36 protein-coding genes and 2 pseudogenes (1 of these 38 running past the window's edge) are annotated in these 57,671 nt (G+C 60.9%); 19 read left to right on the top strand and 19 right to left on the bottom strand.

Annotation, left to right across the window (positions count from 1 at the left end; genetic code table 11):
- From B7L09_RS02645 to B7L09_RS02625, 5 genes and pseudogenes are all read left to right on the top strand, one after another.
- Nucleotides 1–958 carry the 3' end of an MdtB/MuxB family multidrug efflux RND transporter permease subunit gene (locus tag B7L09_RS02645; protein ID WP_094467604.1) on the top strand. It extends 2,147 nt beyond the left edge of the window, so the window shows 958 of its 3,105 coding nt (coding positions 2,148–3,105); its start codon lies off the left edge, out of view; it ends in the stop codon at nt 956–958.
- Nucleotides 955–4,062, top strand: coding sequence for an efflux RND transporter permease subunit (locus B7L09_RS02640; protein ID WP_094467603.1), 3,108 nt, complete (start codon nt 955–957; stop codon nt 4,060–4,062). The genes B7L09_RS02645 and B7L09_RS02640 overlap by 4 nt, the downstream gene beginning before the upstream one ends.
- The gene (locus B7L09_RS02635; protein ID WP_094467602.1) at nt 4,059–5,540 is read left to right on the top strand and encodes an efflux transporter outer membrane subunit; all 1,482 of its coding nucleotides are present in this window, start codon (nt 4,059–4,061) and stop codon (nt 5,538–5,540) included. Before B7L09_RS02640 ends, B7L09_RS02635 begins: the two co-directional genes overlap by 4 nt.
- 203 nt (nt 5,541–5,743) lie before the next feature.
- A pseudogene (locus B7L09_RS02630) lies at nt 5,744–7,816 on the top strand (putative bifunctional diguanylate cyclase/phosphodiesterase); the annotation flags it as partial.
- A 167-nt stretch (nt 7,817–7,983) separates the two neighbouring features.
- The gene (locus B7L09_RS02625) at nt 7,984–8,730 is read left to right on the top strand and encodes an SDR family oxidoreductase (RefSeq protein ID WP_094467601.1); all 747 of its coding nucleotides are present in this window, start codon (nt 7,984–7,986) and stop codon (nt 8,728–8,730) included.
- Nucleotides 8,731–8,879: 149 nt separating this feature from the next.
- On the opposite strand, the gene mapR is transcribed toward B7L09_RS02625, so the two are convergent.
- From mapR to B7L09_RS02610, 3 genes are all read right to left on the bottom strand, one after another.
- Complete coding sequence (gene mapR / locus B7L09_RS02620; RefSeq protein ID WP_094467600.1) at nt 8,880–10,289, bottom strand: GntR family transcriptional regulator MpaR; 1,410 nt, start codon at nt 10,287–10,289, stop codon at nt 8,880–8,882.
- A 129-nt stretch (nt 10,290–10,418) separates the two neighbouring features.
- Nucleotides 10,419–11,846, bottom strand: a complete 1,428-nt coding sequence (gene ccoG / locus B7L09_RS02615; RefSeq protein ID WP_094467599.1) for a cytochrome c oxidase accessory protein CcoG — start codon at nt 11,844–11,846, stop codon at nt 10,419–10,421.
- A gap of 196 nt (nt 11,847–12,042) precedes the next feature.
- A complete protein-coding gene (locus tag B7L09_RS02610; RefSeq protein WP_094467598.1) occupies nt 12,043–12,276 on the bottom strand; it encodes a DUF3203 family protein in 234 nt (77 codons plus the stop codon).
- A gap of 125 nt (nt 12,277–12,401) precedes the next feature.
- Between B7L09_RS02610 and B7L09_RS02605 the strand changes: the two genes are divergently transcribed.
- From B7L09_RS02605 to glgB, 4 genes are all read left to right on the top strand, one after another.
- The gene (locus B7L09_RS02605) at nt 12,402–12,914 is read left to right on the top strand and encodes an MgtC/SapB family protein (RefSeq protein ID WP_094467597.1); all 513 of its coding nucleotides are present in this window, start codon (nt 12,402–12,404) and stop codon (nt 12,912–12,914) included.
- Nucleotides 12,915–13,298: 384 nt separating this feature from the next.
- Nucleotides 13,299–15,296 (top strand): alpha-1,4-glucan--maltose-1-phosphate maltosyltransferase, encoded by a 1,998-nt coding sequence (locus tag B7L09_RS02600; RefSeq protein ID WP_094467596.1) that lies wholly within the window; start codon nt 13,299–13,301, stop codon nt 15,294–15,296.
- 181 nt (nt 15,297–15,477) lie between these two features.
- Nucleotides 15,478–18,813: a maltose alpha-D-glucosyltransferase gene (treS, locus tag B7L09_RS02595; RefSeq protein WP_094467595.1), complete on the top strand. Its 3,336-nt coding sequence runs from the start codon at nt 15,478–15,480 to the stop codon at nt 18,811–18,813.
- Between the two features lie 2 nt (nt 18,814–18,815).
- Complete coding sequence (gene glgB, locus B7L09_RS02590) at nt 18,816–21,047, top strand: 1,4-alpha-glucan branching protein GlgB (protein WP_094467594.1); 2,232 nt, start codon at nt 18,816–18,818, stop codon at nt 21,045–21,047.
- 161 nt (nt 21,048–21,208) lie between these two features.
- Here the strand turns inward: glgB and B7L09_RS02585 are convergent, their stop codons facing one another.
- Nucleotides 21,209–22,282, bottom strand: a complete 1,074-nt coding sequence (locus B7L09_RS02585) for an autotransporter domain-containing protein (protein WP_094467593.1) — start codon at nt 22,280–22,282, stop codon at nt 21,209–21,211.
- A gap of 529 nt (nt 22,283–22,811) precedes the next feature.
- Here B7L09_RS02585 and B7L09_RS02580 point away from each other — a divergent pair.
- A complete protein-coding gene (locus B7L09_RS02580) occupies nt 22,812–23,582 on the top strand; it encodes a DUF2092 domain-containing protein (protein WP_010459933.1) in 771 nt (256 codons plus the stop codon).
- 13 nt (nt 23,583–23,595) lie between these two features.
- The gene (locus B7L09_RS02575; RefSeq protein WP_255141645.1) at nt 23,596–24,192 is read left to right on the top strand and encodes a hypothetical protein; all 597 of its coding nucleotides are present in this window, start codon (nt 23,596–23,598) and stop codon (nt 24,190–24,192) included.
- Here B7L09_RS02575 and B7L09_RS02570 read toward each other — a convergent pair.
- The 14 genes and pseudogenes from B7L09_RS02570 to B7L09_RS02505 form a co-directional block, all read right to left on the bottom strand.
- Entirely contained in the window at nt 24,159–24,923 is a 765-nt protein-coding gene (locus B7L09_RS02570) for an endonuclease/exonuclease/phosphatase family protein (RefSeq protein ID WP_374039756.1), read from the bottom strand. The genes B7L09_RS02575 and B7L09_RS02570 overlap by 34 nt on opposite strands.
- Nucleotides 24,924–25,151: 228 nt before the next feature.
- A complete protein-coding gene (locus B7L09_RS02565) occupies nt 25,152–25,910 on the bottom strand; it encodes a PIG-L deacetylase family protein (RefSeq protein ID WP_094467591.1) in 759 nt (252 codons plus the stop codon).
- 123 nt (nt 25,911–26,033) lie between these two features.
- Nucleotides 26,034–26,693, bottom strand: a complete 660-nt coding sequence (locus B7L09_RS02560; protein WP_094467590.1) for a glycosyltransferase family 2 protein — start codon at nt 26,691–26,693, stop codon at nt 26,034–26,036.
- Nucleotides 26,690–27,289 carry an SAM-dependent methyltransferase gene (locus tag B7L09_RS02555; protein ID WP_094467589.1) on the bottom strand — a complete coding sequence of 200 codons (600 nt, stop codon included), beginning with the start codon at nt 27,287–27,289 and terminating at the stop codon, nt 26,690–26,692. Before B7L09_RS02555 ends, B7L09_RS02560 begins: the two co-directional genes overlap by 4 nt.
- A complete protein-coding gene (locus B7L09_RS02550; protein WP_094467588.1) occupies nt 27,286–28,044 on the bottom strand; it encodes a PIG-L deacetylase family protein in 759 nt (252 codons plus the stop codon). The genes B7L09_RS02555 and B7L09_RS02550 overlap by 4 nt, the downstream gene beginning before the upstream one ends.
- Nucleotides 28,041–29,030, bottom strand: coding sequence for an acyl-CoA dehydrogenase family protein (locus tag B7L09_RS02545; RefSeq protein WP_094467587.1), 990 nt, complete (start codon nt 29,028–29,030; stop codon nt 28,041–28,043). Before B7L09_RS02545 ends, B7L09_RS02550 begins: the two co-directional genes overlap by 4 nt.
- A 1-nt stretch (nt 29,031) precedes the next feature.
- Nucleotides 29,032–31,191, bottom strand: a complete 2,160-nt coding sequence (glgX, locus tag B7L09_RS02540; protein WP_094467586.1) for a glycogen debranching protein GlgX — start codon at nt 31,189–31,191, stop codon at nt 29,032–29,034.
- A 193-nt stretch (nt 31,192–31,384) separates the two neighbouring features.
- Complete coding sequence (locus B7L09_RS02535; RefSeq protein ID WP_094467585.1) at nt 31,385–31,702, bottom strand: DUF2934 domain-containing protein; 318 nt, start codon at nt 31,700–31,702, stop codon at nt 31,385–31,387.
- 21 nt (nt 31,703–31,723) lie between these two features.
- On the bottom strand, nt 31,724–34,501 hold the full coding sequence (locus B7L09_RS02530; RefSeq protein WP_094467584.1) for a malto-oligosyltrehalose synthase: 2,778 nt from the start codon (nt 34,499–34,501) through the stop codon (nt 31,724–31,726).
- Nucleotides 34,498–36,576, bottom strand: coding sequence for a 4-alpha-glucanotransferase (malQ, locus tag B7L09_RS02525; RefSeq protein WP_094467583.1), 2,079 nt, complete (start codon nt 36,574–36,576; stop codon nt 34,498–34,500). Before malQ ends, B7L09_RS02530 begins: the two co-directional genes overlap by 4 nt.
- A complete protein-coding gene (gene treZ, locus B7L09_RS02520; protein WP_094467582.1) occupies nt 36,573–38,369 on the bottom strand; it encodes a malto-oligosyltrehalose trehalohydrolase in 1,797 nt (598 codons plus the stop codon). Before treZ ends, malQ begins: the two co-directional genes overlap by 4 nt.
- A 16-nt stretch (nt 38,370–38,385) precedes the next feature.
- Nucleotides 38,386–39,972: a glycogen synthase GlgA gene (gene glgA, locus B7L09_RS02515; RefSeq protein ID WP_094467581.1), complete on the bottom strand. Its 1,587-nt coding sequence runs from the start codon at nt 39,970–39,972 to the stop codon at nt 38,386–38,388.
- A 598-nt stretch (nt 39,973–40,570) separates the two neighbouring features.
- Nucleotides 40,571–41,583, bottom strand: a pseudogene (locus tag B7L09_RS02510) (aldo/keto reductase).
- Nucleotides 41,584–41,652: 69 nt separating this feature from the next.
- On the bottom strand, nt 41,653–42,552 hold the full coding sequence (locus B7L09_RS02505) for a LysR family transcriptional regulator (RefSeq protein WP_094467580.1): 900 nt from the start codon (nt 42,550–42,552) through the stop codon (nt 41,653–41,655).
- Nucleotides 42,553–42,762: 210 nt separating this feature from the next.
- Between B7L09_RS02505 and B7L09_RS02500 the strand changes: the two genes are divergently transcribed.
- The 4 genes from B7L09_RS02500 to B7L09_RS02485 all read left to right on the top strand — a co-directional run bounded on the left by B7L09_RS02500 (nt 42,763) and on the right by B7L09_RS02485 (nt 50,121).
- Entirely contained in the window at nt 42,763–44,109 is a 1,347-nt protein-coding gene (locus B7L09_RS02500) for a hypothetical protein (protein ID WP_049870728.1), read from the top strand.
- 40 nt (nt 44,110–44,149) lie between these two features.
- Nucleotides 44,150–47,401 carry a hypothetical protein gene (locus tag B7L09_RS02495; RefSeq protein ID WP_094467579.1) on the top strand — a complete coding sequence of 1,084 codons (3,252 nt, stop codon included), beginning with the start codon at nt 44,150–44,152 and terminating at the stop codon, nt 47,399–47,401.
- Between the two features lie 561 nt (nt 47,402–47,962).
- Complete coding sequence (locus tag B7L09_RS02490; protein ID WP_094467578.1) at nt 47,963–49,327, top strand: RCC1 domain-containing protein; 1,365 nt, start codon at nt 47,963–47,965, stop codon at nt 49,325–49,327.
- A gap of 431 nt (nt 49,328–49,758) precedes the next feature.
- Nucleotides 49,759–50,121 (top strand): DUF6124 family protein, encoded by a 363-nt coding sequence (locus B7L09_RS02485; protein WP_094467577.1) that lies wholly within the window; start codon nt 49,759–49,761, stop codon nt 50,119–50,121.
- 341 nt (nt 50,122–50,462) lie between these two features.
- Here B7L09_RS02485 and B7L09_RS02480 read toward each other — a convergent pair whose 3' ends face one another.
- On the bottom strand, nt 50,463–51,773 hold the full coding sequence (locus B7L09_RS02480) for an MFS transporter (protein WP_094467576.1): 1,311 nt from the start codon (nt 51,771–51,773) through the stop codon (nt 50,463–50,465).
- Nucleotides 51,774–51,940: 167 nt separating this feature from the next.
- Here B7L09_RS02480 and B7L09_RS02475 point away from each other — a divergent pair, with 167 nt between their 5' ends.
- The 4 genes from B7L09_RS02475 to B7L09_RS02460 all read left to right on the top strand — a co-directional run bounded on the left by B7L09_RS02475 (nt 51,941) and on the right by B7L09_RS02460 (nt 57,633).
- A complete protein-coding gene (locus B7L09_RS02475) occupies nt 51,941–53,053 on the top strand; it encodes a sugar diacid recognition domain-containing protein (RefSeq protein ID WP_094467575.1) in 1,113 nt (370 codons plus the stop codon).
- Between the two features lie 232 nt (nt 53,054–53,285).
- On the top strand, nt 53,286–54,428 hold the full coding sequence (locus B7L09_RS02470) for a glycerate kinase (protein WP_094467574.1): 1,143 nt from the start codon (nt 53,286–53,288) through the stop codon (nt 54,426–54,428).
- Between the two features lie 348 nt (nt 54,429–54,776).
- Complete coding sequence (locus tag B7L09_RS02465) at nt 54,777–56,402, top strand: methyl-accepting chemotaxis protein (RefSeq protein ID WP_094467573.1); 1,626 nt, start codon at nt 54,777–54,779, stop codon at nt 56,400–56,402.
- A 43-nt stretch (nt 56,403–56,445) separates the two neighbouring features.
- Entirely contained in the window at nt 56,446–57,633 is a 1,188-nt protein-coding gene (locus B7L09_RS02460; protein ID WP_094467572.1) for a pyridoxal phosphate-dependent aminotransferase, read from the top strand.
- The last annotated feature ends 38 nt before the right edge of the window (nt 57,634–57,671 follow it).

Here is a 57,671-nt window from a genome sequence, read left to right as displayed (position 1 = left end):
CGATGCGGCTTCGCGCCTCGGGGTGAGTGTATCGACCATCACCGACGCGCTGTACGACGCCTTCGGCCAGCGACAGATTTCCACNATCTATACCCAGGCCAGCCAGTACCGCGTGGTCCTGCAATCGCAGTCCGGCGAGAAGATCGGCCCGGACGCGTTGAATCAGATCCATGTGAAGACCACCGACGGCGGCCAGGTGCGCTTGTCGAGCCTGGCCCACGTTGAGCAGCGCCAGGCGCAGTTGGCCATCGCGCATATCGGCCAGTTCCCGGCGGTGATGATGTCCTTCAACCTGGCCCCCGGCGTCGCGCTGGGCAAAGGTGTGGAACTGATCNAACAAGCCCAGAAAGACATCGGCATGCCGGTGGGCGTGCAGACCCAGTTCCAGGGTGCGGCCCAAGCATTCGAGGCCTCGCTGTCGAGCACCTTGCTGCTGATCCTGGCGGCGGTGGTCACCATGTATATCGTGCTTGGCGTGCTCTACGAGAGCTACATCCACCCGATCACCATTCTCTCGACCTTGCCCTCGGCGGCGGTGGGGGCCTTGCTGGCGTTGCTGCTCAGCGGCAATGACCTGGGCATGATCGCGATCATCGGCATCATTCTGCTGATTGGTATCGTGAAAAAGAACGCGATCATGATGATCGACTTCGCCCTCGACGCCGAACGTAACCAGGGCCTGGACCCGCAGACGGCGATCTATCAAGCGGCGCTGCTGCGTTTCCGGCCGATCCTGATGACCACGCTGGCAGCGTTGTTTGGTGCAGTGCCCTTGATGCTGGCCACCGGTTCGGGCGCTGAACTGCGCCAGCCGCTGGGCCTGGTAATGGTGGGCGGCTTGTTGGTGAGCCAGGTCTTGACCTTGTTTACCACGCCGGTGATCTATCTGTATTTCGACCGCCTTGGTCGGCGCTGGGGTCGCAAGTCTGAAGCCGCGGAAGCGGTCGAGCAGCCATGAACCTCTCCGGACCTTTCATCAAGCGGCCGGTAGCCACCATGCTGCTGAGCCTGGCGATCCTGTTGCTCGGCGGCGTCAGCTTCAACTTGCTGCCGGTGTCGCCGCTGCCGCAGATCGACTTCCCGGTGATCGTGGTGTCGGCCAGCTTGCCCGGCGCCAGCCCCGAGGTGATGGCCTCCACCGTGGCCACGCCGCTGGAGCGCTCATTCGGCGCGATTGCCGGCATTACCACCATGAGCAGTTCGTCGAGCCAGGGTTCCACCCGGGTGATCCTCGCGTTTGATTCCGACCGTGATATCAACGGCGCCGCACGGGAAGTGCAGGCGGCGATCAACGCGTCGCGCAACCTGTTGCCCAGCGGCATGCGCAGCATGCCGACCTACAAGAAGATCAACCCGTCCCAGGCACCGATCATGGTGCTCTCGCTGACCTCCGACGTGCTGAAAAAGGGCGAGTTGTACGACCTGGCTTCGACCATCCTCTCGCAAAGCCTGTCCCAGGTGCCGGGTGTGGGTGAAGTGCAGATTGGCGGCAGTTCCTTGCCGGCGGTGCGCATCGAACTTGAACCCAAGGCCCTCGACCAGTACGGCGTGGCCCTGGACGATGTGCGCAACACCATCGCCAATGCCAACCAGCGTCGGCCCAAGGGCTCGGTCGAAGACGGCCAGCGGCTGTGGCAGGTTCAGGCTAACGATCAACTGGAGAAAGCCAAGGATTACGAGTCGCTGATCATCCACTACGCGGACGGCGCGGCGCTGCGCCTGAAGGATGTGGCCAAGGTCAGCGATGGCGTCGAGGACCGCTACAACAGCGGCTTCTTCAACAATGATTCGGCGGTGCTGCTGGTGATCAACCGCCAATCCGGCGCCAACATCATCGAGACGGTCCGGCAAATCAAGGCACAGTTGCCGGCCTTGCAGGCGGTGCTGCCGTCCAGCGTCAAACTCAACGTGGCGATGGACCGCTCGCCGGTGATCAAGGCGACATTGCACGAAGCGGAAATGACCCTGCTGATCGCCGTGGCGTTGGTGATNCTGGTGGTGTACCTGTTCCTGGGTAACTTCCGCGCCTCGTTGATTCCGACCCTGGCGGTGCCGGTATCGCTGGTGGGCACCTTTGCGGTGATGTACCTGTTCGGCTTCTCGTTGAACAACTTCTCGCTGATGGCGCTGATTCTGGCCACCGGCCTGGTGGTGGACGATGCCATCGTGGTGCTGGAGAACATTTCCCGGCATATCGATGACGGTGTGCCGCCGATGAAGGCGGCCTACCTGGGCGCCGAGGAAGTCGGCTTTACCTTGCTGTCGATGAACGTCTCGCTGGTGGCGGTGTTCCTGTCCATCCTGTTTATGGGCGGCATTGTCACCAACCTGTTCCGTGAGTTTTCCATCACCTTGTCGGCGTCCATCGTGGTCTCGCTGGTGGTTTCGCTGACGCTGACGCCGATGCTCTGTGCCCGTTGGCTCAAGCCACACACGCCGGGGCAGGAAAACCGTTTGCAGCGCTGGAGCCAGCGGGCCAACGAGTGGATGGTCGGCNNATATGCCACCAGCCTNGACTGGGTGCTGCGTCACCGTCGGTTGACCTTGCTCAGCCTGTTCGTGACAGTCGGCGTTAACATCGCGTTGTATGTTGTTGTTCCTAAAACATTTATGCCGCAGCAGGATACCGGTCAACTGATCGGTTTCGTGCGTGGTGACGACGGGCTGTCGTTCAGCGTGATGCAGCCGAAAATGGAAACGTTCCGCCGTGCCGTGCTCAAGGACGACGCGGTTGAAAGCGTCGCCGGGTTCATTGGCGGCACCAACGGCACCAACAACGCCTTCATGCTGGTGCGCTTGAAGCCGATCAAGGAACGCAACATTTCCGCGCAGAAAGTCATCGAACGCCTGCGCAAGGAAATGCCCAAGGTCGCTGGCGCGCAATTGATGCTGATGGCGGATCAGGACCTGCAGTTCGGTGGCGGTCGTGAACAGACCACTGCGCAGTACTCCTACATCTTGCAAAGCGGTGATCTGGGCGCATTGCGCGAGTGGTATCCGAAAGTCGTCGCCGCTTTGAAAGCATTGCCGGAGCTGACGGCGATCGATGCCCGTGAAGGTCGGGGCGCCCAGCAAGTGACGCTGATCGTCGACCGCGATCAGGCGAAACGCCTGGGTATCGACATGAACATGGTCACGGCAGTGCTGAACAACGCCTACAGCCAGCGGCAGATCTCGACCATCTACGACAGCCTCAACCAGTACCAGGTGGTGATGGAGGTCAACCCGAAATACGCCCAGGACCCGATNACGCTCAACCAGGTACAAGTGATCACCGCCGACGGCGCGCGGGTCCCGTTGTCGACCATTGCCCATTACGAAAACAGCCTGGCAGACGACCGCGTCAGCCATGAAGGCCAGTTCGCCTCGGAAAACATTGCCTTCGACATGGCCGAAGGCGTCACGGTGGAGCAGGGCAGTGCCGCCATCGAACGTGCGATTGCCAAGGTGGGCCTGCCGGAAGATGTCATCGCGAAAATGGCCGGCACCGCCGATGCCTTCGCCGCCACCCAGAAGAGCCAGCCGTGGATGATTCTCGGCGCGCTGGTGGCGGTGTATCTGGTGCTGGGTGTGNTGTATGAAAGCTACATTCACCCGCTGACCATCCTCTCGACCTTGCCTTCGGCCGGTGTAGGGGCATTGCTGTCGATCTACCTGCTGGGGGGGGAATTCAGCCTGATTTCGCTGCTGGGGCTGTTCCTGCTGATCGGGGTGGTGAAGAAAAACGCGATCCTGATGATCGACCTGGCCTTGCAACTGGAGCGTCATGAGGGCATGAGCCCGCTGGAGTCGATTCGCAGCGCCTGCCTGNNACGTCTGCGGCCGATTCTGATGACCACCCTGGCGGCGATTCTCGGCGCGTTGCCGTTGCTGTTGGGTCGTGCCGAAGGGGCGGAAATGCGCCAGCCGCTGGGCCTGACCATCATTGGCGGCCTGGTGTTCAGCCAGATCCTGACCCTTTACACCACTCCGGTGGTTTACCTCTATCTTGACCGNCTGCGCCATCGCTTCAACAAATGGCGTGGCGTGCGTACCGATGCTGCTCTGGAAACTCCGCTATGACTGACCGTTCGCTTATCAATCTGACCACGCCGCTGGCAGCCGCCCGGGGCACGCGTTTGCTGAGCCTGGCGCTGTGCGTGGCGATGCTCAGCGCTTGCGCTGTCGGGCCGGACTACCAGCGCCCGCCAGCGGCCGCGCCGGTGCAATACAAGGAAGCGGCCGGCTGGCGTCAGGCCAGCCCGAGTGATTCCCTGGCCCGAGGTGCCTGGTGGGAGTTGTATGGCGATCAGCAGCTCAACGGCCTGATCGAAAAACTCAACAGCTCCAACCAGACCGTCGCCCAGTCCGAAGCCCAGTACCGCCAGGCCCAGGCCTTGGTGCGCAGCGCCCGGGGTGCATTTTTTCCGACGGTGGACCTGACCGTCGGGAAAAACCGCTCCAGCCAGGGCACCGGCAGCAGCAGTTCGAGCCTGACCAGTTCCTCCAGCGGGATTCGCGACACCTACACCGCGCAGGCCGGGGTCAGTTGGGAAGCGGATGTCTGGGGCAAGTTGCGCCGCGGCCTGGAAGCCAATGAAGCCACGGCCGAGGCCAGCTCGGCGGACCTGGCGGCGATGCGCCTGAGCCAGCAGTCCGAGCTGGTGCAAGACTACTTGCAACTGCGCGTCATGGACGAACAGACCCGCCTGTTGCAAGCCACGCTGGACACCTACCAGCGCTCGCTGCAAATGACCGAAAACCAGTACCGTGCCGGTGTGTCCGGCAAGGATGCGATCGCTCAGGCGCAAACCCAGCTCAAGACCACCCAGGCCAGCTTGATCGACCTGATCTGGCAGCGCGCCCAGTTGGANAACGCCATCGCCGTGCTGATCGGGCTACCACCCGCCGAGTTCAGCCTGGCCGAAACCAAGACCATCCCGGCGTTGCCCGAAGTACCGCTGGGCCTGCCGTCGCAGCTGCTAGAGCGTCGCCCGGACATCGCTTCCGCCGAACGTTCGGTGATGGCGGCCAACGCCAACATCGGCGTGGCGAAGGCCGCCTACTACCCGGACCTGACCCTGAGCCTGAACGGCGGTTACAGCAGCAGCACCTATGCCGACTGGATCAGCGTGCCCAACCGCTTCTGGTCGGTGGGACCGCAACTGGCCATGACCCTGTTTGATGGCGGCCAGCGTTCGGCCGAGGTCGATCGCAGTGAAGCGGCCTACGACGAAACCGTCGCCAAGTACCGCCAGACCGTGCTCGATGGTTTCCGCGAGGTGGAAAACTACCTGGTGCAACTCAAGGTGCTGGAAGACGAAGCCGGCGTGCGCCAGGAAGCACTGGATGCTGCGCGTGAATCCCTGCGCCTGACGCAAAACCAGTACAAGGCCGGGGTGATTGCTTACCTGGATGTAGTGGTGGTGCAGGCCACTGCGTTGAGTAATGAACGCAGTGTGTTGAGCCTGTTGCAGAGTCGGTTGATTGCCAGTGTGCAGCTGATTGCGGCGCTGGGCGGTGGGTGGGACGGGGCGCTTCAAGTCAGCGAAAACAAATAGCACGGCCCCTGTAGCAGCTGCCTCGCAGGCTCGACAGCTGCTACTGCCAAACATGTCGTCATCGGGAGTCAAACAAGCGTTTCATCGGGTTGATGGCCATATGCTTACGTTTGTCAGTGCGTTCTTTTACGCAATCAGTACAATCACCCGATTTGCCCTCCCGAGAACGGAAGCAGTACGGTAGGGCGATCGCGAGAAGTCACATGCTCATCGGTAGCTATTCCCCCACGCTGGTTATCATTTCGCTCTGTGTAGCGATTCTCGCCTCCTATACCGCGCTCGACCTGACCGAACGCATTGCCACCGCCAAAGGCCGGGCCGTGCTCCTATGGACAGCGGGCGGCGCCTTTGCCATGGGCGTGGGCGTGTGGTCGATGCACTTTATCGGCATGCTCGCGTTCACCTTGCCCATCGACCTGGGTTACGACCTCACCCTTACGTCCCTGTCGCTGCTGACCGCGATCCTGTCCTGCGGTTTTGCCCTTTGGCTGGTCAGTCAGCCACGTCTGCCGACCTGGCAACTGGCGTTCGGCGCGTTGATCATGGGCGCCGGGATCAGTGCCATGCATTACACCGGCATGGCGGCCATGCGCATGCAGCCGGGCATCGATTACGACCCGACGTTGTTCGGCGCATCGCTGCTCATCGCCGTCGGCGCTTCCGGCGCCGCGTTATGGATCGCCTTCCGCCTGCGTCAGCACACGCCGTATGTGGGCCTGCTTCGCGCCGGTGCGGCGGTGATCATGGGGCTCGCCATCGTCGGTATGCACTACACCGCCATGGCCGCAGCACGCTTCCCGGACGGCAGTTTCTGTGGCGCCGCCATCAGCGGCTTGAACGGCAAAGGCCTCGACAACCTGGTGCTGATCACCACGCTCGCGGTGTTGAGCATTGCCTTGCTGACCTCGGTTCTCGATGCGCGTCTTGAAGCCCGCACCGCCGACCTGGCGCGCTCGCTCATGGAAGCCAACCGCGAACTGACCCAACTGGCCCTGCACGACACCCTGACCGGTTTGCCCAATCGCATGTTGCTGGCCGATCGCATCGAGCAGGCCATGTCCAAGGTTCAGGAGCAGGGCGGTTGTTTCGCGCTGATGTTTATCGACCTGGATGGCTTCAAACCCGTCAACGATGCCTTCGGCCACCACATGGGCGACCAGTTGCTGCGGGAGGTCGGNCTGCGCCTGCGCGAGGACATGCGCAGTCAGGACACCTTGGCGCGGATCGGCGGTGATGAATTCGTCCTGCTGGTGCGCCTCAGCGAGCCAAACGACGCGTTGAACGTGGCGGCGCGGCAGGTCGGGTTGATCGGCAGTTCGTTCCGGGTCGCCGAACACGACTTGCAGATTTCCGCGAGCCTCGGCATCGCGCTGTACCCGGGCAACGGCAACACCCCTCAAGAACTGTTGATGAACGCCGACGCCGCGATGTACCACGCCAAGGGCATGGGCAAGAATGGCTACAGCTTCTTTGACGCGTCGATGAACAGCAACGCGCGCAAACAGCTGCAATTGCTGCAGGATTTGCGCAATGCCCTCGATCAGCAGCAGTTCAGCCTCTATTACCAACCGAAGTTCGACGCCGGCAATGGTCGCCCGGTAGGCGCCGAAGCGCTGCTGCGCTGGGAACATCCGACCCAGGGCATGCTGTTGCCAGACAAGTTTATCGACCTGGCGGAAAAGACCGGCTTGATTATTCCCATCGGTGAGTGGGTGCTGAACGAAGCCTGTCGCCAGATGCGCCTGTGGTACGTCCAGGGTTACGAAGACTGGCGCATTGCGGTGAACCTGTCGGCGTTACAGTTCTGCCATGCCGGGTTGGTAAAAAGTGTCGCCGCGGCCCTGGACCGTCACCAGTTGCCGGCCAACAGCCTGACCCTGGAAATCACCGAAACCACCGCCATGAGCGATGCCGATGCAAGCATGACGGTGTTGCAGCAGCTGTCGGACATGGGCGTTGACCTGTCCATTGATGACTTCGGCACCGGTTATTCGAGCCTGATGTACCTCAAGCGCCTGCCCGCCAACGAGCTGAAGATCGACCGCGGTTTTGTGCGCGACCTGGAACACGACAGTGATGATGCCGCTATCGTTTCGGCCATCGTTGCCCTCGGCCAGGCGCTGGGCTTGCGCATCGTCGCCGAAGGCGTGGAAACCGGCGTCCAGCAAGACTTCCTGACCAAACTCGGTTGCGATTCATTGCAGGGCTACCTGCTCGGGCACCCGCTGCCGGCGGATCGCTTCATGGCCGACATTGTTCGTGGGGAACGATTGGCGACGGGCATTGTGCCTGTNGGGCTCCTGTGGCGAGGGGGCTCGACAGCTGCTACAGAGACTCCAATACATACGACGTTGGTAGGGTCACTTGACGTGAGTCCATGCAAAACCGCGCAATGGCGGTTATTCTTGGCCCCGATTGCTTACGCGTGAAGGGGAAAGTCAGCATGGACAAAGTCATTGTCATCACCGGCGGCGGCCGTGGCATCGGCGCTGCAACCGCGCTGTTGGCCGCAGGGCTTGGCTACCGGGTCTGTATCAACTATCAGTCCGACGAATCGGCTGCGCAAAGCGTGCTGGCGCAAGTCCGTGCATTGGGTGCTCAAGCCATTGCAGTGCGCGCCGACGTCAGCATCGAAGACGAAGTGATCAGTCTGTTCCACCGGGTGGACACCGAGCTGGGTCGAGTCACCGCGCTGGTGAATAACGCCGGCACCGTGGGCCACAAGTCCCGCGTCGACGAAATGTCCGAGTTCCGCATTCTCAAAACCCTCAAGACCAACGTCCTGGCACCGATTCTCTGTGCCAAGCACGCGGTGCTGCGCATGTCGCCCAGGCATGGCGGGCAGGGCGGCAGCATCGTCAATGTGTCCTCAGTGGCTTCGCGTTTGGGCTCGCCCAATGAGTACGTGGATTACGCCGCGTCAAAAGGTGCGCTGGACAGCTTCACCATCGGCCTGTCCAAGGAAGTGGCGGGCGAGGGCATTCGCGTCAACGCGGTGCGTCCGGGGTATATCTTTACCGACTTCCACGCCTTGAGCGGTGACCCGGATCGGGTCAGCAAGCTCGAGTCCGGCATCCCCATGGCCCGGGGTGGACGGCCGGATGAAGTGGCGGAGGCGATTATCTGGTTGCTGTCGGATAAGGCTTCTTATGCGACCGGGACGTTTGTTGACCTCGGGGGCGGGCGTTAATCCTTGGATTTGTGTCGTCTGGTCTGACGTCATCGCGAGCAAGCTCGCTCCCACAGTGGTTGGATGTGAACACATTTTTTGTGGACACCACCGCTCCCTGTGGGAGCGAGCTTGCTCGCGATAGCAATCGAACAAACGACGCTGAATGATCAGAACGACCGGACTATCCGCCCCAACGTCTCCATCGCCTTCTCCGAATCCTCGGTCCACGGGCTGCCGTAATTCAACCGGATACAATTCCTGAACCGCTGCGTCGGCGAAAAGATAGGCCCCGGCGCGATGCTGATGCCTTGCGCCAATGCCATCTGAAACAACTTCAGAGAATCCATTTGCGGCGGCAATTCCAGCCACAGGAAGTAGCCGCCGGCGGGTTGGCTGACGCGTGTCTGCGCCGGGAAGTAGCGGGCGATTGCTGCCAGCATGGCGCTTTGCTGTTCTTCCAGGGCGTAGCGCAATTTGCGCAAGTGCCGGTCATAGCCACCGTGTTGCAGGTAGTCGGCAATGGCCGCCTGGGCTGGCATCGACGGGCATAACGAGGTCATNAGNTTCAAGCGCTCGANCTTCTGCGCAAAGCGCCCGGCGGCGACCCAGCCTACGCGGTAGCCTGGGGCCAAACTTTTGGCGAAGGAACCGCAATGCATCACCAGCCCCTCGGTGTCGAAGGCTTTCGCCGGTTTTGGCGCCTGTTGACCGTAATAGAGCTCGGCGTAGACATCGTCCTCGATCAGCGGCACCTGGTGGCTGCGCAACAGCTCGACCAGCTCCTGCTTCTTCGCCTCGGGCATGGTCGCGCCCATCGGGTTCTGAAAACTGGTCATGCACCAGCAGGCTTTGATCGGGTGGCGCTCCAGGGTTTGCGCGAGCACCCCCAGGTCGATACCGTCGCGCGGGTGCACCGGGATTTCCACCGCCTTGAGCTTCAGGCGCTCCAGCACTTGCAGGCAGGCATAAAACGCCGGTGCTTCAATGGCCACCAGGTCGCCCGGTTCCGTCACCGCCTGCAGGCACAAGTTCAGCGCCTCCAGGGCGCCGTTAGTGATCAGCAGCTCCTCCATGGGCAGCATCAGGCCGCCGACCATATAGCGCAGGGCAATCTGTCGCCGCAATTGGGGGTTGCCCGGCGACATGTCAGTGACCACCAGGCGCGGGTCCATCTCACGGCTGGCGCTGGCCAGGGAACGGGCCAGGCGTGGCAGCGGGAACAGCATCGGGCTGGGGAAGGCCGAGCCGAAAGGTACGGTNNTCGGGTCCTTGATCGAGTCGAGGACCGAGAACACCAGTTCGCTGACGTCGACTTCGGTGGATTCATTGACCTGGCTGCTGATCACCGGCTCCGAGAACGGGCTCGGTGCGTGCGCGTTGACGAAGTAGCCGGAACGCGGCCGGGCGCGGATCAGGCCACGGCGCTCCAGCAGGTAGTAGGCCTGGAACACCGTGGACGGGCTGACGCCGTAGGTCTGGCTGGCATAGCGCACCGACGGCACCCGCTGGCCGGGCCCGAGGACGCCGGAGCGGATCAGTTCTGCGATGTCGTCGGCGAATTTTTCGTAGCGTTTCATCGAGTGCCTGGATTGGTGTCATTCAGAGAAATCGAGGTGACTTCTTCGCGGGCAAGCCTCGCTCCCACAGTCAACACCGTACCGTAGGAGCGAGGCTTGCCCGCGAATAGCGCACCGCAGTCTAAGGGATCAACGGTTCATCGGCGCAACAAACCGGCTTTTGGCCACGCTGTAGATGTCAGGCTCGTCGCTGTCGGCAATCTTGAAACTGATCGTCTGCGAGCTGCTGCTCGGCCGTTCGGTGGTCATGGCCACCGACACCGGTACATCGACAATTTCACCCGGGGCCAGGCTCAGCTCGGTCTTGCCTTGCAGCACGAAGCCTTCGCCGTCCACCAGCTCCAGACGATAGTCCTGGCGCTGCTGGGTCTTGTTGATGACCTTGAGGCTGTAGATGTTCTCGATCAAGCCCTGGCTGTTTTCGCGGAACATGCCTCGGTCTTTGGTGACGTCCAGCGACACCATCGGCCGTTCGATCAGGGCGAGGGCGAGGGCGCCGATCATCACCAGCAGCACCGCCGTGTAACCGATCAGCCGTGGCCGCAGCAGGTGAGTCTTGCCACCTTGCAGTTGGTGTTCGGAGGTATAACTCACCAGGCCACGGGCGTAGCCCATCTTATCCATGATCGAATCGCAGGCGTCGATGCACGCCGCGCAGCCGATGCACTCCATTTGCAGGCCGTCACGGATATCGATACCGGTGGGACACACTTGCACACACAGCTGGCAGTCGATGCAATCGCCCAGGCCGACGTCGGCTGGCCAGGCCTCGCGCTTGCGTGGCCCGCGCTGTTCGCCGCGTGCCGTGTCGTAGGAAATGGTCAGGGTGTCCTTGTCGAACATCACGCTTTGGAACCGCGCATACGGGCACATGTGCATGCACACCGCTTCGCGCAGCCAGCCGGCATTGAGGTAAGTGGCGGCGGTGAAAAACAGCACCCAGAACAGACTCACGCCGCCCATTTGCCAGGTCAGCAGCTCTGTGGCCAAGGGCCGGATGGGGGTGAAATAGCCGACAAAGGTCAACCCTGTCAGTACGCTGATGGCCAGCCATAGCGTGTGCTTGGCTGAGCGCCGGATCAGCTTGTTCAAGCCCCATGGCGCGGCTTGCAGCTTGATCCGCTGGTTGCGTTCGCCTTCGGTGATCTTCTCGCACCACATGAAGATCCAGGTAAACGAGCTTTGCGGGCAGGTGTAGCCGCACCACACGCGACCGGCAAACACGGTTATCGCAAACAGGCCGAAAGCGCAGATGATCAGCAGCGCCGACAGCAGGATGAAATCCTGGGGCCAGAAAGTGGCGCCGAAGATGTGGAATTTGCTTTCAGNAAGGTCCCAGAGCACCGCCTGACGGTCGCCCCAGTTCAGCCACACGGTGCCGAAGAACAGCAAAAACAATAGGCCCGCGCCGCTCATNCGCAAGGTACGGAACAGGCCGGTGAAGCTGCGGGTGTGGATCAGGTTGTCGCTGGACTTGGCCTTTATCTTTGGGCGCAAAGGCTCGGTTTTTATAAATGAGGCAGGTTCTATGGTTCGGACGGGGATTCTTTCGCTCATGGTCTTTCGCTCATCAGCCTCCATCAGGCATGAGCACTATGACCAGCGATCTGTTTGCATAACAGACTCAGGTATTGCAATAAAAAGCGGATCAGATGGGCTTTGATCCGCTACCTGCGACAACTTGATGCACCCCGTCACAGCGAGGCGCAAGCGCCTATATCAGGCGCTTGCGAGGCTTGTTGATCCGGGTCAGTCAAATCACCGAATCACTGTCGGTGGCCTTCAAATGCTTACGACCGTCCACTGCGCCTGCTACGGTCAATGCGTCGGCTTCTGCTTCGGTGATGTAGACGCGCTGGCCGTTGAGCTCAACCGCCGACATGGCTTTTTCCGAGTCGGTGATGATCGTGACATCGGGGCACAGGCGAATTTCTTCGCCGTTCTCGGTGAGGAAAAAGCAGGTCTGGTTTTCGATGCGCACAGTCATGGAGGTGTCCTTTTTTTAGCGGGTTCTAAACTGTTAGGGCGCATCCGACGGACATCGTTCTGTGCAACTGATTAATGGTCGGCGCGGTCCATCCTCCCATAACAATCAATCACAAGGATTGCACCATGAACGCCTGGTGGCATGAGGTTTGGGTAACGCTGCAAGCAGAGTTCGCCGACATCGGCGATGCGTCGCAACTGACGCGTATAACCGTGAGATTGCTGATCGCAGCCATATTGGGCGGCATTCTCGGATTCGAGCGTGAGCAAAAGGGCAAGGCCGCCGGGGTGCGCACACANATGCTGGTGGCAATGGGGGCCGCATTATTTGTGTTGGTGCCGCAGATGTCCGGTAGCCAGGCGGATGCCATGAGCCGGGTGCTGCANGGGGTGATCGCCGGGATCGGCTTCCTGGGTGCTGGCACCATCCTGAAAAACCAGGAAGGCGATGAAGGCCACGTCAAAGGCCTGACCACCGCTGCCGGGTTATGGATGACTGCCGCCATCGGCGTCTCGGCCGGGTTGGGCCGCGAGGCGACGGCGGTGTTCAGTACGCTGCTGGCGTTGGCGATTTTCAGCGTGATGCCGAAGATCGTGAAAATGCTCGACCGGGATAAGGACGAGCAGGAACGGCCCTGACGGAGGAGGTGCTCGCGANTGACGATCACCGGCGGCATGGTGTTCGGTGGGTCTTCCCGAGGCGGTGGTGTGGTGCCGGGCGGCTCTTGCTCGGGCACCGGCTCCGGTTCGGTTGGCGGAATGGTCGGGTGGTCGATGTTCGGATCGGGCGTCTCGGCCGGGATTGGAATACTCATCGTTGAAGCCTCCAGTGGCACATGGCGTAAGTCGTGCTTAAGTGAGTTGACCGTCGCGCAAGGGATTTGATTCCCCAGCAAATGGGCGTGAACTTTTCCCCGCGCTTGTCGCTCGGAACCTAAGTGAGTTCATTTCGGGACCGAAGGGTTTCGTGTGAACGACGACCAGACACAAGAGCGTCCATGGGGCGTTAAGGAGAGATGCTCGATGACTGCTGAAAAACCGACAGAGCTGAACTACAACCCTCATATGCCGCTGTCGCAGGCGTTATTGCTGCCGCGCATCGCCATTGAAAACGTCATGCCCACCCTGGATGGCGGGCAGTTCGCGGCCAAGGCTGTGGTGGGTCAGGACGTGGTGGTGATTAGTAAAGTGTTCGCCGACGGCCACGACAAACTGGCGGTGCGTATACGCTGGCGAGCCGAAGGCGACGAGGCCTGGCAGAGCGAGGTCATGAACGAGCTCGGCAATAACGGCTGGCAAGGCCAGTTCCGCGTTAAGGATCAGGGCCGCTACGTCTTCTGTATCGAAGCCTGGATCGATCAATACGGCAGCTTTCTCTATGAAATCGAGAAAAAACACATGGCTGGCGTACCCATCAGCCTGGAGTTGCAGGAAGGGCGAAACCAGGTGAAACAGGCCTCCGAACGCTCGGAAGGGCCGCTGAGCGAAGATCTGGCGGCGTTGCACCATGAACTGTCCGGTCTGCTCGAAGCCGAGCAGGTCGCGCTGTTTCTGCACCAACGTAGTGCTGACCTGATAGCCCAGGCCGATCACCGCGCTTATTTGAGCCTCAGCCCCGAGTTTGCGCTGGACGTTGAGCGCGAGCTCGCCCAGTTCGCCAGTTGGTATGAGTTGTTTCCGCGCTCGATCACCGACGATCCAGCCCGCCATGGCACGTTCAACGACGTGCACTCGCGGTTGGCGATGATTCAGGACATGGGTTTTGACGTGCTGTACTTTCCGCCGATCCACCCGATCGGTCGCAGCTTCCGCAAAGGCCCGAACAATTCATTGAGCGCCGGCCCCGATGATCCGGGCAGCCCGTATGCCATCGGCAGCGAAGAGGGCGGGCACGAGGCAATTCACTCCGAACTCGGCACCCGCGAAGATTTCCGTCGACTGGTGGCCGCCGCCGCAGATCACGGACTGGAAATCGCGCTCGATTTTGCCATCCAGTGTTCCCAGGACCACCCGTGGCTCAAAGAACATCCGGGCTGGTTCAACTGGCGTCCGGACGGCACGATCAAATACGCGGAAAACCCGCCGAAAAAGTATCAGGACATCGTCAACGTCGACTTCTATGCCAGTGATGCGATTCCGAGCCTTTGGGTCGAACTGCGGGACATTGTGGTCGGTTGGGTGCAAGAGGGCGTGAAGANNTTTCGCGTCGACAACCCCCACACCAAGCCGCTGCCGTTCTGGCAATGGTTGATCAGCGACGTGCGCGCCAAGCACCCTGACGTGATCTTCCTGGCCGAGGCATTCACCACGCCGGCGATGATGGCGCGCTTGGGCAAGGTCGGTTACTCCCAGAGCTACACCTACTTCACCTGGCGCAATACCAAAACGGAACTGGCGACCTATTTCACCGAGCTCAACGAGTCGCCGTGGCGCGAATGCTACCGGCCGAATTTCTTCGTTAATACGCCGGACATCAACCCTGCGTTTCTTCATGAGTCTGGACGCGCCGGTTTCCTGATCCGCGCCGCGCTGGCAACCATGGGCTCCGGTCTGTGGGGCATGTATTCGGGCTTCGAACTCTGTGAAGCCGCGCCGGTACCGGGCAAGGAAGAGTATCTGGATTCAGAGAAATACGAGATCCGCCCACGGGACTACACGGCGCCCGGAAATATCATTGCCGAAATTGCACAGCTCAACCGTATTCGCCGGCAGAACCCCGCGTTGCAGACCCACTTGGGCCTGAAGCTGTACAACGCGTGGAACGACAACATCCTGTACTTCGGCAAGCGCAGTGACGACGGCAGCAACTTCATTCTGGTGGCCGTCAGCGTCGATCCGCATAACGTCCAGGAAGCGAATTTCGAATTGCCGTTGTGGGAAATGGGTTTGCCGGATGATGCGAGCACCCAAGGCGAAGACTTGATGAGCGGGCACCGATGGACGTGGCATGGCAAGTACCAATTCATGCGGATCGACCCGGCGCATCAACCGTTCGGCATCTGGCGGATCTCTACTTCCTGAAGACACCCAGTTTTCCTGCGGGATGAACTCTTGCTCCCGCTGGGGCGCGTAGCGGCCCTATTTCCTTCAGGTTCATCTGATTTACAGGTTCGCGACTGCTTCGCAGCCGAGCGGGATCAAGCTCCCTCGCCACAGGTAGGCGTCCGGCTCAGGGCTGCACTGAATTCAACAGGAGTTTCAAATGGCGAAGAAACCCAAGGCTGCCACCTTTATCAAAGACCCGCTCTGGTACAAGGACGCGGTGATCTATCAGGTTCACGTCAAATCCTATTTCGACTCCAATAACGACGGTATCGGCGACTTTCCCGGCCTGATTGCCAAACTCGATTACATCGCCGACCTCGGCGTGAACACCATTTGGCTCTTGCCGTTTTACCCCTCGCCACGCCGCGATGATGGCTACGACATTGCCGAGTACCGTGGCGTGCATAGCGACTACGGCACCATGGCCGACGCCAAACGCTTTATCAGCGAGGCGCACAAACGTGGGCTGCGGGTTATCACCGAACTGGTGATCAACCACACCTCCGACCAGCATCCCTGGTTCCAGCGGGCGCGCAAGGCCAAGCCGGGTTCGGCCGCGCGGGACTTCTATGTGTGGTCGGATGACGATCAGAAATACGATGGCACGCGCATCATTTTCCTCGACACCGAAAAGTCCAACTGGACCTGGGACCCCGTGGCCGGCCAGTACTTCTGGCACCGTTTCTATTCTCATCAGCCGGACCTCAACTTCGACAACCCGCAAGTCATGAAAGCCGTGCTGTCGGTGATGCGTTACTGGCTGGACATGGGCATCGACGGCCTGCGTCTGGACGCCATTCCGTACCTGATCGAACGCGATGGCACCAACAACGAAAACCTGCCGGAAACCCACGACGTCCTCAAGCAGATCCGCGCCGAGATCGACGCTCACTACCCCGACCGCATGCTGCTCGCCGAAGCCAACCAATGGCCGGAAGACACGCAGTTGTATTTTGGTGACAAAAAAGGCGATGACGGCGACGAGTGCCATATGGCTTTTCACTTCCCGCTGATGCCGCGCATGTACATGGCGCTGGCCCAGGAAGATCGCTTCCCCATCACCGATATTCTGCGCCAGACCCCGGAGATTCCCGCCAATTGCCAGTGGGCGATCTTCCTGCGCAACCACGATGAACTGACCCTGGAAATGGTCACCGACAAAGAGCGCGACTACCTGTGGAACTACTACGCCGCTGATCGCCGCGCGCGCATCAACCTCGGCATTCGCCGGCGCCTGGCGCCGCTGATGGAGCGCGATCGCCGCCGCATTGAACTGCTCAACAGCCTGCTGCTGTCCATGCCCGGCACGCCGACGTTGTATTACGGCGATGAAATCGGCATGGGCGATAACATTTACCTGGGCGACCGCGACGGCGTGCGCACGCCGATGCAATGGTCCATCGACCGTAACGGCGGTTTCTCCCGCGCCGATCCGGCCAGCCTGGTGCTGCCACCGATCATGGACCCGCAGTACGGCTACCTGTCGGTTAACGTCGAAACCCAGGCCCAGGACCCGCATTCGCTGCTGAACTGGACGCGCCGCATGTTGGCGGTGCGCAAACAGTCCAAGGCCTTTGGCCGGGGCAGGCTGAAAATGCTCTCGCCGAGCAACCGCCGCATTCTGGCGTATACCCGCGAATACACCGGGGCAGACGGGCGTAATGAGCTCATCCTGTGCGTGGCCAACGTGTCACGCAGTGCCCAGGCGGCGGAGCTGGATTTGTCAGCCTTTGCGGGCATGGTGCCGGTGGAGATGCTGGGCGGTAACGCGTTTCCGCCCATTGGCCAGCTGAATTTCCTCCTGACGCTCGCGCCTTACGGCTTTTATTGGTTCGGACTCGCTGCGGAGAATCAAATGCCGAGCTGGCATGTAGAGCCGGCCCAGAGCATCCCGGACTTCACCACCCTGGTGTTGAAACAACGCATGGAAGAGTTGCTCGAAGCGCCGTCCCGCGGCACGCTGGAGCAGGGCATCCTGCCGAACTGGCTGCAAAACCGCCGCTGGTTCGCCGGCAAGGACGCGGCCATCGAGAAGGTCAACCTGGCCTATGGCGTGCGCTTCGGTGATGCGCTGCACCCGGTGCTGCTGAGTGAAATCGAAGTCACCAGCGGTGGCCAGACCAGCCGTTACCAGTTGCCGTTCGGGTTCATTGCCGATGATCAAGTCGGGCCGGCGTTGCCGCAGCAACTGGCACTGTCTCGTGTACGACGTGGCCCTCAAGTGGGGTTGATCACCGATGCGTTCAGCCTGGAAAACTTTATCCGCGCGGTGTTGCATGGCATGCAGGAAAACACCGTGTTGCCTTCGGACGGCGGCGAGATTCGTTTCGAGCCGACCGCCGAGCTGGCCAGGTTGGGCCTGACGGCCGAATCCGAAGTGCGCTACCTGTCCGCCGAGCAGTCCAACAGTTCGGTGGTGATCGGCAGCAGCCTGGTGCTGAAGCTGATCCGCAAGGTCGCCTCGGGTGTGCACCCGGAGCTGGAAATGAGCGCTTACCTGACCAATGCCGGGTTCAGCAACATCTCGCCGCTGCTGGGGTCGGTGGTTCGCCGCGACGCCAAGGGCGAGGACAATCTGCTGATGATCGCCCAAGGCTATCTGAGCAACCAGGGCGATGCCTGGGGCTGGACCCAGAACAACCTCGAACGCGCGATTCGCGATGAACTGGCGGACGCCATGTCCGAGCAGGAGCAGCACTACAACGCCCTCGGTGAACTGAAAGACTTCGCCGGCATGCTCGGTCAACGGCTGGGTGAAATGCACCGAGTGCTGGCGGCCCCGACCGATGACCCGGACTTCGCCCCACAGGTCACCACGCAAAAAGAGGCCCTGGCTTCGGCCAAGGACGTCGCGGCGCAATTGGAGCACTCGCTGAAGTTGCTCAAACAGCATCAAGGCGAACTGAACCCGGCGGACAAAGCGCTGGTCACTCGTTTACTGGACAACAAAAAAGCCATCCTCAGTCATGTCCAGGACCTGGGCAAAAAAGCCGTCGGTGGTTTGCGCATTCGCGTCCATGGCGACTTGCACCTGGGTCAGGTGCTGGTGATCAAGGGCGACGCTTACTTGATCGACTTCGAAGGCGAGCCGGCACGGCCGCTCAGCGAGCGACGCGGCAAGCACAGCCCGTACAAAGATGTCAGCGGCGTGTTGCGCTCCTTCGATTACGCCGCGGCGATGGCGATCAACGTGCAAAACGTCGACAACACCGCCGAAGCCCGAGCGGCACGGCAACGGGTCGCTGATCGCTATTTGAATGAAGCAAAACAAGCATTTGTCGACGCTTATCGGCTGGCGGCAGCTAGTCTTGCTCATGCGTGGCAAGATCCGGAAGGCGAGGACGCCGCGTTGGCGTTGTTCGGGCTGGAGAAGGCGGCGTATGAGGTGGCCTATGAGGCTGAAAATCGCCCCACGTGGCTGCCGGTGCCATTGCACGGTTTGTATGGATTATTGAGTGGGCTTAAACCCTTTTCCGATCTTGGTGGAGAGTAGTTATGAGTTTCTCGAACAAGGAACAGGGTCACGCTAAAGAAGCGCTGCTGCCCAGATCGCGGGATATCGACGCGCTGGTACGCGCCGAACATCACGACCCTTTTGCAATTCTCGGCCCCCACGGCGATGACGCCGGCGGGCAATTCATTCGGGCTTATCTGCCAGACGCGCTGAGCGTGCAGGTACTGGCCAGGGACTCCGGGGAAGAACTCGGCAACCTTGAGGCCACCCAGACGCCTGGCCTGTTTGTCGGGCACTTCGATCGGGCGCAGCCGTATCTGCTGCGCACCCGCTGGGCCGGTGGCGAGCAAGTGTCCGAAGACCCCTACAGCTTTGGCCCGTTACTCGGCGAGATGGACTTGTACCTGTTTGCCGAAGGCAATCACCGCGACCTCAGTGCCTGCCTCGGCGCGCAACTGAAGACGGTGGACGGGGTCGACGGCGTGCGTTTCGCCGTGTGGGCGCCGAATGCCAAACGGGTGTCGGTGGTCGGCGACTTCAACAACTGGGACGGTCGTCGGCACCCGATGCGTCTGCGCCATCCCACCGGGGTCTGGGAAGTGTTTATCCCGCGTTTGCAGGCGGGGGAAACCTACAAATACGAAATCCTCGGCGCCCACGGCATTCTGCCGCTCAAGGCTGACCCGATGGCCCTGGCCACCTCGCTGCCGCCCGATACCGCGTCAAAAGTCGCGGCACCCTTGAGCATCGATTGGCAGGATCAGGCGTGGATGCAATCCCGTGCCGACCGTCACCTGCCGAGTGCGCCGCTGTCGATCTACGAACTGCACGCTGGCTCGTGGCAATGCGAACTGGACGATCTGGGTGAAGTGGCGCGCCAGTACACCTGGCACGAACTGGGTGAGCGGCTGATTCCTTACGTGAAGGAGCTGGGCTTCACCCATGTTGAACTGATGCCGATCATGGAACACCCGTTCGGCGGCTCATGGGGCTACCAGGCGTTGTCGCAGTTCGCACCGAGTGCACGCTTTGGTTCGCCGGAAGACTTCGCGGCCTTCGTCAACGCCTGCCACCAGGCGGACATCGGCGTGATCCTCGACTGGGTGCCGGCGCATTTTCCGACCGATACCCACGGTCTGGCGCAATTCGATGGCACCGCGCTGTACGAATACGGCAATCCGCAAGAAGGCTTCCATCAGGACTGGGACACGCTGATCTACAACCTGGGCCGCACCGAAGTGCACGGCTACATGCTCGCTTCGGCATTGCACTGGCTCAAGCATTTCCACGTCGATGGCCTGCGGGTCGATGCCGTGGCGTCGATGCTCTATCGCGACTATTCGCGCAAGGCCGGCGAGTGGGTGCCCAATCGCTATGGCGGACGTGAGAACCTCGAAGCCATCGACTTCCTGCGCCATTTGAACGATGTGGTCGCGCTGGAAGCACCGGGTGCGTTGGTGATTGCCGAAGAATCCACGGCGTGGCCGGGTGTCAGCCAGAGCACCCAGCAAGGTGGCCTGGGCTTCAACTACAAGTGGAACATGGGCTGGATGCACGACTCGCTGCATTACATCCAGCAAGACCCGGTGTATCGCGCTCATCATCACAATGAACTGAGTTTCGGCCTGGTCTATGCCTGGTCCGAGCGTTTTATCCTGCCGATCTCTCACGATGAAGTGGTGCACGGCAAACACTCGTTGATCGACAAGATGCCCGGTGACCGCTGGCAGAAGTTCGCCAACCTGCGGGCCTACCTGAGCTTCATGTGGATGCACCCCGGCAAAAAACTGCTGTTCATGGGGTGCGAATTCGGCCAGTGGCGCGAGTGGAACCACGATCAGCAACTGGACTGGTACCTGCTGCAGTATCCCGAGCACAGGGGCGTGCAGAAGCTGGTCGGCGACCTTAACCGCCTTTACCGCGAAGAGCCGGCGATGCATGACCAGGACGACGCGCCGCAGGGCTTCCAGTGGTTGATCGGCGACGATGCGATCAACAGCGTTTATGCGTTCCTGCGCTGGAGCAAGGAAGGGCGGCCGGTGCTGGTGGTGGCGAACTTCACGCCGGTGCCTCGTGAGGCCTATTCCGTGGGTGTGCCGTTTGCCGGGCGCTGGNGCGAGGTGATCAACAGCGATGCGGCGATGTATGCCGGGTCCAACTATGGCAACAGCGGCGGAGCTTTTACCGAGGAAGAGCCGAGCCATGGGCAGGCGCTTTCGCTGGTGTTGAATCTGCCACCGCTGGCGGTGTTGATCCTCAGTCCTGAGGGTTGATCTAGAACCGCGCTGCTCCCATCGCGAGCAAGCTCGCTCCCACATTGGATCTGTGTCGTAAACAAAACCAATGTGGGAGCGAGCTTGCTCGCGATGGCNTGTGGGAGCGAGCTTGCTCGCGATGGCGTCAGCTCAAACAATACATTTCTTGAAATTAACCCTCACCACCGCATCCGCACCCCAAGACTCCCGATCAACCCGTTCAAATCATTGTCATCCACATCACTGCTGTAATCGGCGCTGACGTAAAGACTCACCGCAGGCGTCACTCTCGCCACCAGCCCCAACCCCACTTCGACCGTCGATGAATTGCGACTGCTGCTGATCTTCTCGACCTGATCGAGGTTCACGGTATTGCCGGTGTACACGGTGTGCCACAAGTTGGTCCGCACATAGGGTTCGACACCCAGCCCGTTGATGTCGTAACTCCCTTTCAACCGTGCACCGACCCGGCCGCTCCAGGACGTCAGGTCACTGGACGACGCATTGCCTGAGCCGGCATAAGGCGTATCCAGCGTAATGCGCTGATTGATCAACTGCGCTTGCGGTTCGACCACCCAGTTCTCGCTCACGCCAATCGGAAAACCACCTTCTACCGACAACGTTACCGCGCTGCCTTCGGTCGCCATCCGCGCGCCCTGGTCGTTACGGCTGTAGCCGTTGACCCGGCCGCCACTGGCCGACAAATCCACGTGCCAGCCTTGTGGCCCGGTCAGGCTCCAGTAGGCGCCGAGGCTCTGGCCTTGCAGGTTGAGGGTGTCGTTTGCCGGGTCGGCGAGTGCGCGACTGGTCAACAGGCCGTTGCTGTTGCCTTGTAACTGCGTCATCCCGCCGATCAGGCCGACCCGCTGGGTATGGCCGCTACCGCTCTGCAGGGTCAGGATCGCCGGGCCTTTGAATTCGGTGCTGCCAGGGCTGGAAAAACCCTGGGTCATGACATCGGTCTGTGCTTGTCGCGATGCCTGCCCGTACAGCTGGTCCCAGGCCGAAGGCGCGGCATCTTCGATGGTCAGGCGAGAACTTCGTGTATCGGAGGCGGCGCTGAAATGGCCGGGGTAGGGGGCGGTGATGTTTATCGTGGGCAAGGTCATTGCCGGAACATCCTGGCGATACCAGGGGGCGGTTTCATCCTCTGCGGGCCCGGCTTGCACCTCCATGGACGAACACAGCAGCAGAGAACTCGAGACAGTGCAAAAGGTGATTTTGATCTCTTGTTGGGTGAATGAAGTTTTCATGGGGGTCTACCTTGCAATCGCATGCCGTATCTCGCTCTGGCGTCTCTCCTACCCCGAATGAGGGGCGACCGAATGGATTGAGGCAAGCCGCTGGCCGCCCGATTTCGCGGGTGTCTGGAGGTTTGCCCCTGGTGGAATTTCCGGGGGTAGTAACGTGAAGCTAAGAAGACCCTTGACAGGGCGTCAAGAAAATGGCCGATAAGTGGTATGAGAATTTTAGGTCTCACAAGTGACTGATTTTCGGCGTACATCTAAGTTCTTGTTTGTTCGAAACATCGTCAAAAAGCTCGCGATTTAGAGCCTTCTCACTCATTCGCTACAGATGCACTTCAACCGCCAACGGCAACTGCTTGCCCGACGATGTCCATGTCTCGATTCTGTCAGTAATGCTGCGCTGAAATGAACGCAAGGGAATCGCTGTCCTCACACCGGTTTGTCTATCTGGCGAACAGGACTGGCCGCAACTAGGCTGAACATTCAGCCACAAGGTTTCGGGCGGCAGCCCGGCGCAGGGACAGGAGCAAAATCGATGAAAACCCAACCCAGTGTTTTCTGCCTGATGTTTACCCTGCTCCTTGCCCCAGGGGCTCGCGCCGAAGAGGCACCGGCGGCGGACGCCACCCCGATCATCAATCCGCAGGTGGTCGATAAGCTGATTGATATGGGCAACTACCTGCGCAGCCTGTCGAAGTTTCAGGTAGATGCCGAAGTGACCCTGGATACCGTCCTGGAGACCGGGCAGAAGATCAAGTCCGAGGCTTCCACTACCCTGAAAGTGCTGGGGCATGACCGTATGTATGCCCGGACAGAAGGCGATGTCCGAACGCGAGAGTTCTTCTATAACGGCAAGAAACTGACCCAGTACTCACCGTACCTCAAGTACTACACCACGGTGGATGCTCCGCCCAAGGTGTCCGAAACCCTGCACATGATCGAAAACCATTACGGGATCCAGATCCCCATGGAAGACCTGTTTCTGTTTGGCAGCGATCAGGCCCAGATCGATGCACTCAAGGAAGCCCTGTACGTGGGACCGTCGACGATCAAGGGCCAACTCTGTGATCACTTGGCCTTTCGGCAGGAGGGCGTCGACTGGCAATTGTGGATCACACGGTCCGAGAAGCCACTGCCGTGCAAACTGGTGATTACCACCACCGATGAGCAAAGCTTTCCGGAATACAGCGCGGTGTATCACTGGAACCTGAAGCCTGGCCTCCAGGAGTCGATGTTCACCTTCAAACCGGCCAAGGGTGATGTGGCGATTGCGCTGAAGAAAGCCGCTGATCAGGGAGGGGAATGACATGAACCGGTCGATGTCGTGGAGCCTGTTTGTATCGCTAGCCACTGCCGCAGTGCTGACTGTCGGCCTGATCGCCGAAGCGGATGCCCGGCCACGGGGTCAGGGGCAGGCAAGGGCGTCAGTCAACCGTGCGCCAGCCCCCAATGCCCAGCGGGCGCAGCGGATCAATACCCCGCCGCGCGCGAGCAACGTCAATGCGGGCAATCGGGTGAACTCAGGCAACCGGGTCAATGCCGGGAACACTGTCGGCAACCGTACCAACATCAACAACAGCACTCGTAACGTCAACATCAACAACAATCGCGACGTCGACATTGATGTCGATGGGCATGGCCGCTATGGCTACGACGATCACTATCATCCGATCGCCACGGCGGCGGCGGTGACCGCGACGGTCGCGGTGACAGCAGCGGTGGTTGGCTCGATCCTGACGCCGGCACAAATGCCCACCAGTTGCGTGCAGGTCATGCAATACAACACGGTGTACATGCAGTGCGGTTCGACCTGGCATCTAAGTTCTTGTTTGTTCGAAACATCGTCAAAAAGCTCGCGATTTAGAGCCTTCTCACTCATTCGCTACAGATGCACTTCAACCGCCAACGGCAAGTGATCCGACAGGTGCGTCCAGGGTTTATTGCCGAGAATTCGCGGGTTGTGGCTGCTGGCGTTGCGCAGGTAGATCCGGTCCAGGCGCAGCAGAGGAAAACGCGCCGGGTAGGTCTTCGCCGGCCGGCCATTGTGGCGTTCGAAGGCTTCGTGCAGGTAATCGCGCCGGGCCAAGGCGGCGTTGCCTTGCAACTGCCAGTCGTTGAAGTCGCCGGCAATGATCACCGGCGCATCGTCGGGCAGGGATTCAAGCAGTAGGCAGAGCAGTTGGAGCTGCAACTGGCGATGGCTTTCCAGCAAACTCAAGTGCACGCAGATCGCATGGACTTCAGCGTGCCCTGGCACGTCCAGTACGCAGTGCAGCAACCCACGTCGCTCGGGGCCGGTGATCGAGACGTCGAGGTTGCGGTGTTCGCGAATCGGGTATTTCGACAGCAGCGCGTTGCCGTGATGGCCATTGGGATAGACGGCGTTGCGACCGTAGGCGAAATCGCTCCACATGCTATCGGCCAGGAACTCGTATTGCGAGGTTCGCGGCCAGTCGTTGTATCGGGAAGAATGCCGATCGTGCTCGCCGACCACTTCCTGGAGGAATACAAGATCGGCCGATGTACTGCGCACCGCTTCACGCAGCTCCGGGAGGATGAAACGCCGGTTGAGGGCGGTAAACCCTTTGTGGGTGTTGACCGTCAGCACCCTCAATCGATGAATCGCCGGGGGCGAGTCCAAGGGCATTGATTCAACGGCTCGCTGCTCGGAATCGCTGGTCACGTTTACTCCTCTGAATCTGGGCTGCTTATGCATGCGACTGATGCAGCGGCGGGCAGTTCAGAGTGATTGGTCGCCAGCAGTCTTCACACGAAAATGTAGCCGCTGCCCTGTNNCCGTGCAGACCGGGTTTATGACTGCTGCGCAGCCGAACGCAGCCTCGCAGGCTCGACAGCTGCTACAGAGCATTTAGGGTCAGACAAAGACAACTTCATAGGACAAACGCATGCGCTCCAGAATCACCCGGGGCAGCAGTGGCGCGATGCCGATGGCCGGTTCGCCGTCGAGCTGGCTGGCGTAGGCGTGGGTGGCGTGGCTTTTGCGTGCGACGGTCCAGGTGTCGAGGCGTATTTTGCGCGCACGATGCCAGGGGAACAGTCCTTGATCACGGGTCGGCCAGTGCCAGGCCCAGACCGGCAGCTCGTTGAGCGTCGCACCGATCATGCTCGCCGCATTGGCGCTGGCGCGGCCGACGGCGTCATGATCCGAGGTGCCGTCCTCGCGCCAGGTGCTGAACACCACGTCGCCGGGGCGCAAATAACGGGCGATGAATTGAGTCAGTTGCGTTTCACGCTTGGCCAGGGCGTTGTCGGTAAAGCCGCCGCGAATCCACTTCAGGCTGTGCATCGGCAAACCGAGCCGGCGCAAGGCTTCGACGCTTTCCTGGCCGCGAAACACACTCAGGCGCTTCTCTGACCATTGTTGCGAGCCCGGATGGCTGGCGCTGCCATCGGTGATCGAGATCAATTGCAGGGGATGACCCAAGGAGGAAAGGAGCTGGAGCAAGCCTCCACACATGACCACTTCATCGCCAGGATGCGGTGCGATCACCACGGCACGTGCGCCAGTGGGGACCAGGGTCTCGGTGTTGATGACGGGGATGTTGTCCAATTGCAGGGCGCTGTTCCAGACCTGTCCCGGCAAGCTGCTTTCGATGAGGGAAACGGGTTTCATCGGGCTACGTCCTTGTTCTGTTTGAGAGCAATGTGCAGCGCTCCATACCCTGGATTGCCGCGAGCAGAGTATTGCTCAAGTCACGCTATTCGTCGCGTGGTGCTGTCATCTGATCCGGTTTTTTTAACCAGCCTGTGCCAGGCCTCGTAAATAATCGCCGAAACCACCGCGTGCGCGGCTGTCCAGTCGAGCACTGGTCAGCACTTGCGGGCGATGGCTCCAGGCAATGTTTGCGCCACAGCGTTCGAGTTGCCGCACCAATTGCACATCTTCGTTACAGGCCAGTGGTTCGAAACCGCCGGCGCGCTGATAGGCGTCAGCGCTGATGCCCAGATTGGCCCCATGGATGTGCCGATGACCTTCGCGGGCCTGATAGTGCTGGTGATAGCGAATCTGAGCCGACTCATCGAACGACTCGTGCCACGCCTCCACCGTGACCGTGCCGCACACCGCATCGACGTCGAGGGCCAGTTGCGCCACCAGCCAATCCTGCGCCACACGGCTGTCGGCATCGGAACAGGAAATCCAGCGCGCCCCGCGCTCCAGCAGAAACCGTGCGCCTGCGGCGCGAGCCTGACCGACATTACGCGCCTCGATCGCCAGACTATGCACCGGATAAGCACCGACGATCTCCGAGGACCGGTCGGTACAACTGTCGAGCACCACCAGCACCTCGACGGCTTCACCGCCCAGCCGTTCGTGTTGCGCGGCGAGCAGGGCCGCTTCAAGGCAGTCTTCGAGCAAGTCTTCTTCGTTATGCGCGGGGATCAGAATGCCAATCATCGCAAACCCTCCAGAGCCGCCACGGAGCGTGGTTCACGACTCCAGAGTTCCAGTAGAAAATCCGCTTCCTGATGCAGGACCAGGCGCGGTAAATGCAAATGTTCGTGGAGCAAGTCATGGACCTGGCGGGCATTCAACGGACAGCCGTCGATGGGTGGCCGCCAGTGGCAAGCCAGCAGTTGGCCGTCGGCGGTCAGCGATTGTGCAGCCTGTGCGATCAAGCGTTTCAGGTCATCGGCGTCGAGGTAGTAGCCGATCTCGCTGAGCACGATCAGGTCGAATTTTTCCTCCGGCCAATCGCCAGGCAAGCGACTGTGGTGGACTTCGGCGTGGTCGAACGGGCCGAGTCGGGTGCGGGCGAGCGTTACGGCGGCGGCAGCGGTGTCGCAACACAGCAGACGATTGCAGCGGCTGGCCAAGTCAAAGCTCAGCTCGCCATTGGCGCAGCCGGGTTCGAAGATCGCGCGGTAGTGTGGGCGGGGCAGTGCGGCGAGGGTGATTGCGCGTTTGCGTTGTTCATACCAGCGCTGACGGAACGACCAGGGATCATCGTTCCCGGCAAACAACCCATCGAAATAGCGATCGTCGACGCTCATACAAACACCACTTCGAACGGTTGCAACAGTCTCTCCAGCACATAGGGCGCCAGCACGGGCGGCAAGCCGGCTTGCGGGTCACCCTCCAACTGGCTGGCAAAGGCGTGGATCGCGTGGCGTTTGCGCGCGACCAGGTGCGGGGCGAGGAGGATTTTCCGCGCCCGGTGCCACGGCACGAAACTGTCTTCAGGTGCTGCCCAGTGCCAGGTCCATACGGGCAATTCATAGACGGTTGCACCGGCGCGCTTTGCCGCTGTGGCGCTGGCCCGGCCCACGGCTTCGTGGTCGCAGTGGCCGTCCTCGCGCCATGTGGTGAATACCACATCGTTGGGGTGCAAGTGACGTTCGATGAATTCGCTCAATTCGCTTTCTCGATCAGCCACCAGGCTGTCCTTGAATCCGCCGCGCAGCCATTTCAGACTGTGCAGCGGCACGCCAAGACGCCGCAAAGCTTCGACCGATTCCTGAGGCCGGACCGCGCTCAGGCGTTCCACCGGCCAGCGCTCGGAGCCAGGATGGCTGGCGCTGCCATCGGTGACCGAGATCAGTTGCAAGGGCCGACCGGCGGCGGCGAGCAATTGCAGGAAACCGCCGCAGCCCAGCACTTCGTCATCCGGGTGCGGCGCGATGATCACTGCGCGGGCACCTTCCGGCACCAGGCTCAGGATGTCGATCACCGGTAACTGCGCCAGGTGGCTGGAGGTCTGCCACCGATGAAGCGGCGTGCCCTGGCCGACGATAGGGTTGGTTTTCATAACGTCCATGTTCCGGTAATGACGGTTTGGCCGAGGGCGGCGAGGTCCCGTTCGGCGTGGCTTTGGCGCAGGAACACCGGCAGGTCGGCGATCAATCGGGCGAACTGCCGATCCCTACAATAGGGAACGGCCCCCAAGGCGTGGCCGACATGCAGCATGACCTGTTCAGCGGTGTGTTCCACCACCGCCCGGGTGCGCCGGGCCAGCAGTTCGGCGTCGTCCAGCGGCGCGGCGTCGATCATCAGCGCGCTGACCCGCAACACCTCGGCAGCGGCATGCAGCGCGCTGTCGACGGCGCCGAGGTGGGCGAGGGCATGGGGTTCTTCACGGAGGGCGCAGTGAGTGCGCAGGCGTTCGGCGATGCTCTGTGCCGCGCCGTACCAGCAAGCGGCAATGCCGATGCCGCCCTGCCAGAAACCGGGCCGATCCAGGTAATCGCCGCGGTAGCCGATGGCTTGTCCTTCGGCGCCTTCGAACAGCACTTCGACACTGCCAGTGGCGCCCATGCCGACGGCTTGCCAGCCCTCATCGGTAAGGGTCACGCCGGGTTGATCCAGCGCCACCGCAACCAGTTGCTGGCAGTCCTGATGATCCCAGGCCGTGAGCAACGCATGACTCAACACCGCCGCACCCGAGCACCAGGCCTTGCGTCCGTTCAGCACCACCATCTGACCCTGCGGACGGACGCGCACCCGCGCCTGTGGCGGTTCAGCGGCCCACATGCCCCACGTGCTGCCCGGCGTTGGCGAGCCACCGAGTTGCTGGATGATCGCCAGCGCATCGGTATGGCCTTCGTACAATTTGCACAACCCCAGGTCATGCCCACCGACTGCGGCCAACCGCTGGAAGCGCTCCAGCGTCTGGCCGCCGCCCGGCAGCGGAAGTTGATCGAGTCCAGCCTCCACCAGCGCCCGCAGGCACCGGCCTAACGCCTGAGTATCGGCGTAGTCCGGTGGCTGGCGATCGAGAAAGGCTTGAAGGTCCATTTCACTCTTCTTCCTCATGCTGCAATTCGAACAGCAGCAGCGAACGGCCGGTGACGGAATACTCGTGACCGAACTCGAAGCGTTCCTGCCCGCGAATTGACGGTTGATTGGTGTCGACCATGCACGTCCAGTGATAGCCGTCCGGCACTTCCGGCAAGGTGAAGTTGACGATGTCGTGGTGCGCGTTGACCACCAGCAACAAGGTCGCGTCACCGCCCTTGCGACGGATACCGGTTTCCTGGGCGCGGCCGTCCATCAACATGCCGAGGCAGCGGCCGTGGGCTTCTTCCCACTGCTCGGTGGACATTTCGCTGCCATCCGGGGCGAGCCAGGTCACGTCCTTGACGCCGATGTCCTCGTTGTAATTGCCCACCAGGAAGCGTCCGCGACGCAGGATCGGATAGGCCAGACGCAACTTGATCAGGCGTTTGACAAACTTGAGCAGCGCCTTGCCGTCGTCGTCCAGGTCCCAGTTGACCCAACCGATCTCGCTGTCCTGGCAATAGGCATTGTTGTTGCCGTGCTGGGTGCGTGCGAATTCGTCCCCGGCCACCAGCATCGGCGTGCCTTGGGACAGCAGCAGNGTGGCGAAGAAATTACGCATCTGCCGCTGACGCAATTCATTGATCTCGGGGTCGTCGGTGGGGCCTTCGACGCCATGGTTCCAGGACAGGTTGTTGTTGCTGCCGTCCTGGTTGTCTTCGTCGTTGGCTTCGTTGTGTTTGTCGTTGTACGACACCAGGTCGTGCAGGGTGAAACCGTCGTGGGCGGTGATGAAGTTCACCGAGCTGTAAGGCCGGCGCCCGCGATGGTTGAACATTTCCCCGGAGGCGGTCATGCGCCCGGCGAAGTCCGCCAACTGGCCGTCATCGCCTTTCCAGAAGGCGCGCACGGTGTCGCGGAAGCGGTCGTTCCATTCCACCCAGCCCGGCGGGAAGTTACCCACTTGATAGCCACCGGGGCCGCAGTCCCATGGCTCGGCGATCATTTTCAGCTGGCGCAGCACCGGGTCCTGGCGGCAGGCCACGAGGAAGCTGTGGCGCTCGTCGAAGCCGTCCCGATAGCGGCCGAGAATCGTCGCCAGGTCAAAGCGGAAACCGTCGACGTGCATCTCGGTGGCCCAGTAACGCAGGGAGTCGGTGACCATCTGCAATACGCACGGGTGGCTTAAGTCCAGGGTGTTGCCGGTGCCGGAATCGTTGATGTAGTAGCGCTTGTCATCGGGCATCAAGCGGTAATACGAAGCGTTGTCGATGCCGCGCATCGACAGGGTCGGACCACGTTCGTTGCCCTCGGCGGTGTGGTTGTAGACCACGTCGAGGATCACTTCCAGCTTGGCTTCGTGCAGGTGCGCGACCATTTCCTTGAACTCGGCGATTTTGCCGCTGGCCAGGTAGCGCGGGTCCGGTGCGAAGAAGGCGATGCTGTTGTAGCCCCAATAGTTGGTCATGCCTTTTTGCAGCAGGTGCTGGTCATTGACGAAGGCGTGGATCGGCAGCAACTCCACCGACGACACCCCGAGCTTGCGAATGTGTTCCAGCACGTCATCGACCATCAACCCGGCGAAGGTGCCACGCACGNCCTCGCCTACCGAAGGGTGGCGCATGCTGATGCCGCGCAAGTGTGTTTCATAGATGATCGTGCGGTCCCACGGCACGCGCACCGGCTGGTCATTGCCCCAGGTGTGCGCCGGGTCGATGACCTTGCACTTGGGCACGAAGGGCGCGCTGTCGCGTTCGTCGAAACTGAGGTCGTCATCCGGGTGGCCGATGGTGTAGCCGAACAGGGCCTCGGACCATTTGAGTTCGCCCACCAGCTGTTTGGCATAGGGGTCGATCAGCAATTTGTTGTGGTTGAAGCGGTGACCATTGGCCGGGTCGTACGCACCGTACACGCGGTAGCCGTAAATCAGCCCGGGGTGGGCGTCGGGCAAGTAACCATGGNAGATCTCGTCGGTGTATTCCGGCAGCTCGATGCGTTCGAGTTCGACCTCGCCGGCATCGTCGAAGATGCACAGTTCGACCTTGGTGGCGTTGGCGGAAAACAAGGCAAAGTTGACCCCCAGACCATCCCAGGTCGCACCCAGCGGGAAGGGCAAGCCTTCACGGATTCGCGAGGCCTCGACGTGAGGTTCTGGCGCGGCTTTCTTTGGACTGGACATAGATGCTCCTGCAAAAAGGGGATTCTTTGTAGGAGCGAGGCTGACCGCGAAGGCGGTGTTTCAGTCACAGTTGAATCGACTGACATGCCGCCTTCGCGGGCAAGCCTCGCTCCTACAGGTTTTTCGTGGGCGAGTGAGCACACGGTGGCCAGGGGGCTGGCCACGAGGTCAATCAGGACGCGATAGTGAAGCGTCAGACAGCAGGCGGTTTGCGCGCTGCTTTAGGCTTCTTCTCGGCAGCTTTTTCGCCTGGCGGAATCACCTTCGAGGCCGCAGCAGGCTTGGCCTTGGCTTTCGGCTCGGGGACCTTGCCATTAGCGGCTTTAGCCGCCGCAGGTTTGGCAGCCGTTTTACTGCCAGCAGCCTTGGGCGATTTTTTGGGGGCGAGGGCTTCGGCTTCAGCGAGCTTGCGCGCCATCTCCCAGTGCCGGGCTTCCTGGCCTTCGGGTTTGCCTTCCGATTCCCAGATTTGATAGGCAAATTCGCGAACGCGTTTATCGTCGGTACTCATCGCAATACTCCTGAACTGAACTCAAGCTTGGGTAAACGTTTGAATAATGAGATTGACCGGGAAATCCCCCAGCGCGGCGCTGATGTTCAGCTCCCTGTGGTGTGTGACTGCGGTGCTTGAAAAAAGTCCTTTCAGATTTTCCTCAGAGGCGGTGAACGGTAATTTGACCCGTGTATCGCCCCAGCGCAGCGCGTCAACCCGGGGTTCGGCACTGTTTTCCAGCAGCGGGGCGCAACGTATCGGTACGATCACGATGGCCCGTTTTCCCTGATGTTCGCGAGCAAAGGCCAGCACTCGGTGAGCCTGGCTGCCCACGACTTCAAGGGCTTGATACGTCCCTCGCCGAAACAGCTCCGCATGCTCCGCCCGCAGGTTCAACACCTGCTTGATAAGGGTTTGCTTGATGTGCCCGTTACGCCAGTTGGCCAACAGGTCGGGCAGATTCATCGACACCTGCATCGCCTGTTGGCGGCTCGCGTAATCCACTGGCCGGCGGTTGTCCGGGTCCACCAGCGAGAAGTCCCAGTACTCGTTGCCCTGGTAGAGGTCCGGGATCCCCGGCACAGTCATTCGCAGCAAGGTTTGCGCCAAACCATTGATCGCGCCGGGAGCGGCCATCGTTTGAACTGCCTTGCCGAGGGCGGTACGCAACAACTCACCCTCCGGGCTAAGCAGCAGGCGCTCGATAAAGACCTGCATGGCTTTTTCATATGGCTCGTTCGCCGCGCTCCAACTGCTTTGCAGCTTGGCTTCACGCAAGGCTTTCTGTTGCCATTGCCACAGACGCGTGGCGTAGTCCTCAAGCGCGGGCTGATCGTCAACGCGCAGGTCCAGCGGCCAGCTGCCGAGAATGGCTTGATAGAGGATCAGCTCATCGCCGGCCGAGGGCATCTGATCGTCGTCATGCAGGGGCCGGGCGAGTGTTCGCCAGAGCGGAACCTGCTCGGCGTACCAGGCACTGCGTTCACTCAAGACCGCCAACCGCGCGCGAGTGTCTTCGCCGCGCTTGTGGTCGTGGGTGGCGGTGGCCAGCAAGTTGTCCGGGAACGTCTGCAAGCGNTTGTTGNTGACGGCGTGGAAATCGTCGACCGGCGCACTGAATTGCTCGGTGCTGAAGCCCACGTCGTTGCGCGACAGCAGCACCGCCGAGCGATAGAACGCGGTGTCTTCCACGGCCTTGGCGGCGGCAGGTGAGGTCAGTTGCTGGAAACGCACGCAGGCATGTTTGAGTATCTTGCGCTCACGGCCCACCGGGCGATTGCGCCACGGTTCACCGCCGAGCCAGCCGGCCAGGCAATCGAGCACTGGCCAATCGGCCTCGCCCAAGGTTTGCCGTGCACCGTCCATGGCCTGCTGGAAAAACACATCGTCTTCGGCAGAACGGCCACGCGGGCTGATGTAGGTGCGGTACACCGGGAAGTGCACAATCAGCGCCTGCAAGGCGCGGCGGATGGCGCCCAAGGTCAGGTCGCGGGTCATCACGTCATCGCGAGCCACTTGCAGCAGGGCCTGGGCCACGCTTTCAAAGTCACCGGCCAATGAGCCGTTGAGAATCTGTTGACGCGCCAGTTGCGCTTCCTGACGGAAGTCGGCGGGCCGTTCGCTATAGCGATTCCACAGATGGCCCAGGTTTTCCGCGCCTTGTGGATCGTGCTGCAGCAACGACAACTGGTTCATGAATTCGTAACCGGTGGTGCCATCCACCGACCAGTCGCGGTGCAGGGTTTCGCCTTCACCGAGAATCTTTTCGACGTAGATCGGCAGGTGCCGGTCGGGCGACAGCGTATCGACCCGACGCCGCAGTTTGCGGCAGTAGCCGCGCGGGTCGGCGAGGCCATCGATGTGGTCGATGCGCAAACCGTCGACCAGGCCTTCAGCCACCAGCTCGAAGATTTTCGCGTGGGTCGCTTCGAACACGGCGGGACGTTCGACCCGCAGGCCGCCGAGCTCGTTGACATCGAAAAAGCGCCGCCAATTGATGTCATCCGCCGCCGTGCGCCAACTGGCCAGCCGATAACTCTGGCGTTCGAGCAGGTTGTGCAGCCGTTGGAAACCTTCGGGCGTTTGCGAATCGTAGGCGCCAAGGTTCTGCTGGATGCACCGCAGGAGCGCGGGGTCACTGGCCAGTTCACGCAGTTCTGCCTTCAGCGGTTGCGCGAGGCTGTGAGCATCGGTCTGGTAGCTCAAGGCACTGAAACGGTCGGCGAGAAACTTGAGTGGTTCGTCGTCGGTTCTCAGCAGTTCACCGTAGCTCGACGGGCAGATCGGGAAATGATGCTCGTAGTGCTCGACATAAAACGCGCCGCGCTCTGCATCGAAACGCAAGGGCAGGGTGCCGTCCTGCAGGGCGACGCCGTAGTCGCTGCCGAGGAACGGCAACAGCAACTGGCCCTCCATCAGCGGGTCGGAGGAGTGCCATTGAATGTCGAAAAACTCGCCGTAAGGGCTTAAGCGACCCCATTCCAGCAGGTCCAGCCACCACGGGTTATCGGCGCCGCCGACGGCCATATGGTTGGAGACGATATCGAGGATCAGCCCCATCTTGTGTTCGCGCAGGGCCGCAACCAATCGGCGCAAGGCGGCTTCGCCACCCAACTCAGGGTTGACCGTGGTCGGGTCCACGACATCGTAGCCATGCATGGACCCGGCACGGGCGGCGAGCAGTGGCGAGGCATAGACATGGCTGATGCCCAGACTGGCAAAGTACGGCACCAGCGGCACCGCTTGATCCAGGGTAAAGCCTTTATGAAATTGCAGGCGCAGGGTTGCCCGCAGCGGTTGGATTAACGGATGAGTCATTGGTCACGCTCGCCAGCCTGAAGTCGCGCACAGGCGAGCAATTCCAGACGCCGGGCAGCGTCCGGGTCGTCGAGCAGCGCTTCGCTGCCGCCGGGCAGGCGTCGCGACCAGTTGGGGTGCGTGTCGATGGTGCCGGGCAGGTTGGCCTGCTGTTCGATGCCCAAGGCATCTTCCAGTGGCAGCAACACCAACGGAGCGCGGGTATGACCGAGAAAGCGTACCGCCGCATCCAGTATCTGGTCCGTCTCATGGGACTCTTCGCGAAAGTTCTGCGGGTCCTCGCTCAGCACGCGACGCAGGCCCTCACGTTCGCGTTCACGGTGGTGGCGCCATTCGATTTCACCCGTGGCATCGACCAGGCCCAGTCGGGCGTTCCAGTCGATGTCACGGCCATGCCACCAGCCATTGAGCGTCGGCAGGTCATGGGTGCTGGTGGTTGCCAGGGCGTTGTCCGGCCAGTCGAGGATGGGCTTGAATTGGCCGTCGTCCTGTTCAAACAGCAGCACGCGCATGCCGAGGATCGAGCGGGCGATGAGTTTTTCCCGCAGACCATCGGCCACCGTCCCGAGGTCTTCGCCCAGGACGATCGCCTGATGGCGATGGGATTCAAGGCTGAGCAAGCGCAGCAGGTCGTCCACCGGGTAATACAGGTAGGCGCCGTCGGCGGGCGGCGAGCCATTGGGGATCACCCACAGCCGTTGCAGGCCCATGACGTGGTCAATGCGCAAGCCGCCGGCGTGAGCGAAGTTAGCCCGCAGCATTTCGATAAAGGCGCGAAAGCCGTTGCGCTTGAGGCCTTCCGGGGAAAACGCAGAAATACCCCAGCCCTGACCGGTGCGGTTAAGAATGTCCGGCGGTGCGCCGACCGTCAGTGAAGCGAGCAATTCGTCCTGGCGACTCCAGGCCTGACTGCCACCGCCGTCGGCACCCACCGCCAGATCAGCGATCAGCCCAATGCTCATCCCCGCGCTGCGGGCGGCGGCTTGCGCGCGCTCCAGGCAGCGGGTGATCAACCATTGGCTGAAGGCGAAGAAGCCAATGCGACCGGCGTTCTCTTCGGCAAATTCGGCGAGGGCGGCGCTGCGCGGGTCGCGCCATTGTTCCGGCCACTCGCGCCAGTCGAGGGTTTCACCCTTGGCGGCGCGGGCTTCTTGAATGGCTTCGAAGCGGCAGTGGTTTTCCAGGGCTTCGCCGGCGGCATGGCGGAAGCTGCTGAAGTCGGCATGCAACGGGTGTTCGCCCTGGACGAAACCTTCGTACAAGGCTTGCAGCAAACGATGCTTGGCTTCGGCGGCGACGGGCCAGTCAATCAGCGGCTGCTCTTCCAGATGTTGCAGTTCGGCGGCCAGCCCGGTGGCATCAATCGCGGCCCGCCACGCGCGTTCACCGAGAATGGCACCTGGCGCGGCATAGAGGCTGTTGAGGAACAAACGGCTGGACGGTGAATACGGGCTGTAGCGCGTNGTGTCGCTGCCGAACATCGCATGCAACGGACTGATTGCCAACGCCTCGGCGCCGCGTTCGCCGGCCACTCGGGCGAGGTCTTCCAGCGCCTGGGTATCGCCGAATCCGCAATCGCCAGGTCGACGCAGCGAATACAACTGCACGCTCAGGCCCCAGGTACGCGGAATCGGACTGTCAACGGCATCGCCGACGCTGTAGCAACGTGTCGGTGCCACGGCCAGGGTAAAGGATTGTCCGTCGATGCTGACGTGCTGATACCCGACCGGAACCAGGCCCGGCAGCTTCGCCTCGGCATCCAGTTTCAGGTTGAGTCGTGAGCCATCTTCAAGGTGGATCTCGCACGGTGTTTGCGGCTCGAAGAAGTGCGCCAGGTCGAGGCTGACGCCGACATCGGCAGTGATCAGCGGCGGCAGGTGCCGGGTCTGTTGCACCTGCTGCAATTGCAGGAGGCTGGCGTCGATTTCCTGTGCGGAGCCGGCGGGGTGGCCGAGTCCGGTCAGGACGTTGCGCAATACCGAGGGGGCGACTTTCTGTGGGCGGCCGTTGGCGTCGATCCAGTCGACGGCCAAACCGGCACGGCTGGCCAGTATTTCCAGTTGCGCATCACTCATTGGCGCTCTCCATCCGGGGGTAGCAAGGGGGCTGCGGCCGTGAGGCTGACTAGCGCGCAATACGGGGCAAGGGTGCCCTGTTCCAACAGGCCGGCTGACTGAGGCGGCGTTTCGAACAACAACCTGGCGTCGGCCTGTGGGGAGTGGACCACTGGCTTGTCGCTGAGGTTCAGGTCAATGCGCAGCTGTCGGCCATTCCCCAATAGCCAGCGCGCCGTCACGGCACCTTCGGCCAGCACCTCGGCCCCCAGGGGCTGAGCCCCCGGCAGGTGCGGAATAATGTGGTCATGACGAATCCCCAGCAGCTGGTGATACAACGCCTGCATGGCCGATTGCCGGGTGGCGGTCAGTGTCGGCCGCGACGCCTCAAAGGTCTGCTGCGCATTGGGATCGGGGATCTGCTCGCGTTTATGCGGATCAGCAAAGGCGCTAAACGCTGCAAATTCATTCCGTCGACCTTCGCGGACCAGCTCCGCCAGTTCACCGTGGTGGCTGGTAAAGAACAGGAACGGCTCCTCGGCCGCGAACTCATCGCCCATGAACATCAGCGGAATCATCGGTGACAACAGCAGCAGGGCTGTCGCCGCTTTCAAGGCGTCGAGGTGCGCCAGCTGATGCAGGCGCTCGCCGAAGGCACGGTTGCCGATCTGGTCATGATTCTGCAAAAACAGCACAAACGCGCTGGGCGGCAAGTGACCGCTGGGCTCGCCCCGGGTTGTGCCGTGGCGGGTCACGTGGCCCTGAAACACGAAGCCCTGGCTCAGGCAGCGCGCCAGTTGTTCCGTGGGGTTTTCNGCGAAGTCGCTGTAGTAGGCGTCGGTTTCGCCGGTCAGCAATACGTGCAGGGCGTTGTGGCCGTCATCGTTCCACTGCGCGTCGAAACCCTCTTCCAACAGGCTCGCCTGGTTGTGTTCGTTCTCGACCGTCAGCCAGACATGCCGCGCCGGATCGGTCTGTTGCCGAACCCGTTGCGCCAGTTCCTGAAGAAAGTCCGGGCTCTCGATGGCGTGTACCGCATCCAGGCGCAGGCCATCGAAGCGGTATTCCAGCAGCCACATCAACGCGTTGTCGAGGAAGAAGTCNCGCACCTCGCGCCGCCGNAAATCAATGNCCGCGCCCCAGGGCGTGTGCTTGTCTTCNCGGAAGAAGCCTTTGGCGTATTGGCCCAGGTAATTGCCATCGGGGCCGAAGTGGTTGTAGACCACATCGAGGATCACGGCCAGGCCATGCTCGTGTGCGCTGTCGATCAGCGCCTTGAGCTGTTCGGGGGAGCCATAGGAAGATTGGGGCGCGTAGGGCAGAACCCCGTCGTAGCCCCAATTGCGCTCGCCGGGAAATTGCGCCAAGGGCATCAGTTCGATCGCGGTGATGCCCAAGTCAACGAGGCGCGCCAGGTGCTGCTCGACCTCACTGAAACCGCCGAGCGCACCGACGTGTAATTCGTAGATCACGGCCTCGTTCCAGGGGCGGCCGGTCCAGGCACTGTTTTGCCATTGATAGGCGAGTGGATCGACCACCACGCTGTGCTCGCCGATATCGCCGGCCTGCGCGCGGGAGGCCGGGTCCGGCACCTCCAGCTCGCCATCGATGTTGTAGCGGTAGCGCGTACCCGCCATGCAACGGGTCTTGATCACGAACCAGCCATCAGCCTGAGGCAGTAGCGGCAAGGATTGTCCATCTTCCAGTTCGACACTGACGTAAAACGCATCTGGCGCCCACAAGGCAAAACGCGTGTGTTGCGCGTCCAACATGATTGCGCCGTGGGGCCAGGTTTCAAGGGTCCGTAACGGCATCGTTGAAAACCTCTTTTTACTGTTTGCCCGATTTACCCAGGGCTTTGGCGACCAGTTGTTCGTAGAGTTCGGCGTAGGGTTCAACCGCCTTGCACCAGTTGAAGGGCGCGGCCATGGCACGGCACCGCATGGCGTTGAGCAGGCCGGGGAAGGCGAACACCTTGAACGCGCGGCTCAGGGCCTCTTGATAGCTTTCGACCGTGGATTCGTCGAACAGGAACCCGGTCACGCCGTTTTCAATGGTGTCGGCCAGACCGCCGGTATTGCGTGCCACCGGCAGCGAGCCGAAGCGCTGGGCGTACATCTGGCTCAAGCCGCAAGGCTCATAACGCGATGGCATCAACAGGAAATCACTGCCGGCGAACATGCGACGGGCGTCGGTTTCATTGAAGCCGATGCGCACGCCGATTTGCCCGGGGAAGCGCAGGGCGAGTTCGCGCATGGCTTGTTCTTCTTCGGGCTCGCCACGACCGATGATCGCGATCTGGCCACCGTTGTTGACGATGTATTCGGAGACCGCTTCGGTCAGGTCCAGGCCTTTCTGATAGACCAGGCGCGAGACCACGGCGAACAGCGGGCCTTCGGAGTCTTCCAGGCCGAACAGATCACGGACATGAGCAGCGTTGACCGCTTTGCCGTCCCAGTCGCCAATGCCGAACGGGCAGAACAGGTGCGGGTCGGTGGCGGCGTCCCAGCTTTCATCGATGCCATTGGGAATACCGCTCAGCAGGCCTTGCTGGGTCTTGCTGGCCAGGAAACCATCAAGGCCACAGCCGAATTCCGGGGTGGTGATTTCCTGGGCGTAGGTCGCGCTCACGGTGGTGATATGGCTGGAGTACGCCATGCCCGCCTTGAGGAATGACATTTTGCCGTAGAACTCCATGCCTTCCTGTTGCAGGGCATGCGGCGGGATACCAAGTTCAGGGCACGAACCCAGGCTGGTGACGCCCTGATAGGCCAGGTTATGAATGGTGAAGAGCGTCGGGGTGCGCTGTCCACGCCAGTGCATGTAGGCAGGTGCCAGCCCGGCTGGCCAGTCATGGGCATGCACCAGATCCGGGCACCAGTGAATTTGTGCAAGGTTGGCGGCGATGTCGGCGGCGGCCAGGCCCAGGCGGGCGAAGCGAATGTGGTTGTCCGGCCAGTCGCGGCCGTTGTTGGCGCCGTAGGGAGAACCTTCGCGCTCGTAGAGTTCGGGGCAGATCAACACGTAAATGACCAGACCGTCCGGCATGTCCATGCGTCCGATCTTGCAGGGTGGCAATGCAGCGTGACCGCCCAGCTCGCCGATGATATGGATCGGGTTGTCGCTTTCCATCACCTGCGGATAGCCCGGGATCAGCACCCGCACATCGTGAAGGTGAGACATAGCCCGGGGCAGCGCTGCGGAAACGTCGCCCAAACCGCCGGTCTTGACCAGATCGGCAATCTCGGAGGTAACGAACAACACTTTCTTTCTGTTCGGATTCTGACTGGCAGCCGGTGACAGCGTTTTGGTGCCTGGTACGCTGATCGATTGGGTGCTCGGAGCATTCACGGCGTTCGATTCGCCGACCTGCTGATGAGCACGCTCTCCCTGAATATCTAAAGCCGCACTAATCATATGAATCTCCCGTGTTGTTGATCTAATTCTAGGTCTGGCACCAACGGTGATCGTGGCCAAATCCTGTGGCCGGGCGCAAACGCGCTTCGCATCGGTGAGCAAGTGCTGCCCCATGCGCTAATGCAGAAAGGGTGGAGGGGCCGTTGCAAGGAATGCACCAGTCGCTGAGGCCCTACCTTTAACCTGACCCCTGGCCAGGACCAAAAGTTTCGAGTTTCTTACCACCAGATGACTGACCGGTTTTACCTCGCGAAAATGAGTCTAGGCCAGATCCTAGAGCGGGGCAGGTCAAGTGGCGAAATTGTTCGACAATCGGTTGGAAGAGGGTAAAGGCACAGCGCGTGTAGGGGGAAACGCACCGACGAAGGGCACGTTTATTTTTCAGGATGGGTCAAAACGGGACTGTTGAGTCACGCAAATGGGCGGGTTTTGCCGGGGATTGCACCATTGCAGTGCGATCTGTTGGCGGTTGAGGGCCCCATCGCGGGCAAGCCCGCTCCCACAGGATTTATGCGATCCCTGTGGGAGCGGGCTTGCCCGCGAAAANNCCACAGGATTTATGCGATCCCTGTGGGAGCGGGCTTGCCCGCGAAAAATATCAAGCCAGACGCGGTTTACGTCCTGAAACAAAATGACTGACATCATTGAACCCCGGCGTCGACGAATGCCCCGGTGTCACCAGCGAATCAATAAATGCCTCGTCTTCAGCCGTAATCTTCACCGTCTGCGCCTTGGTATACGCATCCCACTGTTCCTCGGTGCGCGGCCCGACTATCGCCGATGTCACCGCGCTGTTGTTCAAGACCCAGGCAATCGCGAACTCGACAATGCCCACGCCACGTTCCTGGGTGTATTGCTGAATCTGCTGGGCAATACGCAGTGACTCAACCCGCCATTCGGTTTCCAGAATGCGTTTGTCCTGGCGCGCCGCGCGGCTGCCGGCTTCGGGCGTCACATCNNGTGCGTACTTGCCACTGAGCACGCCACGGGCCAGCGGGCTGTAAGGCACCACGCCCAAGCCATAGGCGCCTGCGGCGGTGATTTGTTCGATCTCGGCCTGACGGTTGACGATGTTGTACAGCGGCTGACTGATCACCGGCCGGTCGACCCCCAACTGGTCCGCCACCCGAATCACCTCGGCAATCCGCCAGCCACGGTAGTTGGACAGCCCCCAATACCGGATTTTGCCCTGGCGGATCAGGTCGCCTATCGCCGACACCGTCACTTCCAGCGGCGTGTCGTGGTCTTCGCGGTGCAGGTAATAGATGTCCAGGTAGTCGGTGTCGAGGCGGGTCAGGCTGGCATCAAGGCCATTGAAGATATGCTTGCGGCTCAACCCGCTGCGGTTCGGCACACCGTCCACCGGGCCGAAACCGACTTTGGTCGCCAGCACCCATTCGTGGCGGTTGCCGGCAATCGCTTCGCCGACGATCTCTTCGGAACGGCCGCCGGTGTAAACGTCGGCGGTGTCGATAAAGTTGATGCCCTGGTCCCAGGCCTTGTCGATGATGCGCAGCGAGTCTTCGGTGTTGGTCTGTTCGCCGAACATCATGGTGCCAGTGTCAGGGTCGACACCTGTAAACCCGAATGACCCAGCGTGCGATAGCTCATGACGAAATCCTTTTACCGGTGGGAAAGCTTCAATCAAATACCAGAACGCCTGCGCGCAGAAAACTGAATTTATCGGCAAAGTGCATGACAACGTTCTTGCAGAAACGCCTGCAACACCTTGACCCGCTCCGAGACCTGCACCCGATGCGGACACAGCAAATTGAACGGCACACTTTCGCCTTGCCAGTCATCAAACAGCGTCACCAACCGCCCGGCCTTCACATCGGCGGCGATGTCCAGCCAGGCTTTGTAAGCAATGCCATGCCCGGCCAACGCCCAGCGGCGGGCCACTTCGCCGTCATCGGTGAGATAGTCGCCGCGCACCTCAACCTCCAACACTTCATCCTGACGACTGAAACGCCAACTGTTATAAGGCCGGCCGTTGCGCAAGTAGAGCAGGGCGCTGTGTTCGCTGAGGTCAGTCGGCGTTTTCGGCGTACCGTGGCGGGCGAGGTAGTCGGGACCGGCGCAGGCCACACGACGATGCCCCGACAGAATCGGCAACGCCACCAACGTCGAATCGCTGGGCACCCCGAAACGCAACGCCACGTCGACGGTTTCGCGAAAGAGGTCTGAGTGGCGGTCATTGAGCAGCAGTTGCAGCTGGACATTCGGGTGCTGGCGCTTGAAATCGTCCAGCCACGGCAGCAACACATTGCGCCCGAAGTCTGACGGTGCGGCCAGTTGCAATACGCCGCTCAAGCCTTGGGTTTGATGCTTGAGCGCTTGTTCACCTTCCGCCAGCGCAGCCAGGGCCAGACGCACACTTTGCAGATAACGCCGGCCTTCCTCGGTCAGGCGCATGCTGCGGGTNGANCGGGCGAGCAGGCGGATGCCGAGGCGGGTTTCCAGGCGTTTGAGGGCGATGCTGGCGGCGGCGGGAGTGAGTTCCAAAGTGCGGGCGGCGGCGGAAATGCTGCCGGAGTCGGCGGTGCGAACGAAGATCTCCAGGTCGAGGATCGAGCTCATGGGTAAAAATCCTTTAAATATCTGGCGTTTTTAACGTGGATTTTGATTGATTGCCAAATCCAACGCATGAAATCAACGCACATAAACCCTCATGACCACTCATCGCCACTGTCAGATCTGACAGTAGCCGCCATTACCATTCCGCTATTTGATAACTCCAGCCATCTTCAATAACTCCGTCGCCCAGCCCCCCTCGACAGGAGTCTCCCCATGCTCGTGCAACCCGTCCGTCACCCCGTTTCCAGGCTGCTGCGTGAACCAGAAATCCCCGGTGCCCGTCTACTGGACTCTTCCACTGACGTCTGGGCAATCAACCGTGCCGCCGCCCTGGACAACTTCCCCATCAACGGGCTCAAGGTCTACGTCCCGGCCTGGTCAAGCATGGGCAAAGGCGACAAGGTCGAGCTGCTGTTCAACGGCCAGGTGGTCAATCAGCACATTATCACCGACGACGCCGAAGTCGGTCAGCGGGTGACCTTGTGGGTCGAACCCAGGCATTGGCTGACCGGGACGCACACGCTGGCTTACCGGGTGACGCGTTTCAATCAGGGCGCCGAGACGTTTACGCCGGCACTCAAGCTCTACGCCAAGCTGGAGATTCCTGCGGGCCAGGACACGGACGACACCCCAGGCAGCCACTCGAACCTGTACCTGTTCATCGATCCGGCCATCGTCGAGAACATCGTCGACAAGGAGATCGCCGCGGCCGGGGTGGACATCATCGTTCGGGCCGAGTCCGGGACCGGCGAGCCTTATCCGGATGCGGCGGTGGGCGATGTCATCGTGCTGAGCTGGGGCGGTGTGCTCGTGGAATCCGCGCCGCTGACTGCCGAGCAGATCAGCGACCCGGCCACTCACCCGATCGTGATCCACGTCGACGAAGCCACCATCCTGGCCGCGGGCGACACCGACATCTCCGGGCTGGCGGTCACCTTCCGCGTGCGCGATGTGGTGCACAATTTTTCGGAAGACTGGTGCAAGGCCACGCGGCTGGTGGTCATGACCGGCGTCGATTTTCTGGACGCACCGGTCGTCCAGGAGGCCGTGAACAACGTTCTCGACCTCGATGCGCTGGGCGAAGATGACATCACGGGCGAGGTCTGGGCCAAAGCGCCGGCGTTCGAGCAGGACGACCGCATCATCCTGAAGATGCGCGGCACCACCGTGGACAACGAGGCCGTGGAAGTCATCGCGCCGGCCCAGACGGTCGACAACCTGCCGCATACTTACAAAGTCATCCTGTCCAACGCCGACGTGCGCCAACTGGCCAAAACCCAGGTGACCTTTTCCTATCGCGTAGAGCGCCCGGGCGTGACCGACCCCCTGCCGTCCAAGGGGCAATTTGTCACCTTCATCGGCGAACCGAAACACCTGGCCGCGCCCAAGGCCGAAGATGAACAAAACGGCGCGATTGATCCGGACCTGCCTCACCCTCGCGTGCGGATTCCGTTCGATCCGATCATGCAGCAGGGCATGGCCGCCGACCTCATCTGGGCCGCCACCCGCCCGGATACCGGCAGCTACGTACTACCTGCTCCGCGAAGGCCCGAACGGTGAAGTCATCCGCCGCGAATCGCTGCATGCGGCGCTGCTGCAGGTGGGCGAGCCGCAACTCGAACTGGTCAAACCCATCGTCCTCGGTGAACAGGACGGAGCGCTGGAGCCCGGGGACCTGCCCGGCGGCATCGGCAAACTGACCGCGCCAAGGCCGACCGTCAAACCGACCCAATCCGGTGACATCGTGACCTACACCTGGACGGGTGAAGTCACGGGTACCACGGAAGACTCCGTCACCCTCAACGGGCTGTCCAAAGACAAGGATGTGAATTTCACCCTCAACGCCACGTTTGTCGCCGAACACATCGAGCCGAACCGCGGCAAGAAGGTGACGGTGAGTTACCGGATCTGGCGGGCGGCGACGAGCGAGACGAGTTATTCGAATGTGCTGGAATTTGGGGTTGGCCAGGCGATTGGCCAACTGTTACCCCCGGCCGTGAAAGAAGCGGACGGCGGCACCCGCCTTGATCCGTTGAATGCCCAGACCCATCTGACCGCCGTCGTCAACTACGACGGAATGCTGGTCGGCGACCAGATCACTGCAATCTGGACCGGTGCCGACGGCACGCTGCCCGAGGGTTCGCATACCACCGCACCGTGGCCTGTGACCACGCTCGGGCCGCAGGAGATACCGTTGGAGCCTAAGGTGGTCGCCTTCAGCCTCGGCAAAGCGGTAACGGTGAACTACAAGGTAACTCGCGGCAGCAGCAGCCCCATGCCCTCGGACACCCTGACGTTATCGGTGCTGCCACTGCCGGAAAACGTGCTCGACAAACCATTGATCCTCCAGGCCGCGGACAACGGTGAAGGGGCCGAATTCGACGTCAGCCAGCTGACCGACAACGCGGTGATCCAGGTTAACGCCTGGCCGTTCATTGCGCTGAAACAGTTCGTCTGGTTGCGGGTGCAAGGCACCAACAATGACGACAGTCCCTACGCCCAGACATTTTGGCAGCCGCCTCTCTCGCAAACCAACGAAACTTGGATTACCCTCGACGGTCTGGTCACCCGGGCCTCAATTGAGTGGTTGAAAACACTCAAGGATGGAAGTGAGGTTACGATCGCTTTCAAAGTGAGCTTCGACAAGGTGGCCAATGAGGCCACAACGGTGTCGTTTCCGCTGCGTACTTATACGATTAAGGCCGTGGCAGATGTGAAACCTGCGATCATCGCTGCAACCAACTCCAACGGGGATGAGATTGCCGAAGGCGAGCCCACGGTTGATACCAGCATCACGCTGACCGGCACGGCCAGCAAAGGCCAGCAAGTCGATGTGCTCGATGGCGCCGTTTCCAAAGGACAGGCGACCGCGGATCTGATCACGGGGGTCTGGACGTTGCTGGTGTCCGGGTTGAGTGTGGCGGCTCACAGTTTTACCGCCAAGGCGTTGTACGGTTCGGGTCAGAGCTCCGCGCCACGCACCTTGACCGTGACGGCGGTGATCGTACCGACCATCAGTGCGGCGAAAGGCTCCCCGAGTGGGGTCGAAATCCCCCACGGCGGCGTGAACCGATCAGTAACCGTCACTGGCAAGGCCAGTCCCAATCAGAAAGTGCGCTTGCTCGATGGCACTACTTCACTGGGGGAACCTACCGCCAATGGCAGCGGCATATGGACTCAGGTGGTAAGTGCATTGACCGTCAAGGCTTACAGCCTCAAGGCACTGGCGCTGTATGGCGAAGGCGAAGAGTCCGCTCCACCGTTCACGTTTACCGTGGCGGCGGCGCTCAAACCGGCCATTGACTTGGTCACCGATTCCAAAGGCCCGGTCGCCCAGGGTGGCATCACCTTTGACCGATCAGTAACCGTCACTGGCAAGGCCAGTCCCAATCAGAAAGTGCGCTTGCTCGATGGCACTACTTCACTGGGGGAACCTACCGCCAATGGCAGCGGCATATGGACTCAGGTGGTAAGTGCATTGACCGTCAAGGCTTACAGCCTCAAGGCGCTGGCGCTGTATGGCGAAGGCGAAGAGTCCGCTCCACCGTTCACGTTTACCGTGGCGGCGGCGCTCAAACCGGCCATTGACTTGGTCACCGATTCCAAAGGCCCGGTCGCCCAGGGTGGCACCACCTTTGACCGGTCGGTGACCGTCACTGGCAAGGCCAGTCCCAATCAGAAAGTCCGCTTGCTCGATGGCACTACTTCACTGGGGGAACCTACCGCCAATGGCAGCGGCATCTGGACTCAGGTGGTAAGTGCATTGACCGTCAAGGCTTACAGCCTCAAGGCGCTGGCGCTGTATGGCGAAGGCGAAGAGTCCGCTGCGCCACGCACCTTGACCGTGACGGCGGTGATCGTACCGACCATCAGTGCGGCGAAAGGCTCCCCGAGTGGGGTCGAAATCCCCCACGGCGGCGTGACTCCTGAAACCGCCGTGACGTTCACCGGCACGGCCAGCAAAGGTCAGAAAGTCGAAGTGTTCGATGGCGCCGTTTCCAAAGGTCAAGCGACCGCGGATCTGGTCACGGGGATCTGGACGTTGCTGGTGTCCGGGTTGAGTGTGGCGGCTCACAGTTTTACCGCCAAGGCGTTGTACGGTTCGGGTCAAAGCTCCTGGGCACGCACCTTGACCGTGACGGCACTGATTGCACCGACTCTTTCCTCGGTCAAAGGCTCGACAAGCAGGGTCGAAATCCACAATGGCGGTACAACGTTCGAGACCAGTGTGACGCTGACCGGCACGGCCAGCAAAGGCCAGAAGGTCCAGGTACTCGACGGTATTACACCGAAGGGTCAATCCACCGCCGATACGACGACGGGAATCTGGACCTTGACCGACACCGGCCTGGCCTTGGGGCCGCACAGTTTTACCGCGAAGGCGTTGTACGGAAGTGAGCCAACGTCAGCTGCACGAACATTTGAAATTAAACCATTTATTGACTTTGAGGACTTTCAAAGCCTGGCCTCTGACTTCATCCCTATAAATGGAACTCCTTTAGAAACGCCTGCAATTTTTCTCAGCGTTGTGCAAGCTGACAGCTATGCATTGATTGAACGATTTCCCAACGATTCACTCCCAGGGAAGTTGGAAGGGCAATGTATACAAGGTCTAAATGCAAGAGTCAGACTGGAACTCAAAGCTCCAGTTTCTCAAGTCAGCTTTTGGCACTGGGTGGCGCAATGTACTGCCGTTATCTATGGGGTAGGAGGTGAGGTTTTGGGCGAGGAAGCTTTAGAGTCCTCTCAATCGGTTAAAAAGAGCACTTTTACGTTTTCCGGGATTAAGCGAATTGAGCTGATTTTCCGTAAAGAATATTGTTTTGTGGATACGTTTTCTTTTACGTTGTAGCGCACAAGGTTGACATATTAAACACACGGCAGCACCAGTGAATTATAGAAAGGAAAAGGGGAGAAAAGGAGACTCATCTATTCGGGATATATGCAGGTTCTTCCTGCATATTTGCATGGCTCTAAATGGGGGAGATTCTATGTTGCAGGGCAACTCTGCGACCTCAGTCCGGGCGAGATTTAAACAGCGATGTTTAATAGACATCTCCAGACACTCTCTCAGGCTACACATCCTTGCGCCGTTACCTACGACTGCGCCAGAATCCGCCGGCTTGTGCGCCTTCGGCCTGGGTTTTATCGTTTCCCCGTCGCTGAAAAACAGCGATGGGGGTTTGGTAGCCCCGGGTTTCATGTGAGGTGCTAAGCATCACCATTTACGGCGTTTGTTCGTCTCTGTTTTATGGTGGTCATGCACAGGGCGTCCTCGGGCGCGCCGGTCTCCTCACAACGCCTACCGCTTGTCAGCCACCTCCGGTTACCTGTTATTTCTGACAGTAGCCAATACCATCGTCTTACGCCTTAATTGACTCCGTCACTCATACCCTCGACAGGAGTCATCATCATGTCTGTTCAATCCGACCGCACCACTTCAACGTCAGAAGCATCCGAAAAAGCCGTGATAGGCTCAGGTCGCCTGAAAGTCATGGGCGCGCGCTCAAATCCCCACCTGTTTGGGCTGTCCGGTACGTCACGTCTACTGCGCGCCTTTGATACCCTTACCGGGGAGCCAGTCGTTGCGCAGTGGAAGTACGCGACTGACAACGACTGGACAACGGCCCACACCTGGCGCGATACCCAGCAACAGGCACTGCATGTTCGCGTCGGCGACGATCAGGTCATCCTGAATTCGGCGAACATTATTGGCAGTTGGGGCGCCTTCGTCGCGCGTACTGATGACGGGGGCCTCGTCGGCTGGGGGCATCCGGATTTGGGTGCAGCGATCCCTGCGGACACTGCGCCCCCGAATGACATCACTGCTGTCAGCGCCACTTCCAGCGCTTTTGCCGCCCTTCGAGCCGATGGAACGGTGGCGGTTTGGGGCGACGCGGGCGCTGGCGGGAATATGGGCGGTATCAGTTCTTCGGATTTTGTTGAGGTCAGCGGTGGCAAAAGCGCTTTCGCCGGTATAAAAAACACCGGGCAAGTGGTGGCCTGGGGACAGGGTAGCGAAGTGCCCGAGTCCATCGGCGCGCTGAGGGACATTGTGCAGTGCGTGGGCAGTGACGGTGTATTTGTCGCACGACGGGAAACCGGGCATTTGGTGGCTTGGGGCAAACCTGACACCGGTGGAACGCTGCCGCCCGAGATCGCGATGCTTTCCGACTTCAAAACCTTCCTCGGCACCCAATATGCTTTTGCCGCATTGCGCGCAAAGGGCAGTCTCGTCGCCTGGGGCCGGAGTACCGGGGGAACCCTGCCGGCACCCATCGCCTCACTGACCGATGTCAACGAACTGTGCTGCGCCAATCAGTTCGCCTTTGCTGCAACGCGTTCCACCGGCCAGGTTGTGGCCTGGGGGCACCAAATGGGGGGTGGCACCATCGGCAACCCAGAAATAGAGGCCCGGACTGATATTGAAGTAGTCTGCTGCACCTTTTCCGCATTTGCTGCTCTTTGCACCAACGGTCAGGTTGTCGCTTGGGGAGATGGCTCAGCTGGTGGCGAAATACCTGCCGATATTGCACAACGGCGCGACATTGTTCAGGTGGTTGGCTCGTCGGCAGCCTTTGCAGCCCTGTGCAAGGATGGCAGCGTTGTGGCCTGGGGGAATAAAAGCTTGGGGGGCGATACATCTGCGGTGGAAAGCCGGTTGACCGATGTACGAGCCATTTACGCCAATAGTACCGCGTTCACGGCGCTGACCTCGGACGGCCGCGTGGTGACTTGGGGGAGCGCTCTTGTGGATACGTTTTCTTTTACGTTGTAGCGCACAAGGTTGACATATTAAACACACGGCAGCACCAGTGAATTATAGAAAGGAAAAGGGGACGTATTTATTTGTCAGTTAAACAGCGACGTTTAACAGACATCTCCAGACACTCTCTCAGGCTACACAACCTTGCGCCGTTGCCTACGGCTGCGCCAGAATCCGCCGGCTTGTGCGCCTTGGGCCTGGGTTTTATCGTTTCCCGGTCGCTGAACAACAGCGATCGGGTTTGGTAGCCCGGTTTTTCACAAGGGTGCAACGCACCATCAATTGAGGCGGCTTTTCGTCTCAGTTTTATGGTGGTCATGCACAGGGCGTTTTCGGACGCGCCGGTTTCCTTGTGCCCGGTCTACCAACCTGCGTATGGCCACCACCTTCGTTTGGTAGCGAGGGTGATGGCTCCTTTTTTGGTAGCACGAGGAGTTTCATCTATGTTCAAACCAACACCAAACCCACCAGAAACGGACGACGTTTCCCCCTATGAATCCACCGATTCAAAAAAGCTCGACGAAGCCGCCGAGCGCGCGCTCGACTTTCACTTCCCATCCAATGCCGACATCAAAGCCACCCCCCGAACGCGCAGCACTTTGTTTTCCGTAGATTCCGAGGCCACGACCGAAACCCTGGCGGTGTATCTGGTCGAGACGCTGGCCTCGGTCGATGTGATGGTTCATCAGTTGGTGGATCATCTGGAGGGGGAGTCGCGTTATGCGCTTTTGGGTATTTCGAACAGCATCATGATGGCGGAGATCACGGCGAACCGGGTGCTGGATAACATCGGCCCGCAGGGCTAAAGCAGATCCCGTAGAGAGCACATACCTGTGGCGAGGGGGATTGTCGGACCGCCGCACCGCCCCGTTCGGCTGCGCAGCAGTCGTAAAACCGGTATACACGGTTTAACTGACAAAACTGCGGTGAATGGTTTTGGGGTCGCATCGCAACCCAACGGGTGGCAAGCCCCTTCGCCACAGGGTTTCAGCGACTGTCTGGTTTGATTTGGGCCAAGGCATCCGCTCTGACCCTTTCTNCCACAAAAGCCGGACTGACCACAATAGTAGTGTGTCTGCACAGGAGACATAAGAAACGGCCCGAAAGGGCCGTTTTTTGTTGGAGAACTCGTTCGTTCGGTGATGCCTTACACCCGTAACGTCCGCGTCATGCGCAGGGCCAACATGCTCCCGCACACAATCACGCCCGCCAGCAGATACAGCGCCGCATCGGTCGAGCCGGTGCTGTCCTTGACCCAACCCACCAGGTACGGGCTCAGGAAGCCAGCCATCTGGCCCATGGAGTTGATCAGCGCCAAACCGCCTGCCGCCGCGCCCGCGCTGAGCAGGGCGGTTGGCACCGGCCAGAACATCGGCAGGCCGGTGAGGGCGCCCATGGTGGCGATGGTCAGGCCGAGAATCGCAATCGCCGGGGTAGTGGCGAAATTCACCGCGATCAGCAGGCCGATGGCGCCCATCAACATCGGCACCACCAAATGCCAGCGACGCTCCTTGCGCAAGTCGGCGGAGCGGCCCACCAGCAGCATGAACACGGCGGCCAGCAGATACGGAATCGCACTCAGCCAGCCAATCACCAGGTTATCGCTGAAACCCAGGTTCTTGATGATCGACGGCAGCCAGAAGTTGATCGCATACACACCGCTCTGGATGCAGAAGTAGATCAGGCCGAACGCCCAGATGGCCGGGTTCTTGAACACTGCGCCGAGCGAATCGGTGGAGGTTCTCGGTTTGTTGGCCAAGTCCTCGGCGTGATCGGCTTCCAGCACTGCACGCTCGTGGGGCGTGAGCCACTGGGCATTGGCAAAGCTGTCGCTGAGCAGGAAGTAAGCGAGTGCGCCAAGTATTACGGTCGGGATGCCTTGCAGCAGGAACATCCACTGCCAGCCCGCCAGGCCACCCTGGCCTGCAGCAAAGTGGTTGAGGATCCAGCCGGAGAACGGGCTGCCGAGCAAGCCGGACACCGGAATCGCCGACATGAACAATGCCATGATCCTCCCGCGGCGAAAGGTCGGGAACCACTGCGAGAGGTACAGCACCACGCCAGGGAAAAAGCCGGCTTCAGCGGCGCCGGTCAACAGGCGCAGCCCATAGAAATGCGTCGGCGTCGTGACGAACAGCAGGCAGGTGGACAAGGTGCCCCACACGATCATCATCAACGCGATCCAGCGGCGCGGGCCGAACTTGGTCAGCGCCAGGTTACTCGGCACGCCGCACAGCACGTAGCCGATAAAGAAGATCCCGGCACCGAGGCCGTACACGGTTTCGCTGAATTTCAGCGCGTCGAGCATCTGCAGTTTGGCGAATCCAACGTTGACCCGGTCGAGGTAGTTGAACAGGTAGCAGATGAAGATGAAGGGGATCAAACGCAGGGTAATGCGTTTGTAGATGGCGTTTTTATCGTCATCGGTGGCCAGTGTGGCAGCGGCGCTCTGTGACATGGCAGTCTCTCTTTATTATGATTTTTTGCGATGCGAGGGTAACGTTGATCGCCCAGAGAGTCTCGGCCACCCTCGGGGTGGCTGTCTTTGTGCTTGAGCACAGGGTTTGCAACCCAGCCCTGTGCGGGTGAACAACCCCGTCCCATCACGCTTTCAAGGATCCCGATATGTTCGAACTCGATCACGACCTGGCCCAGGATATCGTCAATCGCACCATGGCCATCCTGCCCTACAACGTCAACGTCATGGACAGCCAGGGCTTGATCCTCGGCAGCGGTGAGCCGGAGCGCATCAACACGCGTCATGAAGGCGCGCAGTTGGTGCTGGCCAACGGTCGGGTGGTGGAAATCGACGGCCAGACCGCCAAACACCTCAAAGGCGTGCAGCCGGGGATCAACTTGCCGTTACTGCTCGATCAGCGCTTGATCGGTGTGCTGGGGATTACCGGTGAACCCGAGCAACTGCGCACCTATGCCGAGCTGGTGCGGATGACCGCCGAGATGTTGGTGGGCCAGCGTAATCAGCAGGCTGAGCAGCAATGGCGGCGTCAGCGTTGCGATGATCTGCTGGCATTGCTGCTGAGTGAGGCGGGGGATTCGCCGCGCTTGCTGGATGAAGCGCAGCAATTGGGTCTGAAACCGCAAATGACGCGGGTGCCTTATCTGTTCGAGTTGGGCATGGAACACGGCCCCGGGCAGACAGTGGATGCGCTCAGTGCCTGGCTGACCTCGCGCTACCCGGACAGTTGGTGCGTAAGCTCGGCGAAGTCTTCGTTGCTGTGGTGCCGGCCGGCGAGTCAGGTGATCGAGAATGAACGGCTGCTGGAAAAACTCGACGGCCTGGGCTGGAACATTTTGCGCATTGCCGTGGGTGGGCAGGCGGATGGGTTGTCCGGGCTGCGACGTTGTTATCGACGGGTCGGCGACTTGCTGGCGTATGGGCGCGATGTGTTGCCGCGTTCGCGTTTGCTGACGCTCCACCGTTATCGGCTGCCGGTGATGCTGTGGCGACATCGCAACGATGACGCGCTGGATGAGCTGCTCAAGCCACTGCGCAAAGTCATCGCCAAGGACGGCAACGGCCAACTGCTGGCGACTTTACGCAGCTGGTGCGAGCACGACGGGCAGAGTCAGGCATGTGCGGATGCGCTGGGGATTCATCGCAACAGTTTGCGCTATCGAATGGAACGGATTGCCGAGTTGAGCGGGGTTGATCCGCTGAAACTGGACGGCATGCTCGCGCTGTATCTTGGCGTCCAACTCCTCCCGCAAACCGACTGAAGCCCCTATCCCGTAGCAGCTGACGTTGTGGCGAGGGGGCAAGCCCCCTCGCCACAACGTCAGCTGCGAGGGGGCAAGCCCCCTCGCCACAACGTCAGCTGCTACAACAAGTGTGCAGGTCGGGAGGTTTTGTAGAAATGAACAATAAACGCCACCCCCGCTTGTGCAGCGGACCGGCGTTATTGTGCAGGGCTGCTGGCAGCATGGAACGCATTGGAACTGGAGAATTCGCATGAAAATCGTCATCGCCCCCGATTCATTCAAGGACAGCCTGAGTGCCCAAGGTGTGGCCGACGCCATCGCCCTCGGTCTGGCGCAGGTCTGGCCTGATGCGCAACTGGTCAAATGCCCGATGGCCGACGGCGGCGAAGGCACGGTCGAATCGATTCTGGCGGCGTGCGAGGGTCAATTGCGCAGGACGCCTGTTCGCGGACCGCTCGGCATCACCGTCGATGCGGCCTGGGGCTGGTTGCCGCACACCCACACCGCGATCATCGAAATGGCCGAAGCCAGTGGCCTGCAACTGGTGCCGCCGGGGCAACGCGATGCGTGCGTCAGCAGCACGTTTGGCACCGGTGAACTGATCCGTGCCGCGCTGGATGCCGGGGCGCAACGGGTGATCCTCGCCATCGGCGGCAGCGCCACCAACGATGGCGGTGCCGGGGCGATGCAGGCGCTGGGTGTGAAGTTGCTGGACGCACAAGGGCAAGCGCTGGCCCCGGGTGGTCTCGCGTTGGCGCAACTGGCTTACATCGATCTGAGTGCAATCGATCCGCGCCTGGCCGACGTGCGCTTCGACATCGCGGCCGACGTCAACAACCCCCTGTGCGGTCCGCACGGCGCTTCCGCGATTTTTGGACCGCAGAAAGGGGCATCGCCCGAGCAAGTCCGGCAATTGGACGCTGCTCTCGGGCACTTCGCCGAGCTGTGCGCCAAGGCCTTGGGCAAAGACGTCAAGGATGAACCGGGCAGCGGCGCTGCGGGCGGTTTGGGGTTCGCGGCGAAGGCTTTTCTGGAGGCGCAATTCAAGGCCGGCGTGGACGTCGTCGCCGAGTTGGTCGGGCTGGCTGAAGCCGTGAAAGGCGCCGACCTGGTCATCACTGGCGAAGGGCGTTTCGATGCACAGACCTTGCGCGGCAAGACGCCGTTCGGCGTGGCGCGCATTGCCCGGGAGCAGGGCGTTCCGGTGATTGTGATCGCGGGGACCTTGGGCGAGGGTTATCAGGATCTGTATGAACATGGCATCGATGCCGCGTTTGCCTTGGCCAGCGGACCGATGACGCTTGAGCAGGCCTGTACCGAGGCACCGCGGTTGTTGCGTGATCGGGCCAGTGATATTGCGCGGGTCTGGCGAATGGCCGCTCGCAAATACTGAAGATCAATCCATTCCTGTAGCAGCTGTCGAGCCTGCGAGGCTGCGTTCGAGTTGGGCCGCATCCGGNGAGCCTGCGAGGCTGCGTTCGAGTTGGGCCGCATCCGGACGCAGCCTCGCAGGCTCGACAGCTGCTACGGGGATTGGTGTTTCAATGTTGAAACACCTGCTACTTCAATAAAAATATTTTTCTCGAATCCCCGCGAAAATCCTCATCCCCAGCCGATACACCCAATAGGCGCACACAAACCTATTACAACAGTGGCGCCACGCTGACCCGTGCGCCTCACGCCCGCCACTCAGCCATCACCGCAAGGACGCTCGCCGACTCAATCACCCGAGTATCGTCCTATGTCCCTGCGTAATCTGAATATCGCACCTCGAGCCTTCCTGGGGTTTGCCTTCATTGCCTTGCTCGTCATCGTGCTGGGTGTGTTTGCGGTGAATCGCATGTCGATCATCCGCCAGTCCTCGATCGACATGGCCAGTACCCAACTGCCCAGCGTCGGCTTTTTGGGCAATGTCACTGAAAACATTCTGCGCATGCGCATCTTGTCGTTCCGCATTCTGGTCAACCGCGAGCCGGCCAGTCTGCAGGAAGCTGAAACTCGCATTGCAGTGCTCACCGACAAGGCGCGCAAAGCCCAGGCCAGCTATGCCGAGTTGCCGGCGGGCCCGGATGAAGCAGCGCTGTATAAAGTCTTCAGCGCGACGCTGGACAATTACATGCAAGCTCAGCGCGACATGATGGACCTGTCGCGCCAGAACAAGGTGGATGAGATGCGCACCTTGATCAATACGCGGATCAAGGACGGCACCGACCTGATGGGCGAGCAGCTGAATAAGCTGGTGGCGTACAACCAGGATGGCGCCAAAGCGGCCGGCGTGCTGGCTGAAGAAAACTACAACACCGCCGTGAACGGCATCATTCTGGTGTCGGTGGTGGCATCGCTCCTGACCGTGCTGCTGGCCTGGCTGCTGACCCGCAGCATCGTCACGCCGCTCAATCGCGCGGTGCAGGCGGCGGAAACCATTGCCGGTGGCAACCTGACCAAAGCCATCGAGATCGACGGCAAGGACGAACCGGCGCGCTTGCTCGGTGCCTTGTCCGTCATGCAAGACAACCTGCGCAAAACCATCGAACAGATCGCCGGTTCCGCCACGCAACTGGGCGCTGCCGCAGAAGAACTCAGCACCGTCACCGAGGAAGCGTCCCGNGGCCTGCAACAGCAGAACAACGAAATCGAACAGGCCGCCACGGCGGTCAACGAAATGACCGCTGCCGTGGAAGAGGTGGCGCGCAACGCGGTGTCCACCTCCGAAGCCTCCAGCCAATCCAACCAGGCGGCGCGTGAAGGGCGTGACCGTGTGGTGGAAACCGTTGGTGCGATCCAGACCATGACTCAGGATGTACAAAACACGTCGGTCATGATCGAAGGCCTGGCGACTCAGGGCCGCGACATTGGCAAGGTCCTCGACGTGATACGCGCAATTGCCGAACAGACCAACCTGCTCGCGCTCAACGCAGCGATTGAAGCGGCCCGCGCCGGTGAAGCCGGCCGTGGGTTCGCGGTGGTGGCCGATGAAGTCCGCGCCTTGGCTCATCGCACCGCGCAATCGACCCAGGAAATCGAAAAAATGGTCGCCGGTATCCAGAGCGGCACCGGTGAAGCGGTGCAGTCGATGCAGCAGAGCAACCAGCGCACCCAGGCCACCCTGGAAATGGCCCGCGCCGCCGGTGTGGCCCTGGAGCAGATCACCCAATCCATCAGCCTGATCAATGAGCGCAACCTGGTGATCGCCAGCGCGTCGGAAGAGCAGGCGCAGGTGTCCCGTGAAGTGGACCGCAACCTGGTGAACATCCGCGACCTGGCGACTCAGTCGGCGGCGGGCGCCAACCAGACCAGCGCGGCCAGCCATGAGCTGTCGCGCCTGGCGGTGGATTTGAANGGGATGGTGGCGCGTTTCGTGATTTGAGATAGGGTTGAGACTGGGAGTCCGCGCGCGACAGGAGAAACACATGCGCTATTCAGCCTTGACGCAACGAATCGCCGGCGATGGAGCGGCAGCCTGGCAGATTCATGACCGAGCGCTGGAACTGCGCGAACAGGGTGTCGATGTGCTGCTGCTGTCGATCGGCGATCCTGATTTCGATACGCCGCTGCCCATCGTGCAGGCGGCCATCGACAGTTTGCGGGCCGGCGACACGCATTACCCGGAGGTGCGCGGCAGTCGCGGATTGCGCAGCAGCATTGCGCGGCGCCATCGACAGCGCAGTGGTCAGGCGGTGGACGCCGATCATGTGATCGTGTTTCCGGGTGCGCAGTGTGCGGTGTATTCGGTCGCGCAATGCCTGCTCGATCCCGGCGATGAGGTGATCGTCGCCGAACCGATGTACGTGACCTATGAAGGCGTGTTCGGCGCTTGCGCGGCCAAGGTGGTGCCGGTGGCAGTGCGGCCGGAGAACGGCTTTCGCGTTGACCCGGCGGATGTCGCGGCGCTGATTACGCCGAAGACCCGCGTGCTGTTGCTCAACAGTCCAAATAATCCGTCGGGTGCAAGCCTGTCCTTGAAGACCTGGCAAGCGCTGGCGGCATTGTGCGTGCGCCATGATCTGTGGCTGATCAGTGACGAGGTCTACAGCGATCTGTTGTTCGAGGGCGAACACATCAGTCCGGCGAGCCTGCCGGGCATGGCTGAACGCACCGCGACGGTCAACAGCCTGTCCAAGTCCCACGCCATGAGCGGCTGGCGCGTGGGGTGGTCAATCGGCCCGAAAATGTTGGCCGAACACCTGGTGCATTTGTCGTTGTGCATGCTGTTCGGCATTCCGGATTTTGTGCAGAAAGCCGCGCAAGTAGCGCTGGATGAAGACCTGCCGGACGTGGCGCTGATGCGCGAGGAATATCGCCAACGTCGTGATCTGGTGTGCGCGCGGTTGAGTGGTTGCCCGGGCATTCGCCCGATCCGGCCGGACGGCGGGATGTTTGTGATGGTGGATGTACGGCCGACCGGGTTGTGCGCCCAGGGATTCGCCGAGCGTTTGCTGGAAGGGTATGGCGTCTCGGTACTGGCCGGGGAGGCGTTCGGGCCGAGTGCGGCGGGGCATATCCGCATCGGGTTGGTGGTGGATCAAGTGAAACTGGCGGATGCGTGTCGGCGGATTGCCTTGTGTGCGGCGGATCTTCTGGAAGCGCGCCGCGCCTGACAGTTTTGTGTGTGAGTGCCGGCATCTTAGCGGGCANG

The sequence above is a fragment of the Pseudomonas mandelii genome (genome assembly GCF_002251635.1).
In the GTDB taxonomy this organism is placed as follows: domain Bacteria; phylum Pseudomonadota; class Gammaproteobacteria; order Pseudomonadales; family Pseudomonadaceae; genus Aquipseudomonas; species Aquipseudomonas mandelii_B.
The sequence above is the reverse complement of the archived record's forward strand: the minus strand, read 5'-3'. Positions and strand labels throughout refer to the sequence as shown.

Excerpts from the sequence above, each read along its gene's own strand:
- treS (WP_094467595.1), top strand. The coding sequence starts at position 15,478 with ATGGCGAAGAAACCCAAGGCTGCCACCTTTATCAAAGACCCGCTCTGG.
- B7L09_RS02610 (WP_094467598.1), bottom strand. The coding sequence starts at position 12,276 with ATGACTGTGCGCATCGAAAACCAGACCTGCTTTTTCCTCACCGAGAAC.
- B7L09_RS02565 (WP_094467591.1), bottom strand. The coding sequence starts at position 25,910 with ATGAAACCCGTTTCCCTCATCGAAAGCAGCTTGCCGGGACAGGTCTGG.
- B7L09_RS02480 (WP_094467576.1), bottom strand. The coding sequence starts at position 51,773 with ATGTCACAGAGCGCCGCTGCCACACTGGCCACCGATGACGATAAAAAC.
- B7L09_RS02560 (WP_094467590.1), bottom strand. The coding sequence starts at position 26,693 with ATGATTGGCATTCTGATCCCCGCGCATAACGAAGAAGACTTGCTCGAA.
- glgA (WP_094467581.1), bottom strand. The coding sequence starts at position 39,972 with ATGATTAGTGCGGCTTTAGATATTCAGGGAGAGCGTGCTCATCAGCAG.
- B7L09_RS02460 (WP_094467572.1), top strand. The coding sequence starts at position 56,446 with ATGCGCTATTCAGCCTTGACGCAACGAATCGCCGGCGATGGAGCGGCA.
- B7L09_RS02490 (WP_094467578.1), top strand. The coding sequence starts at position 47,963 with ATGTCTGTTCAATCCGACCGCACCACTTCAACGTCAGAAGCATCCGAA.
- B7L09_RS02585 (WP_094467593.1), bottom strand. The coding sequence starts at position 22,282 with ATGAAAACTTCATTCACCCAACAAGAGATCAAAATCACCTTTTGCACT.
- B7L09_RS02485 (WP_094467577.1), top strand. The coding sequence starts at position 49,759 with ATGTTCAAACCAACACCAAACCCACCAGAAACGGACGACGTTTCCCCC.
- B7L09_RS02535 (WP_094467585.1), bottom strand. The coding sequence starts at position 31,702 with ATGAGTACCGACGATAAACGCGTTCGCGAATTTGCCTATCAAATCTGG.
- B7L09_RS02500 (WP_049870728.1), top strand. The coding sequence starts at position 42,763 with ATGCTCGTGCAACCCGTCCGTCACCCCGTTTCCAGGCTGCTGCGTGAA.
- B7L09_RS02470 (WP_094467574.1), top strand. The coding sequence starts at position 53,286 with ATGAAAATCGTCATCGCCCCCGATTCATTCAAGGACAGCCTGAGTGCC.
- B7L09_RS02555 (WP_094467589.1), bottom strand. The coding sequence starts at position 27,289 with ATGAGCGTCGACGATCGCTATTTCGATGGGTTGTTTGCCGGGAACGAT.
- B7L09_RS02625 (WP_094467601.1), top strand. The coding sequence starts at position 7,984 with ATGGACAAAGTCATTGTCATCACCGGCGGCGGCCGTGGCATCGGCGCT.
- B7L09_RS02545 (WP_094467587.1), bottom strand. The coding sequence starts at position 29,030 with ATGGACCTTCAAGCCTTTCTCGATCGCCAGCCACCGGACTACGCCGAT.
- B7L09_RS02570 (WP_374039756.1), bottom strand. The coding sequence starts at position 24,923 with ATGCCCTTGGACTCGCCCCCGGCGATTCATCGATTGAGGGTGCTGACG.
- B7L09_RS02475 (WP_094467575.1), top strand. The coding sequence starts at position 51,941 with ATGTTCGAACTCGATCACGACCTGGCCCAGGATATCGTCAATCGCACC.
- B7L09_RS02580 (WP_010459933.1), top strand. The coding sequence starts at position 22,812 with ATGAAAACCCAACCCAGTGTTTTCTGCCTGATGTTTACCCTGCTCCTT.
- B7L09_RS02575 (WP_255141645.1), top strand. The coding sequence starts at position 23,596 with ATGTCGTGGAGCCTGTTTGTATCGCTAGCCACTGCCGCAGTGCTGACT.
- B7L09_RS02550 (WP_094467588.1), bottom strand. The coding sequence starts at position 28,044 with ATGAAAACCAACCCTATCGTCGGCCAGGGCACGCCGCTTCATCGGTGG.